The 57671-nt window shown below is 64.1% G+C and carries 46 protein-coding genes, 1 tRNA gene and 2 pseudogenes (2 of these 49 running past the window's edge); 22 read left to right on the top strand and 27 right to left on the bottom strand.

Going from position 1 to position 57671, the window contains the following annotated elements; genetic code table 11:
- Nucleotides 1-1228 carry the 5' portion of an ABC transporter substrate-binding protein gene (locus tag NUW50_RS19165; RefSeq protein ID WP_258290852.1) on the bottom strand. 2 nt of this gene lie to the left of the window's left edge, so 1228 of the gene's 1230 nt are visible here — the first part of the coding sequence; the start codon lies at nt 1226-1228; the stop codon is cut by the window's left edge — 1 of its three bases falls inside, at nt 1.
- Between the two features lie 262 nt (nt 1229-1490).
- Here NUW50_RS19165 and NUW50_RS19170 point away from each other — a divergent pair, with 262 nt between their 5' ends.
- A complete protein-coding gene (locus NUW50_RS19170; RefSeq protein WP_258290782.1) occupies nt 1491-2546 on the top strand; it encodes a LacI family transcriptional regulator in 1056 nt (351 codons plus the stop codon).
- Nucleotides 2547-2582: 36 nt separating this feature from the next.
- On the opposite strand, the gene NUW50_RS19175 is transcribed toward NUW50_RS19170, so the two are convergent.
- The 4 genes from NUW50_RS19175 to NUW50_RS19190 all read right to left on the bottom strand — a co-directional run bounded on the left by NUW50_RS19175 (nt 2583) and on the right by NUW50_RS19190 (nt 5773).
- Nucleotides 2583-3674 (bottom strand): ABC transporter ATP-binding protein, encoded by a 1092-nt coding sequence (locus NUW50_RS19175; protein WP_258290783.1) that lies wholly within the window; start codon nt 3672-3674, stop codon nt 2583-2585.
- Nucleotides 3671-4483: an ABC transporter permease gene (locus NUW50_RS19180; RefSeq protein WP_258290784.1), complete on the bottom strand. Its 813-nt coding sequence runs from the start codon at nt 4481-4483 to the stop codon at nt 3671-3673. Before NUW50_RS19180 ends, NUW50_RS19175 begins: the two co-directional genes overlap by 4 nt.
- Complete coding sequence (locus tag NUW50_RS19185) at nt 4480-5370, bottom strand: ABC transporter permease (protein ID WP_258290785.1); 891 nt, start codon at nt 5368-5370, stop codon at nt 4480-4482. The genes NUW50_RS19180 and NUW50_RS19185 overlap by 4 nt, the downstream gene beginning before the upstream one ends.
- Nucleotides 5371-5512: 142 nt before the next feature.
- Entirely contained in the window at nt 5513-5773 is a 261-nt protein-coding gene (locus NUW50_RS19190) for a hypothetical protein (protein WP_258290786.1), read from the bottom strand.
- Nucleotides 5774-6015: 242 nt separating this feature from the next.
- On the opposite strand from NUW50_RS19190, the gene NUW50_RS19195 reads away from it, so the two are divergent.
- On the top strand, nt 6016-7122 hold the full coding sequence (locus tag NUW50_RS19195) for a hypothetical protein (protein ID WP_258290787.1): 1107 nt from the start codon (nt 6016-6018) through the stop codon (nt 7120-7122).
- A 55-nt stretch (nt 7123-7177) separates the two neighbouring features.
- Here NUW50_RS19195 and rpsI read toward each other — a convergent pair whose 3' ends face one another.
- The 4 genes from rpsI to NUW50_RS19215 all read right to left on the bottom strand — a co-directional run bounded on the left by rpsI (nt 7178) and on the right by NUW50_RS19215 (nt 10403).
- Complete coding sequence (gene rpsI / locus NUW50_RS19200) at nt 7178-7678, bottom strand: 30S ribosomal protein S9 (RefSeq protein ID WP_258290788.1); 501 nt, start codon at nt 7676-7678, stop codon at nt 7178-7180.
- Nucleotides 7679-7682: 4 nt separating this feature from the next.
- A complete protein-coding gene (rplM, locus tag NUW50_RS19205) occupies nt 7683-8144 on the bottom strand; it encodes a 50S ribosomal protein L13 (RefSeq protein WP_258290789.1) in 462 nt (153 codons plus the stop codon).
- 214 nt (nt 8145-8358) lie between these two features.
- Complete coding sequence (ypfJ, locus tag NUW50_RS19210) at nt 8359-9195, bottom strand: KPN_02809 family neutral zinc metallopeptidase (RefSeq protein ID WP_258290790.1); 837 nt, start codon at nt 9193-9195, stop codon at nt 8359-8361.
- Nucleotides 9196-9284: 89 nt separating this feature from the next.
- Complete coding sequence (locus tag NUW50_RS19215; protein ID WP_258290791.1) at nt 9285-10403, bottom strand: PA0069 family radical SAM protein; 1119 nt, start codon at nt 10401-10403, stop codon at nt 9285-9287.
- A 334-nt stretch (nt 10404-10737) separates the two neighbouring features.
- Here NUW50_RS19215 and NUW50_RS19220 point away from each other — a divergent pair, with 334 nt between their 5' ends.
- From NUW50_RS19220 to NUW50_RS19230, 3 genes are all read left to right on the top strand, one after another.
- Nucleotides 10738-11436: a corrinoid protein gene (locus NUW50_RS19220; protein ID WP_258290792.1), complete on the top strand. Its 699-nt coding sequence runs from the start codon at nt 10738-10740 to the stop codon at nt 11434-11436.
- A 76-nt stretch (nt 11437-11512) separates the two neighbouring features.
- Complete coding sequence (locus NUW50_RS19225; protein WP_258290793.1) at nt 11513-11677, top strand: hypothetical protein; 165 nt, start codon at nt 11513-11515, stop codon at nt 11675-11677.
- The gene (locus NUW50_RS19230) at nt 11674-12333 is read left to right on the top strand and encodes a DUF1638 domain-containing protein (protein WP_258290794.1); all 660 of its coding nucleotides are present in this window, start codon (nt 11674-11676) and stop codon (nt 12331-12333) included. The genes NUW50_RS19225 and NUW50_RS19230 overlap by 4 nt, the downstream gene beginning before the upstream one ends.
- 52 nt (nt 12334-12385) lie before the next feature.
- On the opposite strand, the gene NUW50_RS19235 is transcribed toward NUW50_RS19230, so the two are convergent.
- From NUW50_RS19235 to NUW50_RS19265, 7 genes are all read right to left on the bottom strand, one after another.
- Nucleotides 12386-13822, bottom strand: a complete 1437-nt coding sequence (locus tag NUW50_RS19235; RefSeq protein WP_443135125.1) for a mannitol dehydrogenase family protein — start codon at nt 13820-13822, stop codon at nt 12386-12388.
- A 38-nt stretch (nt 13823-13860) separates the two neighbouring features.
- The gene (locus tag NUW50_RS19240; protein ID WP_258290796.1) at nt 13861-14862 is read right to left on the bottom strand and encodes an ABC transporter ATP-binding protein; all 1002 of its coding nucleotides are present in this window, start codon (nt 14860-14862) and stop codon (nt 13861-13863) included.
- A 9-nt stretch (nt 14863-14871) separates the two neighbouring features.
- Nucleotides 14872-15702: a carbohydrate ABC transporter permease gene (locus tag NUW50_RS19245; RefSeq protein ID WP_258290797.1), complete on the bottom strand. Its 831-nt coding sequence runs from the start codon at nt 15700-15702 to the stop codon at nt 14872-14874.
- 3 nt (nt 15703-15705) lie between these two features.
- Entirely contained in the window at nt 15706-16575 is an 870-nt protein-coding gene (locus tag NUW50_RS19250; protein ID WP_258290798.1) for a carbohydrate ABC transporter permease, read from the bottom strand.
- Nucleotides 16576-16658: 83 nt separating this feature from the next.
- Nucleotides 16659-17966, bottom strand: a complete 1308-nt coding sequence (locus NUW50_RS19255; protein ID WP_258290799.1) for an ABC transporter substrate-binding protein — start codon at nt 17964-17966, stop codon at nt 16659-16661.
- A 131-nt stretch (nt 17967-18097) separates the two neighbouring features.
- Entirely contained in the window at nt 18098-19051 is a 954-nt protein-coding gene (locus NUW50_RS19260; RefSeq protein WP_258290800.1) for a sugar-binding transcriptional regulator, read from the bottom strand.
- Nucleotides 19029-19724, bottom strand: a complete 696-nt coding sequence (locus NUW50_RS19265; RefSeq protein ID WP_258290801.1) for an HAD family hydrolase — start codon at nt 19722-19724, stop codon at nt 19029-19031. Before NUW50_RS19265 ends, NUW50_RS19260 begins: the two co-directional genes overlap by 23 nt.
- 483 nt (nt 19725-20207) lie before the next feature.
- On the opposite strand from NUW50_RS19265, the gene urtA reads away from it, so the two are divergent.
- The 5 genes from urtA to urtE all read left to right on the top strand — a co-directional run bounded on the left by urtA (nt 20208) and on the right by urtE (nt 26348).
- Nucleotides 20208-21425: an urea ABC transporter substrate-binding protein gene (gene urtA, locus NUW50_RS19270; RefSeq protein ID WP_258290853.1), complete on the top strand. Its 1218-nt coding sequence runs from the start codon at nt 20208-20210 to the stop codon at nt 21423-21425.
- Nucleotides 21426-21498: 73 nt separating this feature from the next.
- Complete coding sequence (gene urtB, locus NUW50_RS19275) at nt 21499-23463, top strand: urea ABC transporter permease subunit UrtB (protein WP_258290802.1); 1965 nt, start codon at nt 21499-21501, stop codon at nt 23461-23463.
- Between the two features lie 134 nt (nt 23464-23597).
- A complete protein-coding gene (gene urtC / locus NUW50_RS19280) occupies nt 23598-24821 on the top strand; it encodes an urea ABC transporter permease subunit UrtC (RefSeq protein ID WP_258290803.1) in 1224 nt (407 codons plus the stop codon).
- 70 nt (nt 24822-24891) lie between these two features.
- Entirely contained in the window at nt 24892-25635 is a 744-nt protein-coding gene (gene urtD, locus NUW50_RS19285) for an urea ABC transporter ATP-binding protein UrtD (protein ID WP_258290804.1), read from the top strand.
- 2 nt (nt 25636-25637) lie between these two features.
- Nucleotides 25638-26348: an urea ABC transporter ATP-binding subunit UrtE gene (urtE, locus tag NUW50_RS19290; protein WP_258290805.1), complete on the top strand. Its 711-nt coding sequence runs from the start codon at nt 25638-25640 to the stop codon at nt 26346-26348.
- 115 nt (nt 26349-26463) lie between these two features.
- Here the strand turns inward: urtE and NUW50_RS19295 are convergent, their stop codons facing one another.
- The gene (locus NUW50_RS19295) at nt 26464-27834 is read right to left on the bottom strand and encodes an ATP-binding protein (protein ID WP_258290806.1); all 1371 of its coding nucleotides are present in this window, start codon (nt 27832-27834) and stop codon (nt 26464-26466) included.
- 4 nt (nt 27835-27838) lie between these two features.
- Between NUW50_RS19295 and NUW50_RS19300 the strand changes: the two genes are divergently transcribed.
- The 3 genes from NUW50_RS19300 (at nt 27839) to NUW50_RS19310 (ending at nt 30020) form a co-directional block, all read left to right on the top strand.
- Complete coding sequence (locus NUW50_RS19300; RefSeq protein WP_258290807.1) at nt 27839-28765, top strand: MBL fold metallo-hydrolase; 927 nt, start codon at nt 27839-27841, stop codon at nt 28763-28765.
- A gap of 60 nt (nt 28766-28825) precedes the next feature.
- Nucleotides 28826-28900, top strand: a tRNA-Asn gene (locus tag NUW50_RS19305).
- A 154-nt stretch (nt 28901-29054) separates the two neighbouring features.
- Nucleotides 29055-30020, top strand: a complete 966-nt coding sequence (locus tag NUW50_RS19310; protein WP_258290808.1) for a DUF2726 domain-containing protein — start codon at nt 29055-29057, stop codon at nt 30018-30020.
- Here the strand turns inward: NUW50_RS19310 and NUW50_RS19315 are convergent.
- Both NUW50_RS19315 and NUW50_RS21530 read right to left on the bottom strand, forming a co-directional pair.
- Nucleotides 30011-30451 (bottom strand): TetR/AcrR family transcriptional regulator C-terminal domain-containing protein, encoded by a 441-nt coding sequence (locus tag NUW50_RS19315; protein ID WP_258290809.1) that lies wholly within the window; start codon nt 30449-30451, stop codon nt 30011-30013. The two genes, NUW50_RS19310 and NUW50_RS19315, sit on opposite strands and share 10 nt — an antisense overlap.
- A gap of 9 nt (nt 30452-30460) precedes the next feature.
- Nucleotides 30461-30589: pseudogene (locus NUW50_RS21530) on the bottom strand (TetR/AcrR family transcriptional regulator); the annotation flags it as partial.
- A 494-nt stretch (nt 30590-31083) separates the two neighbouring features.
- Here NUW50_RS21530 and NUW50_RS19320 point away from each other — a divergent pair.
- The 5 genes from NUW50_RS19320 (at nt 31084) to NUW50_RS19340 (ending at nt 34133) form a co-directional block, all read left to right on the top strand.
- Nucleotides 31084-31227: a hypothetical protein gene (locus NUW50_RS19320; protein ID WP_258290810.1), complete on the top strand. Its 144-nt coding sequence runs from the start codon at nt 31084-31086 to the stop codon at nt 31225-31227.
- Between the two features lie 57 nt (nt 31228-31284).
- The gene (locus tag NUW50_RS19325; RefSeq protein ID WP_258290811.1) at nt 31285-31734 is read left to right on the top strand and encodes an MBL fold metallo-hydrolase; all 450 of its coding nucleotides are present in this window, start codon (nt 31285-31287) and stop codon (nt 31732-31734) included.
- 74 nt (nt 31735-31808) lie between these two features.
- Entirely contained in the window at nt 31809-31976 is a 168-nt protein-coding gene (locus tag NUW50_RS19330) for a hypothetical protein (RefSeq protein WP_258290812.1), read from the top strand.
- 52 nt (nt 31977-32028) lie between these two features.
- Complete coding sequence (locus tag NUW50_RS19335) at nt 32029-32817, top strand: creatininase family protein (protein ID WP_258290813.1); 789 nt, start codon at nt 32029-32031, stop codon at nt 32815-32817.
- A 266-nt stretch (nt 32818-33083) separates the two neighbouring features.
- Nucleotides 33084-34133: a dipeptidase gene (locus NUW50_RS19340; protein WP_258290814.1), complete on the top strand. Its 1050-nt coding sequence runs from the start codon at nt 33084-33086 to the stop codon at nt 34131-34133.
- Nucleotides 34134-34620: 487 nt separating this feature from the next.
- On the opposite strand, the gene NUW50_RS19345 is transcribed toward NUW50_RS19340, so the two are convergent.
- The 7 genes from NUW50_RS19345 to NUW50_RS19375 form a co-directional block, all read right to left on the bottom strand.
- Nucleotides 34621-36642 carry a 3'-5' exonuclease gene (locus NUW50_RS19345; RefSeq protein WP_258290815.1) on the bottom strand — a complete coding sequence of 674 codons (2022 nt, stop codon included), beginning with the start codon at nt 36640-36642 and terminating at the stop codon, nt 34621-34623.
- Entirely contained in the window at nt 36639-36980 is a 342-nt protein-coding gene (locus NUW50_RS19350; RefSeq protein ID WP_258290816.1) for a DUF4357 domain-containing protein, read from the bottom strand. Before NUW50_RS19350 ends, NUW50_RS19345 begins: the two co-directional genes overlap by 4 nt.
- Before the next feature lie 2 nt (nt 36981-36982).
- The gene (locus tag NUW50_RS19355) at nt 36983-39874 is read right to left on the bottom strand and encodes a site-specific DNA-methyltransferase (RefSeq protein WP_258290817.1); all 2892 of its coding nucleotides are present in this window, start codon (nt 39872-39874) and stop codon (nt 36983-36985) included.
- A complete protein-coding gene (locus NUW50_RS19360; protein ID WP_258290818.1) occupies nt 39871-40608 on the bottom strand; it encodes an NYN domain-containing protein in 738 nt (245 codons plus the stop codon). The genes NUW50_RS19355 and NUW50_RS19360 overlap by 4 nt, the downstream gene beginning before the upstream one ends.
- A gap of 112 nt (nt 40609-40720) precedes the next feature.
- A complete protein-coding gene (locus NUW50_RS19365) occupies nt 40721-43726 on the bottom strand; it encodes a BPTD_3080 family restriction endonuclease (protein ID WP_258290819.1) in 3006 nt (1001 codons plus the stop codon).
- A gap of 27 nt (nt 43727-43753) precedes the next feature.
- Nucleotides 43754-49819: a DEAD/DEAH box helicase gene (locus NUW50_RS19370; RefSeq protein WP_258290820.1), complete on the bottom strand. Its 6066-nt coding sequence runs from the start codon at nt 49817-49819 to the stop codon at nt 43754-43756.
- A complete protein-coding gene (locus NUW50_RS19375; protein WP_258290821.1) occupies nt 49816-53130 on the bottom strand; it encodes an STY4851/ECs_5259 family protein in 3315 nt (1104 codons plus the stop codon). The genes NUW50_RS19370 and NUW50_RS19375 overlap by 4 nt, the downstream gene beginning before the upstream one ends.
- Before the next feature lie 369 nt (nt 53131-53499).
- Between NUW50_RS19375 and NUW50_RS21535 the strand changes: the two are divergent.
- A pseudogene (locus NUW50_RS21535) lies at nt 53500-53805 on the top strand (transposase); the annotation flags it as partial.
- Between the two features lie 110 nt (nt 53806-53915).
- On the opposite strand, the gene NUW50_RS19380 reads toward NUW50_RS21535, so the two are convergent.
- Nucleotides 53916-54992, bottom strand: a complete 1077-nt coding sequence (locus tag NUW50_RS19380) for an ABC transporter ATP-binding protein (protein WP_258290822.1) — start codon at nt 54990-54992, stop codon at nt 53916-53918.
- 102 nt (nt 54993-55094) lie between these two features.
- Between NUW50_RS19380 and NUW50_RS19385 the strand changes: the two genes are divergently transcribed.
- The 3 genes in view from NUW50_RS19385 to NUW50_RS19395 are tightly spaced (at most 30 nt apart) and all read left to right on the top strand, a layout consistent with a single transcriptional unit that may run on beyond the window.
- Nucleotides 55095-55802 (top strand): GntR family transcriptional regulator, encoded by a 708-nt coding sequence (locus tag NUW50_RS19385; RefSeq protein ID WP_258290823.1) that lies wholly within the window; start codon nt 55095-55097, stop codon nt 55800-55802.
- Nucleotides 55799-56701, top strand: a complete 903-nt coding sequence (locus NUW50_RS19390) for an alpha/beta hydrolase (RefSeq protein WP_258290824.1) — start codon at nt 55799-55801, stop codon at nt 56699-56701. The genes NUW50_RS19385 and NUW50_RS19390 overlap by 4 nt, the downstream gene beginning before the upstream one ends.
- A 30-nt stretch (nt 56702-56731) precedes the next feature.
- A protein-coding gene (locus NUW50_RS19395; protein WP_258290825.1) for an ABC transporter substrate-binding protein crosses the window boundary here: on the top strand, nt 56732-57671 show its 5' portion. Its footprint extends 281 nt past the window's final position; the window shows 940 of its 1221 coding nt (coding positions 1-940); its start codon is at nt 56732-56734; the stop codon falls past the right edge of the window.

Consider the following 57671-nt stretch of genomic DNA (forward strand, 5'->3'; position numbering starts at 1 on the left):
AGTCGGCGGAGCCGATGATCTCGGCGAACTTCGCCTGCGCGTCTTCGGCGCTCATGTCCTCCGAAGCCCAGAACTGGGTCATCAGGTCTTCGATCTGACCGTTGGTGTCGGGAGACATGGTCTGGTTCGGGTCGGGCAGGATGTTGCCCGAAGCGAGGATTTCCAGACCCTTCTTCATGCAGTCGTTGGCGGCCGCAAGATCGACATCGCCGCGGATCGGCAGCGAACCCTTCTTGAGGTTGAAGGCCACCTGGGTGTCCTTGGCCACCAGCGTCGAGGCCAGAACCATCTGCGCCTTGGTGATTTCCGGATCATCCGACTTGGGGAAATAGAAGGCGTCGCCACCGGTCGAGATGATGTCGTTCAGGCCGAGACCCGGAAGGCAGGTATAGTCCTTGCCGGCAACCTGACCGGCCACGGCGAATTCGCCCTGCGCCCAGTCACCCATGATCTGCCCGGCCGCCTGGCCGGTGATGACCAGATTGGTCGCCTGGTTCCAGTCCTGCACGTTCGACTTGGCCCGCATCTTGCGCGCTTCGGCCGCGGCAGCGAAGACCTTGGCGAATTCCGGCCCGGCCGCCGCATCGGCGTCCTTGTCGATATAGACCTTGGTCCAGGCTTCGGTCCCGGCGACGGCAATGGCGAGAACCTGGAAGGCGCCCGAGGATTGCCACGCCTGGTTGCCCATCGCCAGCGGGATGATCCCGGCCTCTTCCAGCGCCGGAGCGGCGGCGACGAATTCGTACCAGTCCTTCGGAACCGGCACACCGGCCTTCTCGAAGGCGGCGTTCGACAGCCAGAGCCACTGCCAGGAGTGGATGTTCACCGGGGCGCAATAGATCTTGCCGTCGATGGTGCAGCCGTCCAGCAGCGAGACCGGCTTGATGATGTCCCTCCAACCTTCGGCCTCGGCCACTTCGGTCAGGTCCTGCATCAGCCCGGCCTCGACCAGTTCCTCGGCCTGGCGGCCGTGGTTGAACTGGGTGGCACCCATCGGGTCGCCGCCGGTGATGCGCGAAATCATGATCGGCCGCGCGACACCGCCCGAACCGGCGATGGCGCCATCGACCCAGTGGTTGCCGGTGGCGTCGAACGCCTTGGCCAGCTCTGCCACCGCGGCGGCTTCACCACCGGACGTCCACCAATGGGTGACCTCCAGATCGGTGGCATTTGCGGCGCCCGCGGCGCCCAGTGCGATTGCGCTAACAATCGAGGAAATCCGTTTCATTGTCATTGGTCCTCCCTGGGGTCTGAAACGTTATTGCAACAAGCTATAACGTTATAGTTTTCCCGATCAAGCTGGATTCGTACCGGTCCCGTGGATATATCTTTGGCCATGAACACCCTGCATTCTGCACCCGCGAAAGCGTTGGAAATCCCCTTGCCGGCCCCGTTGTTGCAGCCGGGCGTTGCGGCTGTCCGGGCGGTCGAATCGGGCCTTGATGATTGCGTTAACGCTGCAGCGCAGCGACAAATTTCCGCGACAGGTCATGGCTGACACGCCCCCGGATCCCGCCCCGAAGGCCGGTGTCGGGGGCAAGACCGAATCGGTCGGGCGCCCGACGCTGAAGACCATCTCGCAACTCACCGGGCTGGCGGTGGCGACGGTCAGCCGGGCGCTGCATGACGCCCCCGACATCGGCGAGGCGACGAAGCGCCGGGTCCAGGAGACCGCCGACCGGGTCGGCTATCGGCCCAACCGGGCCGGAGTCCGGCTGCGCACCGGCAAGACCAACGTGATCTCGCTGGTGCTCTCTACCGACCATGACGTGATGAACCACACCGCGCGGCTGATCTCGTCGATCGCCGGAGGGCTGCGCTCGACCCCCTACCACATGATCGTGACCCCCTATTTCCCCTCGGAAGACCCGATGGTTCCGGTCCGCTACGTGGTCGAGACGCAATCGGCGGATGCGTTGATCCTGAACCAGATCGAACCGCGCGATCCGCGGATCGCCTGGCTGCTGGAGCGCGGCTTCCCCTTTGCCACCCATGGCCGCAGCGTCTGGGGCGACCGGCACGCCTGGTTCGACTTCGACAACACCCGTTTCGGCGAGATCGCCTGCGAGGAACTGGCCCGTCGTGGCCGCCGCAATGTGCTGATCGTGGCGCCGCCGATGGGACAGAACTATGCGCAGAACATGGTCGATGGCGCGACACGGCAATGCGCCGCCTCCGGGATCACCTGCCGGGTCGCAGAAGGTGTCACCTCGGACGACACCTCGGCACATATCCAGTCGCGGATGGCCGAGGAACTGACCCGCGATCCCGGAATTGACGGGGTCATCTCGGCCTCGACCACCGCCTGCATGGCGGTCGTGGCGGCGGTGGAGGACAGCGGCCGCAAGGTGGGCGCAGATGTCGATCTGTTCTCGAAGGAGGCGGTGCCCTTCCTGCGCCGGTTCCGGCGCGAAATCCTGGCGGTGCATGAGGATGTCGCGACTGCCGGCGCCTTCCTGGCCAAGGCAGCGATGGAGCGAGTGGCCGATCCGAACAAGCCCCCGATGCAGGGGCTGGAGACTCCGACCTTCTCGTCCGAGTCCTGATCTCTATTTGATATCAGTTTGTTACGGCCCGTTCTTCTAGCAGAACAGGACCAGGGACCGCGCATCCCAGGACACCCGCGCCTTGTCGCCGCGTTCCAGCACCGGCCGCCCGACGATGTTCTTCATCGAGATCGTGACCGGCGCCTCGACGGCATCGAAACGCACCTCGTAATAGGTCATGTCGCCGTAATAGATGACCTCCACGACCTCGGCCTGGGCGATCTGGCCGCTTGCGGCTTCGCCCTCGAAGAGGATCGACATCGCCTCGGGCCGGACCCCGACCGAACCGGTCCCGGGAACCCCGCCCGACGGGCACTGGTCGGGCTGAAGCGTGGCGTGGCCCAGCCCCGGAAGATTGACCTCGATGGCGTCGCCGGCGCCCTGCGTCACCTCGCAGGGCAGGAAGTTCATCACCCCGATGAATTCCGCGACCCGGCGCGAGACCGGGCGGCGATAGAGCGTCTGCGGATCGGCCAGTTGCGCGATCTCGCCCTCGAACATCACCGCGATCCGGTCCGACATGATCAGCGCCTCTTCCTGATCGTGGGTGACCAAGATGAAGGTGATCCCGACCTGGCGTTGCAGGCGGCGCAACTCGTGCTGCATCTGCTCGCGCATCTTCTTGTCGAGCGCCGAGAGCGGCTCGTCCAGCAGCAGGACCTTGGGTTCCAGGATCAGGGCGCGCGCCAGCGCCACCCGCTGCCGCTGCCCGCCCGAGAGCGCATTCGCGGCGCGGTCGCCATAGCCGGCCAGCCCGACCATCGCCAGCGCCTCGACCACCGCCTTGTCCTTGTCGGCCTTCGACCGCGGGTCCTTGCGCAGGCCGAACCCGACGTTCTGCGCCACCGTCAGATGCGGGAAGATCGCGTAGCTCTGGAACACCATGTTGGTCGGGCGATGGTTCGCCGGCACGCCCTCCATCGACTTGCCGTCGATCATCACCACGCCGGAAGAGACATCCTCGAACCCCGCGATGGTGCGCAGGAGCGTGGTCTTGCCACAGCCCGACGGCCCCAGAAGCGAGAAGAACTCTCCTTGATGGATCGTCAGGTCGATGCCCCTCAGGGCATGGTAATCGCCATAGTATTTCTGCACCGCGCGCAGGTCGATCAGCGGATTGGGGGTCACAGGAAGCCTCCGGTATCCTTGCCGCCGGTACGGGCGATGCCGCGGCGGCGGAAATATTCGGCGATCCCCAGCAAGAGGATCGAAAACAACACCAGCACGGTGCCGAGCGCCAGCACCACCGGGATCTCGCGCGAATTCTTGGTCATCTGGTTGAACAGATAGACCGGCAGCGTCTCTTCGGTTCCGACCAGGAAAGAGGCGATGATGTATTCGTCCAGCGAGATGGTGAAGGTGATCAGCAAGGACGAGATGATGCCCGGCATCACCAGCGGCAGGATCACCAGCCGGAAGGCCGAGAACGGGGTTTCGCCAAGATCATAGGCGGCCTCCTCCAGGCTCTGATCCAGCGAGGAAAAGGCCGAGTTGAGGATCGCGATGGCAAAAGGCAGGCAGATCACCACATGGCCCAGGATCGCCGCCGTCATGCCCAGGCCCATGCCGATCCGGAGCAGCACGACCAGCAGCGAGACCGCGACGATGATGTCGGGCAGCACCAGCGGAAGCATGATGAAGCCCAGCACCGGCCCCTTGCCCCGAAACCGGTACTTTGTCCCTGCGCGCGCCGCGAAAACCCCGAGCGCGGTAGCGAAAACCGCTGTCGTCACCGCGATGATCAGCGATTTCAGCACCGCCTGGTGCAGCTCGGTCTTGTGCCAGAGTGCAACGAACCAGTCGGTGGTGAAGCCCTTCAGCGGGAAGGCGATGATCTTGGAATCGTTGAAGGCGAACAACGGCAGCAGGACGATCGGCGCATAGAGGAAGATCAGATAGAAGATCGTGTAGGTCCGGAGCCCCCTGCCCTTTCTCATTGCCCGCCCCTCATGTTCTTGCGGTTGAGGAACACGAAGACCAGCGAGATCGCCGCCACGGTGATCATCGAGATCACCGCCAGGGCCGAGCCCAGGGGTGCGTTGTTCTGGCGCAGGAACTGGCTCTGGATCAGGTTGGCGATCATCGTGCCGTCCTTGCCGCCGATCAGTCGCGGCGTCACATAGTCACCGATCGTCGGGATGAAGACGATCAGCACCGCCGCCACCACCCCGGGCACCGCCAGCGGCAAGGTCACCCGCAGAAAGGTCTGGAACCGGGTCTCGCCCAGGTCCTGTCCGGCCTCGAGCAGCGAACGGTCGATCTTTTCCAGCGCCACGAAGATCGGCAGGATGGCGAAGGGGGCATAGGCATGGGCCAGCGTCAGCACCACCGCGTTGGCGTTGTAGTTGATCCAGCCCAGCGGCTCGTCGATCACCCCCAGCCAGAGCAGCGCCGAGTTCACCACGCCGTTGTAGCCCAGGATGACTTTCCACAGGAATACCCGGATCAGGTAGGAGGTCCAGAACGGGATGGTGATCAGGAACAGCCACAGCGACTTGCGGCTGGGCGTGACGTGGAAGGAGATGAAATAGGCCACCGGAAAGGCCGTGAGCACCGTCAGCGCCGTGACCGCCAGCGAGATGATGACCGAGCGCAGGATCAGGGCGCGATATTGCGGCTCGACGAAGGCCTCGATGTAGTTCTTCCAGGTCGGCGTGTAGTCATAGGTGACCACGCCGGTCTGGGACACGAAGCTGAGCGCGACGATGGCGACCAGCGGCACGGCCAGAAAGGCCAGCGCGTAAAGCGCGGTGGGCGAGACCATGAGCCAGCCGCGCAGACCTTCGCTGCGCCGCCATTTTCCAAAGCGTTCGGCCGATGCCATGCCTGGTTGTGCCCCTTCCCCGTTGCCGGCGCAGCATTATGAAGTTTCCCGGTAATCTCAAGCGCCAGTTTGCAGGGGCAGACAAAATTGGCGCGGGCCGTGGAAACCCGGCCGGGAACGTCAGAAGAGGTCTCGCGCCGCGTCAGCTCGCGGCGACGACATCGATGCTGACGCCGCGCTTCTTCAGTTCGGTATAGAGCGCGCTCACCACCCGGTTGGCGCTCATCGCGGCCTGCAGGGCCTCGTCCAGCTGCCCCTCGGCCGTGCCCCGCGCGACCCGCCACACCTGCCGATGCATGGCGCCGTCATCATAGACGATTTCGAACCCGCCGCTGCGCGCCCGGCGCAACCCCAGAAAGTCCCCCGCCCCATGGGGGGAGTGATGTCCTGCCAGCGATGCCATTCTTGTTGCCCGATTTCTATCGTTGCCTCGACAGAATCCTGCCCGTCGCCGGCGTATCGGTCAACGTGACGAGAATTATTCCCCGCGAAGCTGAGTCGCGGGGGCAACAGTCGGTATTGCACGCGAATTGAAGATGGGACTATTGGTGCCCCCTCATGCAAGAGCAAATCTGCAAAGAAACTCATTCCTCACAATGGCGCTATGGCTGGGCCAGATATCTGGTCGTATCAATTGTTGTTCTGTTGTTGCTTGTGGAATTCAATCGGCTCTACCTGGACTTTCTCGCTCGCGGCGGCTCGTGGAAACAGGGCGACTGGCTGATCACGCTGGCCGCGGGTCCGTTGCGACGAGGGATATTGGGGTCGGCAATTCTCTGGGGCGCAGATGCCCTGCATATCGGCCCCATCACGGCGGTTGTCGGCCTTCAGGCACTCTTGCTGACCGTATTGGTCGCCGGCACCCTGATCGGAGCCTGGCGGTTTCTTGGGCGTCCGGAAATGGCGGCGCTGATCCTGTCTCCGGCGCTGTTTCCCGTCTTCTGGGCCAATAATCCATTTGGGGCCGAACGGAAGGAACTGATTGGCTTTGCCGCCTTTGCCCTGGTGGCGGTCGCGCAGACACGCTCGAAGGTTCCGGGGGCGCTGCTGGCGCTGGCAGTGGTCGTGTTCCTGATCGGCGCCTTCGGACATGAGGCAAATGCGCTGCTGGCGCCGGCCTTCGCAGTGATGCTTTGGATTGCAGGCCGACAGAAGGGCGTGTCAGGGCCCGGCAGCCTCGTCCTGCCCGCCCTGGCCTTGGCGGGAAGCGCGGCAGCGATTGCCTATGCGCTTCGTTATAGTTCGGTTGCGGATGTCACGCCCCTCTGCCAGCCGCTGATCGATCGCGGCCTTGACCCCCGGTTCTGCGACACGGGCGCAATCGCCTGGATGGACAAGGATATCGCCTTTGGCCGGGCCGCGGTGGCCGGGATGTTGAAGACCTGGCCGTGGCAGGGCTTCTTCCTCGTCTATCTGGCCGCTTCTGCGCCGGCGATCTATGCAGCCTGGTGCTGTCGTGGCCGCCGGCTCTTGCTGGGTCTGTTCCTGCTGACCGGACTGGCAATCCTGCCGCTCTATCCGGTCGCGATGGATTGGGGACGATGGCTTGACCTTCACATGGTCAGCTTCACCTTCCTGTTCCTGTCGCTCCTGCTGGCCGGGCGGGTCGCGCTTCAGCGCCCTGGCCGCCTGACGCTGGTCCTGCCGATGCTGATCGCGGGACTGCTGTGGTCGCCTGCGCATGTCTACGGCATCAAGATTCCCATCCTGCGCACACTGTTGTGCCCGTTTCTCGAAGCCTGCACCCAGTGAAACGAAAAGCGCGCGGGACCATGCCCGCGCGCCATTCTTCTTGCCGGAAAACGCCTTAGCGCTTCGAGAACTGGAACGACTTCCGGGCCTTGGCCTTGCCATATTTCTTCCGTTCCACGACGCGGCTGTCGCGGGTCAGGAAGCCGGCCGCCTTCAGCGGCGCGCGCAGCGAGGGGTCATAGAGCTGCAGGGCTTTCGACACGCCATGCTTGACCGCGCCTGCCTGGCCCGACAGACCGCCACCCGCCACCGTGGCGGTGACGTCGAACTGGCCTTCGACGCCGGCGACGGTGAAGGGTTGGCGCAGGATCATCTGCAGCACCGGACGGGCGAAATACTCGGACATTTCCTTGCCGTTCACCACGACCTTGCCCTTGCCGGGCTTGATCCAGACCCGGGCGACCGCGTCCTTCCGCTTGCCGGTGGCATAGGCACGGCCCTGGGCGTCACGCATCGGTTCGCGCGGGGCGGTGAGGGTTTCCGGAACCGCCACGGCGGCAGGAGTGCCTTCCGCGACCTGGTTCAGGTCTTCCAGAGATTTGACTTCGGTGGCCATGCGCTCAGCCCCTCGTGTTCTTCGGGTTCATCGACTTCACATCCAGCACTTCCGGCGACTGCGCCTCGTGCTTGTGCTCGGCCCCGGCATAGACGCGCAGATTGGTCATCTGCTGCTTGCCCAGCTTGTTGCGGGAAATCATCCGTTCCACCGCCTTGATCACCACCCGCTCGGGGTGCTTGCCGTCGAGCAGCTGCTCGGCGGTGCGGAACTTGATCCCGCCGGGGTGGCCGGTATGCCAGTAATAGCGCTTGTCGGAGCGCTTGTTGCCGGTCATCACGACCTTGTCGGCATTGATGACGATCACGTTGTCACCCATGTCCATATGGGGCGTGTAGGTCGGCTTGTGCTTGCCACGCAGCCGGGTGGCGACGATCGAGGCGAGGCGTCCCAGAACGACGCCTTCGGCGTCGATCAGGATCCACTTCTTTTCGATGTCCGCCGGAGTAGCGGTAAAGGTTTTCATCGGAGGCTTCCGTATGGCCAAAAGACAATCGCCGCAGCCAGGCCACGGTCGGATGCCGGTGTTCTAAGCATTTTCAGGGGCCGGTCAAGGCCATTCGGATTTACATTATCACGCAATATCAATGCCTTAGTATTTCGGTATCATGTTACCCCACGTTGGCGGCCCGCCCCGCAGGCCGATCGGCCCGGACAGGCCACCAGGAACCCCGGCCCGGTCAGAGCTCGCCGGCGCCGAATGTGTCGCAGGCCGCGAGGGTCGGGTTGTCGAAACCGCGGGCAAACCAGCGCTGGCGCTGCTCGGAACTGCCATGGGTGAAACTGTCGGGCATCGGCGCCCGGCCGGCCGCCTTCTGCAAGGTGTCATCGCCGATCTTCTCGGCCGCGTTCATCGCCTCGGCAATGTCGCCGCCCTGCAGATAGCCCGCGGCCTGTTCCATCGCCGCGAAGATCCCGGCATAGCAGTCGGCCTGCAGCTCGACCCGCACCGAGATCGCATTCGACTCGGCCTCGCTGCCCGCCTGCCGCGCCTCATTGGCCCGGCTCAGGATACCCAGCTCGTCCTGGACATGATGTCCGACCTCATGCGCCACCACATAGGCGGCGGCAAAATCGCCGCCGGCGCCGAGCCGTTCCGACAGCGTGGTGAAGAAGCCGGTATCGAGATAGACCTTCTTGTCGCCCGGGCAATAGAAGGGCCCGGTCGCGCCCGAGGCCAGGCCGCAGGGCGACTGCGCTCCGCCGGAATAGAGCACCAGTGTCGTGGGATTGTAGGGCCCGCCGACCTCCCGATCGAAAATCCCGCTCCAGACCTCTTCGGTATCGGCCAGGACCACGGCGACGAAATCGCCCTGCTTCCGCTCCGCCGCGGTGATCTCGCCCGGGGCCCCGGTCTGTCCGCCGGCCTCCTGCAACAGCGGCGTCACGTCGATGCCGAGGAAATAGCCGATCGCCAGCACCGCCAGCAGCCCGACGCCGCCGATCGCGGCACCGCCCCCGGCGCGGCCGCGTCGATCCTCGATATTGCCGCTCTTGCGACGTCCCTGCCATTTCATTCGGTCGGTCTCCCGGGCTGACGATAGCCCAGCGTCTTAGCAGACGCGCGGACGGCTTGGCCAGAAGACCCGGGGCCGAGGCCGGGAAACTAGAACAGCGACAGCTGATCCCCGGCACGGGCCGGCGGCGCGAAGAGATCGCAGCGCAGGGGCGGCAGGGGCCGGTCCAGGCCCAGCCGTCTGGCCGCCAGCCGGAAGCGTTGCCCGACCAGTTCGGCATAGGTCCCCTCGCCCCGCATTCGCTTGCCCCAGTCGGCGGAATAGTCCTGCCCGCCATGCATCTCGCGCAGCTTCGACATCACCCGGTTGAACCGGTCCGGATAATGCTCGGCCAGCCAGTCGCGGAACAGCGGCGAGACCTCGCGCGGCAACCGCAGCATGATCCAGCTGGCCGAACGCGCCCCGGCCTCGGCCCCGGCCGCCAGAATGGCCTCCAGTTCGGGATCGGTCAGCCCCGGGATCACCGGCGCCACCATGACCCGCACCGGGATGCCGGCCTCGGCCAGGCGCCGGATCGTCCGCAGGCGACGCGCCGGAGCGGGCACACGTGGCTCCATCGTCCTGGCGAGTTTCGGGTCCAGCGTGGTCACCGAGATCCCGACATGCAGCAATCCCTTTGCCGCCATCGGCGCCAGGAGGTCGAGGTCGCGCTCGATCCCGCTGCCCTTGGTGACGATGCCCAGCGGGTGATTGAAGGCCGAGAGCACCTCGATCAACTCGCGCATCACCCGATAACGGGTCTCGACCGGCTGGTAGGGATCGGTATAGGTGCCGATCGCCATCACCGCCGGGCGATAGGATTTCGCGCGCAGCTCGCGCTCCAGCACCGCCCCCGCGCCCGGCCGAGCGATCAGCCGGGTCTCGAAATCGAGCCCCGGCGACAGGTTCAGATAGGCATGGCCGGGCCGCGCGAAGCAGTAGATGCATCCGTGTTCGCAACCGCGATAGGGATTGATCGAGCGGTCGAAGGGAATGTCCGGAGAGCTGTTGCGGCTGATGACCGAGCGTGGCCGTTCCAGCCGCACCTCGGTCCGGATCGGCGGCAGGTCGCCGTCATCACGCGGCCAGCCGTCGTCGGTCATTGCGCGGCTCTGGCCCTCGAACCGGCCCGGATCGTTGGTCGCCGCGGCGCGGCCCCGGCGCCGGGACGCGGGCAGGACCCGGGTCTCCTCCTCCGGATCGGCAGCGGGCGGGATCGTGGCGGACATCGGCGGGCCTCTCGGTCAGGTCATGGGGCAGCGCAGCCCGGACAGAACATAGCATGAACACGCGCCAAGAACCAGCCGCGCCGCCACCGTCTCCGCAACCGGCTTTGAACCGCTTTACCTCGGAAATATCCCGGGGAGCGCGAGGGGCGGCGCCCCTCGCCCGGTCGGCGCCGGAGGCGGCGAAACCGGACCGCGCGCCCCTGTTTTCGCGCCCGGGGGCGACCGGTGGACACAGTTCGTCGCTTGCGTCCCCGGCAATGTCGCAATCCTGTTGTGATTGGCCCGCGTTCCGCCTTATCACCCGAGACAGGCACGACTTTCCGCGGAGGAACCCATGGCTGACGACGACGAGATCATCCTGAGCGAGCTCAGCGACGACGAGTTGGTCCTGCAGATGCATGACGACCTCTATGACGGGATGAAGCCCGAGATCGAGGAAGGCGTGAACATCCTGCTGGAACGCGGCTGGGAACCCTATGAAGTGCTGACCAAGGCGCTGGTCGGCGGGATGACCATCGTCGGCAATGATTTCCGCGACGGGATTCTCTTCGTGCCCGAGGTGCTGCTGGCGGCCAATGCGATGAAGGGCGGAATGGCGATCCTGAAGCCGCTTCTGGCCGAGACCGGGGCGCCGAAGGTCGGCAAGATGGTGATCGGCACCGTCAAGGGCGACATCCATGACATCGGCAAGAACTTGGTCGGCATGATGATGGAGGGCGCCGGATTCGAGGTGATCGACCTCGGGATCAACAATGCCGCCGACAAGTACATCGAGGCGCTGAAATCGGAAGGGGCCGACATCCTCGGCATGTCGGCGCTGCTGACCACGACCATGCCCTACATGAAAGTGGTGATCGACTCGCTGGTCGAGATGGGCATTCGCGACGACTATATCGTGCTGGTCGGCGGGGCGCCGCTGAACGAGGAGTTCGGCAAGGCGATCGGCGCCGACGCCTATTGCCGCGACGCGGCCGTGGCGGTCGAGACCGCCAAGTCCTTCATCGCCCGCAAGCACAACCAGATGAAGGCCTGAGCCGGACCCGGCCCTTTCGCCGCCGCCGGGCCGCCCCTATCTCTGCGGGTGAATGCCCGAAACCGGAAAGCCCCAGATGCCGCCCAGCCGCCTTGCCCTGCTCCTTGCCGTCGTGATCCTGGCCGCCGGGCTGACGGTGCTGGGCTTCCGGGCCCTGCCCGCGCCGACGCTGGCCGTCGCGGTGCCGCTGCTGCTCCTGCTGAGCCTCGTGCTGCGCTGGCTGTTGCGGGACCGGTCATGACGCCCCCCCCTGCCTCCCCCCCGGCCGCGCCCGACGACAGGACGTTGACCGAAACCGGTCTCGCCGCCTCCGGCAAGGGCCGGGTGCTGATCCTGGCCTGCGGAGCGCTGGCGCATGAGATCCTGGCGCTGATCCGGATGAACGGCTGGGACCATCTGGACCTGACCTGCCTTCCCGCGATCCTGCACAACCGACCCGAGAAGATCACCGCGGCGGTCGAGGCGGCCGTGGCCCGGCACCGGGCGGGGTATGAACGCATCTTCGTCGCCTATGCCGATTGCGGCACGGGCGGCAAGCTCGCCGCGGCCTGCAAGAGGCTGGGGCTGGAGATGATCGCCGGGCCGCATTGCTATGCCTTCTACGACGGGCTGGCCGCTTTCGAGGCGCGCGGCGAAGTCACCAGCTTCTACCTCACCGATTTCCTGGCCCGGCAGTTCGAAACCTTCGTCTGGAAGCCACTGGGTCTCGACCGCCACCCCGAACTGCTGGAGATGTATTTCGGAAATTACGAGACCCTGGTCTATCTGGCACAGACCGAGGACCCGGCGCTGGACGCCAAGGCGCGGAGCTATGCCGAAAGGCTGGGATTGGCCTACGAGCGGCGTTTCACCGGGATGGGCGACCTTGCGACAACGCTGGAGCGCCTGAGCAGTTGAACCCTGCGTTCTCCGGCCGGCGACCGCGGTCCGACCATGCGGGGCCTGCGCCTCAGTCGCCCAGGTAGCTGCCGATCGTCGCCGCGGTGCCCACCGCCCATATCTGCCGGAGCCAGCCGGCGAAGGCCGCCGAGAACCGCGGCGCCTCGGCCAGATCGCCATAGATTTCGCGCAGTTCCAGCCATGCCGCCGGCGCGGATTTCGCCCGCTGCGCGGTCTCGGTCAGTTGCGCCCAGTTCGGATCGTTGGGCTCGATCGCCCTGCCGTCCTCGAAATGCCCGGCGCAGTAGCGGCACCAGAGTGCCGAGACCAGCGCCAGCCCTTCCACCGGGGCGCCCGAAGCCAGACCGTCGGCCACCGAGGGCAGGATGAACTTGGGCTGCCGGTTGGAACCGTCGAGACAGAGCCTGCGGGTGGTGTCCTCGATCTCGGGATTCGAGAAGCGCGACAGGATCAGGGTCAGATATTCCTCTGGGGTGAATTCCGGCACCGGCCTGACATGCGGCAGTATCTCGGCCCGCTCGACCCGGTCCAGCAGACCGGCGATCCGCGGGTCGGCCATCGCCTGATGGGCAAATTCGTGCCCCAGCAGGGCGCCGGCATAGGCGATCACCGCGTGACCACCGTTGAGGATGCGGATCTTCATGCGCTCATAGTCATGGACATCCGAGGTCATCGTGACCCCGGCCGCCTCGAACTCGGGACGGCCGGCGGTGAAGCTGTCTTCCAGCACCCATTGCCGGAACGGCTCGCAGGTCACCGGCACCGGATCGTCCAGCCCGAAGCTGGCCGCCATCTCGCGCTCGCGCGGGCCGGTGGCCGGCGTGATCCGGTCAACCATGGCATTCGGAAAGGCCACATTGCCGGCGATCCAGTCCGAAAGCTGCGGGTCCGACAGCGACGCCAGCCCGACCACCGCGTCGCGGGTCACGCCGCCATTGCCGGGCAGGTTGTCGCAGCTCATCACCGTGAAGGGCGTATGCCCCGCCGCATGCCGCGCGGCCAGCGCCGCGACGATCGCCCCGAAGGCAGTCGCGGGTTGGTCGGGATTGTGGCCGTCGGCGACGATCTCGGGATGGTCCGGGTCAAAGCGACCGGTCGCCGGATCGACGAAATAGCCGCCCTCGGTGACGGTCAGCGAGACGATCCGGATCGCCGGATCGCTCAGGGCCGCGATCAGCGGCGCATTGCCGGGATCGACAGGAAGAAAGTCGGCCATCGCACCAACAACACGCGCAAATCGGCCCTCGGGGCCCCGCTCGATGACCGTCGATAGGCAGTCCTGCGCCTTCAGCGCCGACCGCATCCTTGCATCGGGTGCCCGGACCCCGGCGCCCAGCAGCGCCCAGTCGTGGTCCCTGCCCTGTCCCATCAGGTCGTCGAGATAGACCGCCTGATGGGCCCGATGGAAATTTCCCAGCCCGATATGAACGATGCCCGGCGTCAGTTCGGCCCGGTCATAGCCCGGACCCGCCACGCCTTTCGGCAGCGCGCCGAGGGCCGCGTTCGAAAGTTTCAGAAGCGGGCTCATCGGATCGCCTGACCACTCTCGTCGAACCTGTGCAGATGCTCGACCATCGGGGTCAGGCCGATCCTGTCGCCATGGCGGAAGGCAACCTCGCCCCCGGCCCGCACCGTCAAGGTGCCGTGCTGATCGGTCTCGACATACATGAACGTGTCCGAGCCGAGATGCTCGGCCACCGAGACCCGGCCCTGCATCATGCCGCCATCGGGGGACGGGGTCAGATGTTCGGGCCTGATGCCGATGGTATGGGCGCCTTCCCTGGCGGCGGCCTCGCCTGTGATGAAATTCATCTTGGGCGAACCGATGAAACCGGCGACGAAGATGTTGTCGGGCCTGCGATAGAGATCCAGCGGGGTGCCGACCTGCTCGATCCGGCCGGCCTGAAGGACGACGATCTTGTCGGCCATGGTCATCGCCTCGACCTGGTCATGGGTGACGTAGATCATCGTCGTTCCAAGCTGGTTGTGCAGTTCGGATATCTCCAGCCGCATGTTGACCCGCAGCGCCGCGTCGAGGTTCGACAGCGGCTCGTCGAAGAGAAAGGCCGAGGGCTCGCGCACGATGGCACGACCGATCGCGACCCGCTGGCGCTGACCGCCCGACAGTTGCCCCGGCTTCCGGTCTATGTAGGACCCGAGGTTCAGCACCTTGGCGGCGGCATCGACCTTGGCATCCTGTTCGGCCTTCGACAGGCCGGCCATCTTCAGCGGGAAGGCGATGTTCTTGCGCACCGACATGTGCGGGTAGAGCGCGTAGCTCTGGAACACCATCGCAAGGCCACGCTTGGCCGGCGGGGTGTGGCTGGCGTCCTTGCCGTCGATCAGGATCTTGCCCGAGGTGATGTCCTCGAGCCCCGCGATCAGCCGCAGCAGGGTGGACTTGCCGCAGCCCGAGGGCCCGACGAAGACCACGAACTCGCCGTCATCCACGGTCAGGTCCAGCGGCGGAATGACCTCGACATCGCCGAAGGCCTTGGTCACCTGTTGAAGCGTGATCTGTCCCATGATGACCTCTTATTTCACCGCGCCGAACGTCAGGCCGCGGACAAGTTGCTTCTGGCTGAACCAGCCAAGGATGAGGATCGGCGCGATGGCCAAAGTCGATGCCGCCGAGAGCTTGGCGAAGAACAACCCTTCGGGTGAGGAATAGCTGGCGATGAAGGCAGTCAGCGGCGCCGCGTTGGTGGTGGTCAGCCGCAGGGTCCAGAACGCCTCGTTCCAGGACAGGATGACGTTGAGCAGCAGGGTCGAGGCGATCCCCGGGATCGCCATCGGCGTCAGCACATAGCGGATCTCGTTCCAGAGCGAGGCCCCGTCCATCCGCGCCGCTTCCAGGATCTCGCCCGGGATCTCCTTGAAATAGGTGTAGAGCATCCAGATGATGATCGGCAGGTTGATCAGCGTCAGCACGATGACCAGGCCCGTGCGGGTGTCGAGCAGCCCGGTCTTGATCCCGATCAGATAGATCGGCACCAGCACCCCCGTTGCCGGCATCATCTTGGTCGAGAGCATCCACATCAGCACGTCCTTGGTGCGCTTGCCGGGGACGAAGGCCATCGCCCAGGCTGATGGGATCCCGATGATCAACCCGATCACCGTCGACCCGAGCGACAGGATGACCGAGTTCCAGAAGTGGTGGAGATAGTCCGAGCGTTGCTGGACCGTCGCATAGGCCTCGGTCGTCCAGCTCGAGGCCAGGACATGCCAGGGCGTGCCGATCGCGTCGGCCTCGGTCTTGAACGACAGCAGGACGGTCCAGAGGATCGGAAAGAAGATCACCAGTCCGACGACCCAGGCCAGAACGGTGACGGTGGCCTTCCGCTGCGGTGTGACGGCACGAGCCATGGCTCAGCTCTCCAGGTTCTTGCCGATCATCCGCATCAGGAAGATGGCAACGATATTGGCAAGGATGATTGCGATGACACCGCCGGCAGCCGCGCCGCCGACATCCTGCTGCGTGGTGGTGACGGCGATCAGATAGGGCAGGTTCATCGACTGGGTGCCGGGGCCGCCGTTGGTGGTGACCAGGATCTCGGCATAGATGCCCAGCAGGAAGATCGTCTGGATCAGGATCACCACGGTGATCGAGCGGGTCATGTGCGGCAGGATGATGTAGAAGAAGCGGGCACCAAAGCCGGCGCCGTCCATCTCCGAAGCCTCGATCTGCTCGCGGTCCAGCGATTGCAGCGCGGTCAGCAGGATCAGCGTGGCGAAGGGCAGCCAGGCCCAGGCGACGATCCCGACGATCGAGGACAGGGGATGGTGGCCTAGGAAGTCGATCGGTTGTAGCCCGACCGCTTGCGCCGCATGGGCGAAGAGCCCGTTGACCGGGTTCATGAACATGTTCTTCCAGACCAGCGCCGAGACCGTGGGCATGACGAAGAACGGTGCGATCACCAGCACCCGCACAATGCCCTGGCCCCAGAAGGGCTGGTCCAGCAGCAGCGCCAGAAGGATGCCGCCGACCACGGTGATGATCAGCACGCCGATCACCAGCACCAGCGTATTCTGGAACGCCGCCGCGAAGGCCGGATCGGTGAGGAAGTAGTAGTAGTTGTTCCAGCCGGCCCAGCCCTGACGGTCGGGATAGTTCAGGTTGTAGCGGCGGAACGAGAAGTACAGCGTCATTGCCAGCGGCACGACCATCCAGAGCAGCAGGACGATGATCGCGGGCATCGACATCCAGCGGGCTAGTCGGCGGGATTGGGCGGTGGCCATGGCTGCGCTCCGGATGACGGGAATAGGTATCGAGGGGGGCGGGGCCGGTTCACGCGGCCCCGTCCGTCTCTTGTGTCTGCGACCTAGTTGTAGCCGGCCTTGCGCATCTCGCGGGCGGTCAGGTCCTGCGCCGCCTGCAGCGCCTCGTCCGCGGTCATCGAACCGGCCAGCGCCGCCGAGAACTGCTGACCGACGGCGGTGCCGATGGCCTGGAACTCGGGGATCGCGGCGAACTGCACGCCGGTATACGGCGCCGGGTTCACCGTCGGGTTCTGCGGATCGGCCGAGTTGATGCTTTGCAGCGTCATCGCGGCAAAGGGCACCTTCTGGTACTCGGGGTTCTCGTAGAGCGAGGTACGGGTGCCCGGGGGCACATTGGCCCAGCCCTCTTTCGAGGCGACCAGCGCGGTGTATTCCTTCGAGGTCGCCCATTCGACGAATGTCTTGGCGGCGGCTTCCTTCTGGGTGCCCGCCGGAATGGCCAGCGACCAGGCCCAGAGCCAGTTGCCACGCTTGCCAAGGCCGTTGTCCGGCGCCAGGGCAAAGCCGACATGCTCGGCCACGGTGGAATCGTCGCCGGTCACGAAGGAGGCCGCCACGGTGGCGTCGATCCACATCCCGCACTTGCCCTGCTGGAACAGCGCCAGGTTCTCATTGAACCCGTTCGACGACGCACCCGGCGGACCGTAGTTCGTCATCAGGTCCAGATAGTCGGTCAGCGCCGCTTTCCACTCCGGCCCGTCGAAGGTCGGGTTCCAGTCCATGTCGAACCACTGCGCGCCATAGCTGTTCGCCATCGCCGTCAGGAAGGCCATGTTCTCGCCCCAGCCGGCCTTGCCGCGCAGGCAGATGCCGTAGATGCCGGCCTCCTTGTCGGTCATTGCGGCGGCGGCGGCCTTGATGTCATCCCAGGTCGGGGCCTCTGGCATCGAGAGCCCGGCCTTCTCCATGAGGTCCGTGCGATACATGACCATCGAGCTCTCGCCATAGAACGGCGCGGCATAGAGCTCTCCATCGACGGTCAGGCCGCCCTTGATGGCCGGCAGCAGGTCGTCGGCGTCCCATTCGGCAGGCATGTCGTTCAGCGAGACCAGCCAGCCCTGCTTGCCCCAGATCGGGACCTCGTAGGTGCCGATGGTCATCACGTCGAACTGTCCGCCCTTGGTGGCGATATCGGTGGTTACCCGCTGGCGAAGCTCATTCTCTTCGAGCGTCACCCATTTCACCTCGATGTCGGGATGCTGGGCGTTGAACTCGCCCATCAGGCTTTGCATCCGGATCATGTCGCCGTTGTTCACGGTCGCGACGGTGATCGTCTCGGCTGTCACGGCGGCGGTGGACAGGGCCACAACCGCACACGCCCCGAACAGGGCGCGAGCTGTATTCGTCATCGGTATCCTCCCAGATGCCCGACATGGGCATATACTCATTCGATGGGCATATGCTCACTCAATCGCGACATTCTGTCAACCGCATCATGCCGCAAGGCAGCAGCCGGCCCCGCTGCAACGCAGCAATCAGATCAGGAAAGAAGCGCCCGGGCGGTGGTCTCGTCGGTGATCAAGCCGTTGAGCAGGTTGCCTTTCAGCGCCGCGGCTATTGCACCCGTCTTGTCGGCCCCGGCGGCGATCCCGATGACCGAACGGCCCTCGCCCCCGGCCACCTCTACGGCGCAGACCCGCGCATTGGTGCCGCCCTCGATATAGCGGCCATCCGAATCAAAGGCGCGGGCGGCGATCTCTCCCGCCGCGCCCCGGGCCTGCATGTCCTCCAGTTCCGCGCGGGTGATGAACCCGTCCATCAACAGCGGCGCGGAATCCGACATCTGCCCGACCCCGACGAAGGTGACCTGTGCGCGCTCGGCCAGTCCCATGACCCGCTGCACCGGCTTCAACGACAGGAACAGGTCGCGGTCCTTGGCATTCTCGGCGACGACCGGGATCGGCATCGGGAAATGCGGGGCAAGAACCTTGTCGGAAATCCGGATGATGACATCGTAGTAGCTGGCCGAGCCATCGGGGGCGATGTTGCCGATCAGCGAGACGATCTTGTGCTGTTCGGCATCCAGACGGGTCAGGGATTCCACCGTCGCACGCAGCGTCCGCCCGGTGCCAAGCGCCATGGTCAGCGGTTCGGACTGGCGCAGGAAGCGTTCCATCTCGGCCGCTGCCGTCGGCGCCAGGGAAGAAACCGGATCGACGCCCGGCCCCAGGGACAGCGTGACCCGCGCCAGTTGCAGCCCGAAGCGGGCACGCAGCTGCGCCTCCAGGTCGAGACAGCCCGACACCCGGTGTTCCAGCCGGACATGGATCAACCCCTCGGCCATCGCCCGGCTGACCAGCCGCTGCGCCCGCTGCCGCGACACGCCCAGTTCCTGCGCGATCTGGTCCTGGGTCTTGCCGCCCACGTAATAGAGCCAGCCGGCCCGTGCCGCATCGTCCAGCGGAGTCGCATCAGTCTCGGGGAGCTTGGCCATTCGTCCTACCGGCAAAAATCTTCGGGGCAACCTGACCCAATTGCGCGAAGCTGGCAATGGCACGGTCGGAGCGGGCGTCTTCCGGCTCGGTCAGATCCATGCCCCGCAGGTGGCAACCGCCGGTGAACCGCCAGACTTCCATGCCCGCTGCCCGCGCCGCCCTGATGCCGTTCAGACTGTCCTCCAGCACCAGGCAGCGTCCCGGTTCGACGCCCATCCGGGATGCGGCCAGCAGGAACAGGTCCGGCGCCGGCTTGCCGTGCTTGACCTCGGCCACGGTCAACAGACGGTCGCCCACCAGCCCCGCCAGCCCGGTGATCTCCAGCGACCGCCTGGCCCGTGCCGGGCTCGACGAGGTCGCCACGCACCAGGGCAGCGTCATCCCCGCCAGCACCTCGGGCGCGCCGGGCATGACCTTCAGACGGGTCTCGAAGGCCTCCAGCAACCGGGCGCGATACTCGGCCTCGAAGCTCGGCGGAAGATCGACACCGAAGCGGCTGCGCACCTCGGCCAGGACCACCGGATAGGACCGGCCCAGGAAATGCCGGGTCACGAAACCACGGTCGATCTCGATTCCGTAGGGGATCAGCGCCTCGATCAGCATCTGGGCGCTGATGACCTCCGAGTCGATCAGCACGCCGTCGCAGTCAAAGATCACCAGTTCGGGTCGCATCGAAACCTCCGCCCCCCCGGGCACCGGACAGCGCAATAGCCCATCATTGCGACCATTGACAGGCAGAGACCGACAGGCGCGGCCGCGTTTCGCGCCCAAAAACCCGGCATGCGCGATGATTTTGCCCAATTCGCGAGCAAATGTCCGGACTCATGCCGCAACGCAGCGCCACCTCCGCACCAGATCGTTGCCAGCCAGCTCACAGGACCGTCATCTGACCTCGCCGCCCGGAACGGGAGGCTTCAGGGGAGTGCGGTGGCGACAAGTCTTGGACGGACGCCACCACCGCACGAGATGCAACTTACGCTGCGGGGGGAAGCATAGGCTATCCGGTGCCCGAAGGCACGCGCCGAAAGGCCGCAGGACCAGCCTGGCCCAATACTCCCGGCACGTTCCAGAACAGGGATTCTTCGGAACATGAAAAAACATCTGGGAACAATCGCTTGCGCGACGGCCTTGACGCTGTCGCAGGCGCTGCCGACCATGGCGCAGGACACGATCAAGGTCGGCGTCCTGCATTCGCTGTCGGGCACGATGGCGATCAGCGAAACGACGCTGAAGGACACCGTCCTGATGCTGATCGACGAGCAGAACAAGAAGGGCGGCGTGCTGGGCAAGCAGCTGGAAGCCGTCGTCGTCGACCCGGCCTCGGACTGGCCGCTGTTCGCCGAGAAGGCCCGCGAACTACTGACCGTCTCGGATGTCGACGTGATCTTCGGCTGCTGGACCTCGGTCAGCCGCAAGTCGGTGCTGCCGGTGATCGAGGAGCTCGACGGGCTGCTGTTCTACCCGGTGCAATATGAGGGCGAGGAAAGCTCGCGCAACGTCTTCTACACCGGCGCCGCACCGAACCAGCAGGCGATTCCGGCGACCGACTACTTCCTCGACGAACTGGGGGTCGAGAAATTCGCCCTGCTCGGCACCGATTACGTCTACCCGCGCACCACCAACAACATCCTCGAGGCCTACCTGATCTCGAAGGGGATCCCGAAAGAGGACATCTTCGTCAACTACACCCCCTTCGGCCATTCCGACTGGTCCAAGATCGTCGCCGACGTGGTCGCCCTGGGCGCCGACGGCAAGAAGGTCGGCGTGATCTCGACGATCAACGGCGACGCCAATATCGGCTTCTACAAGGAACTGGCCGCCGCCGGGATATCCGCCGACGACATTCCGGTTGTCGCCTTCTCGGTCGGGGAAGAGGAGCTTTCGGGTCTCGACACGTCGAACCTGGTCGGGCACCTGGCCGCCTGGAACTACTTCCAGTCCGCCGACACGCCCGAGAACGCCGCCTTCATCGCCACCTGGCATGCCTTCATCGGCGACGAGGCCCGGGTGACCAACGACCCGATGGAAGCCACCTATATCGGCTTCAACATGTGGGTGCAGGCGGTCGAGGCGGCGGGCACCACCGATGTCGATCCGGTGATCGACGCGATGGTCGGCCAGACCTATCCGAACCTGACCGGCGGCATGGCCGAGATGCTGCCGAATCACCACCTGACCAAGCCGGTGCTGATCGGCGAGATCCAGGACGACGGCCAGTTCGACATCATCTCGCAGACCGAGCCGGTCCCCGGCGACGCCTGGACCGACTATCTGCCGGAATCGGCGGTGCTGGACTCGGACTGGGTGTCGCTCAACTGCGGCATGTACAACACCGAGACCAAGACCTGCGTGCAGCTGAAGTCGAACTACTGACCCGAGGCAGACCGCAAACAGGGCGGGCCTGTCGCGGGCCCGCCCTCCCTGCCCCCACCCGGATATGCACCCCATGCTCCGTTTTCTTCTTGCGGCGGTCCTGTTCTGCGCCTCGCTGGCGGCCCCCCTTCGGGCCCAGGAGACGCTCTCGCCGATGCAGGCCCTGATGCAGGCCCATGCCGCCGAGATCACCAAGGGCTCGCGCAAGGGAATCGAACCGGCCATCACCGCCATCGCCGGATCGGGTCTGCCCGCGGCCGAAACGGTGCTCGAGGCCTGGCAGGCCAAGGAAATCTACCGGCGCAAGGACGACGGGCTGTTCTTTCGCGGCGAGGAACCCGAAAAGGGGCTGTTCCGGCTGCATGATCTGGAGAGTGGCGCGGCGGTCGGCGACTATCCCAAGGATGCCGTCGATCAGCTCAAGCCCAATTCCGGGATCCGGGCGATGATCGCGGCGGCCCTGGTCCCCTTCCAGCTGCAGTCGCCCGACCGGGTGAAGCGCGAAAATGCCCTGCAGGCGATCCAGCGCGATGCCGAGGCAAGCCATCTGGCGGCGCTGCGGGCCTCGATCGACAGCGAGACCGACGCCGGGCTGAAGGCGCTGAAAATCCGGCTGGAACGACTGCTGACCATCCGTTTCGACCCGGACGAGGCCGCGCGGATCGACGCCATCGGTTACTTCTCGGGCGATCTCTCGGTCGATGTCCGAGCCAGCCTGAACCCGCTGCTGGCCACCCGCCGCCTGGCCACCACCGAGGGGCCAGCGCCGGAGTGGAACCTGGCCGGCGAAGTCGAGGTCGGCGCCGGGGACTTTTCGCCCGCCCAGGCCTATGCGCTGCTGGTCGGGCAGGGCCTGGCCCGGCCCCGGATCTCGCCCGCCGAGTTTCGCGCCGCGCTGATCGCCCATATCGCCGATGGCAAGGTCGGCGGCGTGCCGGTGGCCGAACTCGACAGCGAGGCCGCCCGCGAACGCGCCTATGCCGCGCTGGCCGATCAGGGCCTGGTGCCCGCCACCGCCACCGCCGCCGAACTGGCACAGGCGCTCGACAGCCACCGCTTCTTCGACGTCTATGCCGAACCCGCACCCGCCGTCACCGACGCCGCCCGGGCCACGCTGCATTCGATCGAGACCAAGCTGGCACTGAACCAGTTCGCCGACCTTTCGCTCGACGCGCTCAGCCTCGCCTCGATCTATTTCCTCGCCGCCATCGGCCTTGCCATCACCTTCGGCGTCATGGGGGTGATCAACATGGCGCATGGCGAGTTCATCATGATGGGCGCCTATACCGGCTATGTGGTGCAGACTCTGATCCCGAACTACACCGTCTCGATCCTTGTCGCCCTGCCGCTGGCCTTCGCCGTCACCTTCGCCGCCGGGGTGGCGATGGAGCGCCTGGTGATCCGCTGGCTCTACAACCGCCCGCTCGAGACGTTGCTGGCCACATTCGGCATCTCCATCGCCCTGCAGCAGATCGCCAAGAACATCTTCGGCACCCAGGCCCGGCCGCTGACCTCGCCGGGCTGGCTCGACGGGGCGCTGGTGCTCAACGACGTGGTGGCGATCTCCTACATCCGCATCGCGATCTTCGTGCTGGCGCTGTTCTTTCTCGGCCTCTTCCTGTTCCTGATGAAGCGCACCCGCTTCGGGCTCGACATCCGGGCAGTGACCCAGAACCCGGCCATGGCGGCCTCGATGGGGATCAACCCCGACCGGGTCAACATGCTGACGTTCGGCCTCGGCTCGGGCATCGCCGGGATCGCCGGGGTCGCCATCGGGCTCTATGCCAAGGTGACCTCGGAACTGGGCTCCGACTACATCGTGCAGAGCTTCATGACCGTGGTCGTCGGCGGGGTCGGCAATATCTGGGGGGCGCTGTTCGGCGCCACGATGATCGGCTTCCTGCAGAAGGGGATCGAGGTCTTCAACCCCTCGAACACGCTCGCCGCCCAGACCTACATGATCATCTTCATCATCATCTTCATCCAGTTCCGGCCCCGGGGCATCATCGCCCTCAAGGGCCGTGCGGCAGGAGACTGACCCATGCTCACCGCACCAATGACCTTGCCGATTCTCGCCGCCCTTCGCCTGCGCCTCGCTCCCCATCTTTGGGTCGCAAATACTCCGGGGGGTCCGGGGGGCAGCGCCCCCCGCCCGGCCTGCGGGGGCCGGGCATGAGCTTCCTGCGGAGAAACCCGTCGGTGCCGGTCTTCCTCGGCCTGCTCTTGGTCTTCACCCTGACCGTCACCCTGATGTCCGAGGCATATGGAGGCGGGCTCTCGACCTCTTTCGTCAAGACCCTGGGCAAGACGCTGTGCCTGGCACTGGTCGCGGTGGCGATGGACCTGGTCTGGGGCTATACCGGCATTCTCAGCCTGGGCCATTTCGCCTTCTTCGGGCTCGGCGGCTACATGATCGGCATGTGGCTGATGTATGCGCGGACCGAAGCCATCGTCGTCTCTTCCATGGCCAATGCCGAGATTCCCGCCACCCCGCAGGAGATCACCGATGCGGTCGGCGCGCAGATCTTCGGGGTGGTCGGCAGTTCCGACTTTCCCGCCATCTGGCTCTTTGCCGACAGCCTGGCGATGCAGTTGGTGCTGGTGGTCGCAGTGCCGGGGCTGCTGGCGCTGGTCTTCGGCTGGCTGGCCTTCCGAAGCCGGGTGACCGGGGTCTATCTGTCGATCCTGACCCAGGCGATGACGCTGGCGCTGTCGCTCTATCTGTTCCAGAACAACTCGGGCCTGCGCGGCAACAACGGGCTGTCGGGATTGCAGAACCTGCCCGGTGCCGACGCGATCCCGCAAAGCGTGATGTCGGTTTGGTTCCTCTGGACCTCGGCCCTGGCCCTGGGGCTTGGCTACCTGCTGGCGGCCTTTGTCGTCTCGGGCAAGTTCGGCTCGGTCCTGCGCGGCATCCGTGACAACGAGGCGCGCGTGAGGTTTCTCGGATATCCCGTTGAACGATATAAGCTTTTCATCTTCACCCTGACCGCGGTCATGGCCGGGATCGCGGGCGCGCTCTACTATCCGCAGGCAGGCATCATCAACCCGGCCGAGATCGCGCCGATCGCCTCGATCTACCTGGCGGTCTGGGTCGCGATCGGCGGGCGCGGGCGGCTCTACGGCGCGGTGATCGGCGCCGGTTTCGTGTCGCTGGTCTCCACATGGTTCACCGGCGGCCGGGCGCCCGACATCGACCTCGGCTTCTACACGATCAAATGGGTCGACTGGTGGACGGTGCTGCTGGGGCTCAGCTTCGTCTGCGTCACCATCTTCGCGCCGAAGGGGATCGGCGGGCTGGTCGATCTGGCCCTGTCACGCCGGGCCCCGGACCGTCACGGCGCCGACCTGGGCCCCGATCTGGGCAGCCTGCGCGAGAAGGAGGCCGAAGAATGAGACGCCACGATCGGCAACACCGAACAACACCTGCCGACAGGCGGCGGGCTTCCGTCGAAAGGTCTCTGCCATGACCGGCGCGCTTCTCGAGGTCTCGGGTGTCTCGGTCAGCTTCGACGGCTTCCGGGCGATCAACAACCTGTCCTTCAACATCGGTCCGGCCGAGCTGCGCGCCGTCATCGGTCCGAACGGCGCCGGCAAGACCACCTTCATGGATATCGTCACCGGCAAGACCCGACCCGACGAAGGCCGGGTTCTCTGGGGCGAGAAATCCATTTCGCTGCTGCGGATGGACGAGGCCGCCATCGCCCGTGCCGGGATCGGCCGCAAGTTCCAGCGCCCCACCGTGTTCGAGGATCAGACGGTCCGGGACAACCTGCTGATGGCGCTGAAGAAGGATCGCGGCCCGCTCGCGGTTCTGTTTCAGCGCCGCAACGCCGCGGACGAGGCCCGGGTCGAGGAGCTGGCCGGCCAGATCGGCCTGGTCTCGGAGCTGTCGCGCAAATCCGGGGAACTCAGCCACGGGCAGAAGCAATGGCTGGAAATCGGCATGCTGCTGGCGCAGGACCCACGGCTTCTGCTGGTCGACGAGCCGGCGGCGGGGATGACCCCGGAAGAACGCGAACACACCACCTCGTTGCTGGTGGAAGCCGCCAGGACCCGCGCGGTGGTCGTGGTCGAACATGACATGGAGTTCGTCCGGCGGCTGAACTGCAAGGTCACGGTGCTGCACGAAGGCGCGGTGCTGGCGGAAGGGTCGCTGGACCATGTGACCGCCAACCAAGAGGTTATCGAAGTCTATCTGGGGCGCTGAGAATGCTGGATGTCCAAGGTCTTACGCTGCATTACGGCGGCTCGCAGATCCTTCACGGGGTCGATCTTCAGGCCCGTGCCGGAGAGGTCACCTGCGTGATGGGCACCAACGGGGTCGGCAAGACCTCGCTGCTCAAGGCGATCGCCGGGGTCCATCCGCGCTCCGGCGGGACGGTGACGCTGAACGGAGAATCCCTCGGCCGGCTCAGGGCCGACGAACTGGCCCGGCGCGGAGTCGGCCTGGTGCCGCAGGGCCGGATGATCTTTCCGCTGCTGACGGTGCGCGAGAACCTCGAGACCGGCTTTACCTGCCTGCCGCGCGGCGAACGCCGGGTGCCGGAAGAGATCTACGAGCTGTTCCCGGTGCTGAAGCAGATGCAGGACCGGCGCGGCGGCGACCTTTCGGGCGGGCAGCAGCAGCAGCTGGCCATCGGAAGGGCGCTGATCATCCGTCCGAAACTCTTGCTGCTGGATGAGCCGACCGAGGGCATCCAGCCCAATATCATCCAACAGATCGGCCGGGTCATCACGCTGCTCCGCGACCGCGGCGACATGGCGATCGTGCTGGTCGAGCAGTTCTTCGACTTCGCCTATGAGCTGGCCGACCGGATCAGCGTGATGACCCGCGGCCGGGTCGCCTTTGCCGGGACCAAGGCCGAGACCCCGCGGGAGGTGCTGCTGAAGGCCCTGAGCTTCGAAGGCAAGGCGGCCTGAGCGCGGCGGGCGAATGGTGCGTGCAAGCACGCACCCTACCAGAGCGCCAAGGCGGGGTGCGCCCACCCGTCGGGTGCGTGCTCGCACGCACCACGCCTTCCCCGTCCCATCCGCGCTATCGCGCCAGCACCAGCTCCACCTTCAGCCCGCCGAGCCGTTCCGACTCGCACAGCCGCAGCGCCCCGCCGTGGCGTCGGGCGATGTCGCGGGCGATGGCCAGGCCCAGTCCGACCCCAGGCCCGCGGTCCTGATTGCGCGCCTGGTCCAGCCGGATGAAGGGCTTGATCGCCTCGTCTCGCTGATCCGGCGGGATGCCCGGCCCGTCATCCTCAACCGTGATCCGCAGCGCCGTCTCGCCGACCCAGAGCGAGACCTCGGCCCGCCCGGCATAGCGCAGCGCGTTGCCGATCAGGTTGTCCAGCGCCCGCCGCACCGCCGCCGGGCGCAGATGGACCAGCAGCGGCTCGGTCGGGGCTCCCTGCCCTGCATCCGCGGCATCGGGTGTGTCGGGCGAGGGTCCGACCGCCACGAACTTCACCTTGCCGCCGCCCCGCACCGCATCCTCGACCGCCTGGCGCACCAGCGCCCCGACATCGACCTCGGCCGCATCGTCCAGCGCATCGCCGCGGGCGAAGTCCAGGAATGCGTCGAGCAGCCGCTCCATATCCGCCACGTCACGCTGCAGGGCCTCGGTCTCGGGGCCCGGTTCCAGCATCGAGAGTTCCAGCTTGAGCCGGGTCAGCGGTGTCCGCAGGTCATGGCTGACCCCCGACAGCATCAGGGTGCGCTGCTCGATCTGCCGCTCGATCCGGGCGCGCATGTCGAGAAAGGCGGTGCCCGCCAGCCGCATCTCGGTGGCGCCGGAGGGTTTGTAGGGCACGACCCGGCCCTTGCCGAAGGCATCCGCCGCCTCGGCCAGCCGCTTCACCGGGCGCAGCTGGTTGCGCAGGAAGATATAGGCGATCAGCGTCATGAGCGCCGAGGCAAAGACCATCAGAACCAGCAGCTGATGCGGGTTCGAGGCCGAGACCCGGCGCCGCGGCGCGGTGATCTGCATCGGCCCCTGTTTCGTGGCCACCACGATCCGCACTTCCTTGCTGTCGCTCAGCAGGTCCACCGCCTCGACCCCCGGCACCCGGGCCCGCAACTCGCGCGCCACAATCCGCCCCGAGAGGTCCCAGAACGCCCTGTGGTCGCCGGTCTCGGCCGCGGTCGGCAGGGTGACGTCCAGCGCCAGGGGCCCGACCAGCCGCGCCACCTCGGCCTGCCCGGCGGCCAGATTAGGCGCCACATCGACCCGGCCCACCAGATAGGACAGCTCCAGCGCCAGGGTCTCGGTCATCTGCCGGGTGATGCCCTCGTAGTGGCGCTGGATGAAGACCACCGAGACCACCAGCTGGATCGTCACCACCGGCACCAGAAGGATCATCGCCGCCCGGCCATAGAGCGAGCGCGGCGTAAAGCGTTTGAGCCAAGCGAAGAACATCCCTATGCATAGCCCGCGACGGCGGCTGGCGGAAGGTGGGCAGGCGATGGCAGGCAAGGCGCGACTCCTCGAACCCGGCGTGCGGCTGATCCTGGCGCCGAATCCCTCGCCGATGACCCATCGCGGCACCAACAGCTATCTGATCGGCGACCCTTCGGGCCCGCAGGTGGTGATCGACCCCGGCCCCGACGATCCGGGCCACATGGAAGCGATTCTTGCGGCGGCGCCGGGCGGGATCACACATATCCTCGTCACCCACGCCCATGTCGACCACACCGCGCTGGTCCCGGCGCTGAAGGCGGCAACCGGGGCCGAAGTGCTGGGCTTCGGGCCAGCGGGCGCGGGCCGGTCGGCGCGGATGCAGGCGCTGGCGGCGGCCGGGCTGGCGGGCGGCGGCGAAGGCGTGGATGCCGGCCACGCGCCGGACCGGCGGCTGGGCGATGGCGACTGGATCGAGGGGCCGGGCTGGCGGATGCAGGCGCTGCACACGCCGGGCCATTTCGCCGGGCATCTGGCGTTCCGGCTGGGCGACCGGTTGTTTTCCGGCGATCTGGCCATGGGCTGGGCCTCGACCCTGATCTCGCCACCCGACGGCGATCTGGCGGCCTTCATGGCCTCGATCGAACGTTTGCGGGGGCTGGACCTGGCCCGGCTCTACCCCGGCCATGGCGACCCGGTGGACGCCCCCGCGGAGCGGCTCGACTGGCTGCATGCCCACCGGACGGCCCGCAGCGCGGCGCTGTTGGCGGCGCTCGGCCCCGAGCCGCGCGGCATCCCCGAGCTGACCCGCACCCTCTACGCCGACACGCCACCGGCCCTGATCCCCGCCGCCGAACGCAATGTCTTCGCGCATCTGATTGATCTGGTTGACAGAAACCAGGCCGCCGCGACCCCCGACCTGAGCCCGGACGCAGGCTTCACCCGCAGGTAAAAAACACGATCTTTCCCTCTGGACGCTGCAATTTCCCCTTGCTATACGCACCCCCGGTGTTCCGGCGTAGCTCAGCGGTAGAGCAGTTGACTGTTAATCAATTGGTCGTAGGTTCGATCCCTACCGCCGGAGCCAAAACTTCTTAGGATTACAAGACTATAGGAGCCGCTTCGTAGGACGGCTTTTGTCGATTTTGCGCGTCGATGCGACAGCAACGTGACATTGGGGAGTTTCGGCGTCGAAGCGCCACTGACTGGGTCGACCTCCGCTCGGATGGTAGAAAAGCACCATGTTACGCAGGTTTAGGAACACCAGCGAGAATCGCATTCAGCAGCAAATCCGCGCGGTGATCAGGCGTCACGGCGCTGAACTGCACGAAAAGGTGCGCGTAGCTGACATCGTAGACATCGACAAACTCGACCGACGAGAACTAGGCACCTACGCATTGCAGGCCCATTTCGACTTCGTGCTGACCGATTATGACCAACGCCCCGTTGTCGCCATTGAGTTCGATGGGCCTGGGCACAATCCGTCTAACGACACGAGGAAGAATTCAATCTGCCAACAGGCCGACCTACCGTTGTTCCGCATCTATGGCTTTCAGGAGGTGCGCGAGATCAACGCCATGACACTGACGCGTTACCTGGTCGAACTGGTGTTTCACGCCCGCGTGTACCAGCAGATGAAAGCCGACGGGGATCTCGACCCAACCGAACCGTTCATGCTCAGTGCATTCATCAAGGAAGACGCAAAGAGTATCTTCGACAGCGAGTTCGATTTCGTCGCGAACGCTAACGGCAAACTGACACGCGCACTGAAACAATACGGGCTGGCCGACGACCCACTACCCCACCTGAGTATCAACCGACTGATCGTGCGGTCACCAGACGACGACCTACGCGCCTTCGTCTCAATCAACTCATCGAAGGGTCCGATCATGGGCACGGCGAGCGTGCGCATCAGCCTGCCATCCCCCGGTTTCCTAGCGGAGATCGGGAGCGTGCCGATGGAGATCGCGCAATTCGCCGACGGGATGGCTTGCGATGATCTCTACGAGAACATCCGCCTCGTCGGCACTGGCGCGGGCCACGTGGTGACATCGACGGACGAACTGCTCGTTGAAATCACAGCACTTGGTCGGCGAGGCTACACACTCGCATTCGGTAGCGGCGGTAGTCGCTCTCAAGCCGACCTGATGGCCGCGTTCACCGCGGAAAGAGGCCCCAGCCAACCCGGACATCCGCCTCAGCCATAGCGGGCGAGGAACATCTTCACCGCCTCGTCGATCGCGACCTCGGTGGTGACGAGTTCGCTCGTCGCCGGGCCGATGGCCATAACATAGGGCCAGAAGACGCATTCGAGGATCAGGCCGAAGAACTGGTGCGCGGCCAGCAGCGGATCGTCGCAGCGCAGCGCACCGGCCTGCGTGTAGGCGCGAAGGGTATTGGCAAACCCATGGACCAGCGGGCCTTTGCCAACCTCGTAGAACTCGCGCCCGATCCAGGCGGTCCGGCGCGATTCCGCAATCACGAGTCGCGTGAAATCGACCTGCTCGGCGCCCTCGACAAAGGCCATCATCCGCTCCGCGAACCCGCGCAGCATTTCCTCTGCGCCGATGGCCAGGACCGGAGCGTCCATGCCTTCCTCGCGCCCCGCGCGAAGCCGCTGCCAATGGTCGTTCAGCATGGCCCGGAAGATCGCCTCCTTGCTGCCGAAGTTGTTGTAGAGCGTCTGGCGCGAGACGCTCGCCTTCTTGGCGATGGCCTCGAGATTGACCCCGTCGTAGCCGCGCTTGAGGAACAGCTTTCGCGCCGAGAGGATGATCGCGTCGGTCTATCCCCTGCCCGTGCGGGTTGCGCCGCCTGTGCTCGTGCCCACCTCACCCTCTCTCTATTAGGCATGACTGTCCAGAATAGTAGCGGCCACATGAGCCACAGGTAACAAGGTATCTTTCACGTTTAGTCAGATACTTAGGTGGATTCCTTTATCAATTCTACAATTTCGACTTTACAGCCCAGTCCATTTTCTACGTCGTCTTGAAAAGAGCGATTCCAACGGGAGAACCAAAAGATGACCTTGACCAGACGTGCGTTTCTGAATTCCTCTGCCGCAATTGTCGGCACCGACGCCCTGACCGACCTTGTCCCGCGCCGCGCGCTGGCCGGAGACGCCGCGGCCAGGTGCCGAAGCTGAGCGAACCGGTCAACGGCTGCATCTTCGCCACGCGCTGCGACCGTGCCAGTGCGGCCTGCCGTACCGCTACCCCGCAATCGCCGCCTGCCATTATTCCGAAGACAACGCCAAAGAGGCCCTGAGCCATGCCTGACATCGCCAATCCCCTCCCATCGGGCCATCGGGTCGGCGCGCTGAAGATTACCCGCATCCCCGAGACCGAGATGGATGGCTTCTCTCTGGCCAGACTGTTTCCCGACCTCGCGGAGCATGCCGGCAGCCCGAGCTAATCCCCGAGCACATGCTAACCCCCGCAGGCGACGTCCGCCTTGCCTCGTACTCCTTGGTTGGTCGAGGCCCCCTGCGGCAAGATGCTGATCGACACTGGGATCGGCAACGCAAAGCAGCGCCCGCTGTCCCCACCGTTCAATGACCATGACAACGGCTTCCTGGGTCGGCTCGCGGCGGCGGGTGTCCAACCGGACCAGGTCGGTTTTATCCTGCTGACCCACCTGCATGTCGATCACGTTGGCTGGAACACCATTCAGAGCGACGGCGTCTGGCGGCAGACCTTCCCGAATGCACGCTATCTCTTCTCGCGCACCGAATACCGTTTCTTCGCCGATCCTGCGAACCTCTCTCCGCGCCATCGCAACAGCTTCCTCGCCCGGCAGGACAGCGTCGATCCGGTGGTCGCGAACGGACAGGCAGAGATGATCGAGGTGGATGGCAGCGAGGTGCTGCCGGGCATCCGCTTCCTCCCCCCGGTCACAGCCCGTTCCACGCCACGATCCTGATCTCTTCCGAGGGCGAGACCGCGCTCTTTGCCGGCGACGCGCTGCACCATGTCGCGCAGGTCCATCGGCCGGAGGTGAACTCGATCTTCGACGCCGACCCGGAAGCCGCCCGCGCCGCCCGCGCCAAGGTTCTGACAATCGCCAGCCGCGACGGCACGCGCCTCTTCGGTGCCCATGTCTCGGGCTCTTCGGTCCTACGCATCAGACGCCGCGACGACGGCTATTCCTGGCAGGAGGGCTGACGGCCACTCCCAAGGAAATACTCACGAAACCCGAGCGAGCGCGTCTCGCCACATGGAAGGCATCCCCGATGCCCGAAGATTGCGTCACCTGGTCCGACCTGACCGCCCCCGAGCTGAACCGACTGGCACGCCACAATGCTGCGTCCTGGTGCCCGTGGGCTCGACCGAGCAACACGGCCCACATCTGGCGACCGGGACGGATTCGATCCTCGCTGCCGCGGTCTGCGAACGCGCTGCACGATTGTTGACTACAGAGGGCCGGCCCGCTGCCGTCACTCCCGCAATCTGGACCGGACTTACCGGGCATCATACCGGCTTCGGCGGCACCTTTACGCTGTCACTCGCCACCTTCTCGGCGCTGATCCGGGACATCTGCGCCTCGATCCGAGGCGCGGGTTTCTCCGACATCGTGCTGGTCAACGGCCACGGCGGCAACATGGCAGCACTCTGGGCGGTCGCCACCGACATCTCCGTGCGCTCGGGCCAGACGGTTTGGAGCACGACCTATTTCGTCGAAGCGGCAACCGGGATCGCGGCGGAACTCGAGAGCCAGAGTTCACTGCAGCATGCCTGCGAGGCAGAGACATCGATGATCTGGGCACTGTCTCCCGACCAGGTGCGACAGGACCGCCTGACCGATGGGCCCGGCTTCGACATGGCCGCATCGATGCAGCCGCGCCTGCGGGCCTTCGAACCCTTCTCGAACCTCACCGCGAGCGGCGTCTCGGGGTTCGCAAGGCGGGCAACGCCCGAGAAGGGCGAGCGTCTGCTCGCCAGTGCCGCCCGCATTCTCGCAAGCAGCCTCGTACGGCGAAACACGCCGAGCCCGACCGAAAGCTGAAAGGAACCGCCATGGCCGCCCCCCCTATCTCCATCTCTTGCCTGCGGCGACCTCGTCTTCCAGCCGGGCCAAGTGCCCGCCGATCCCGCGACAGGCACTGCGCCGCAAGAGTTCGACGGTCAGGCGAGCGCCGCGCTCGACACATGGCTTTTCGAAGCCCCCTACCCGGTTCGCGCCGTCTTGGTCGCGAAACGGCCCCACGCGCGCTATCGGGTCGAGTTCCGGGCCATGGCGCATCGCTGAGCCCCCGGAAAGGACCGAACACCATGACCATTTCCTTCTTCGACGGCCACAACGACGCTCTCTTCCGCCTCGCCGGATACGATCATCCCGCCCCGGAGCAGCTGTTCCTGGCCGGTCGCCCCGACGGCCATATCGACTTGCCGCGCGCGCGGCGCGGCGGAATGATCGGCGGGTTCTTCGCGCTCTACGCCGAATCCGCAACCGGGCTCGATTTCTCGATCTTCGAGGGCGATTCCTATTGCGCGCCCCTGCCCCCCGAGGTCCCGCGCGCCACCGCCTGGGACGCAATGGCCCGCCAGATCGCGATCCTGAACCGGCTGATCGCCGCCTCGGACGGTGCCGTCCGGCTGTGCAGGACGGCGACCGAGATCGATGCGGCCCGGGCCGGCGGGCAACTGGCGATCGTGCTGCATGTCGAAGGGGCCGAGGCGATCGACGAAGACCTCGTCATGCTCGACATCCTCTACAAGTTGGGCCTGCGCTCGCTCGGCCCGGTCTTGAGCCGTCCGACCCGCTTTGCCGAGGGCGTGCCGATGGCCTTTCCGGCTTCGCCGGACACCGGTCCCGGCCTGACCAAGGCGGGCGAACGGCTGGTCCGCGCCTGCAACGCGAAGGGCATCATGATAGACCTGAGCCACCTGAACGAGTCCGGCTTCTGGGATGTCGTCCGCCTGTCCGACGCGCCGCTCGTCGCGACACATTCGAATCTGCATTCGCTCTGCCCCTCGTCCCGCAATCTCACCGACCGTCAGCTCGATGCGATCCGCGACAGCGACGGGCTGGTCGGCATCAACCTCGCCACCTGCTTTCTGCGCGACGACGGCAAGATGACTGCTGAAACGCCGATGGATCCTCTGTTGGACCATTTCCTCGGGCTGATCGAGCGGCTGGGCGAGGAACGCGTCGCACTGGGGTCCGATTTCGATGGCGCGATCGTGCCCGAGGCGGTCCGCGACGTGGCGGGCGTGCCCGCGATCTTCGAGGGCCTGCGCGCGCGGGGCCTGGATGACCCGTTGCTGGTAAAACTCGCCTTCGGCAACTGGATGCGGATCATCCGAACAACGATCGGGTGAGGACCGGGCTCAGGGATCTGCCGCGGACAGCCGTTGAGCCTCTATGCCCAGAACGTTGTAGTCATCCACCTTTGTTCGGGCCGAAGTCGGCTGCTTCCGGCGTCGTGCGTTGACCGTCAGATGGCTGCCCCGAACACTGCGCCTGATGCTCGTGACGCCTGCGTAAATCAGCGCGACGGCATCGCTCGTGAAGGCTCGGGTGATGAGAACCACGACACGACTGGATTCATCCCCCTGGAAGCAGGGAAGTGTGGTCACTTTCACCCGGGCATCTCGGTCAATACCATTCGGAATTGTCCCTGGCGTTGTAAGGCAAGAGTGTCACTCTCTGACCTGATGAGAAGAGTCAGTTAGGTCGGTCATGGGATGGGTATCCATGAGCGAGTGTGAGTTGAACTACGTGGAGGTGCCGGCGCAGGTTGTTGATTGCCGCCTGACGCCGGCGAACGCGCACAACTGATGACCCAGACCCCAAGGTCAACTGAGATCAAATTAGGTCCTCAAGAAATTCAGAAACCCGGCCGGCACCTGACACCCATAAGCGCTCCCTGGCTCGGGTCGCCGCAACGTAAAGAAGATGGCGTTCCGTCGCCATGATTTCCTCAATCATCGCCTCGTCCCGCGCTTCCAGAAGACGATCCTCTTTTGGGATCACATCTTCGTCGCATGCCATGACCGCGACAGCGCGATACTCGGCCCCCTTCGCATCGTGCATGACCCGGACCTCCGGCTCCACTTCGCGACTTGTCAACGTTAGGAAGAGCTCTTTGGCTGCCTTGGCGCGGGGAATCTCGTCCTCGCTACGGACCAAAAGAGCGACCTCTGACCCGGTGACATCAATGGCAGCCAGATCGGCTAGCCAGGCGGCCACGGCCTTGATCTCTGCATCAGCATCGGGGAATTCGGTGATCTCAGGAGGCGGGCCATCGAACAGGGACACGACGCCAGTGCGGCGGTCTTCGTTGCCATCCGCCTCGGTCAGGCTGACCGGCAGCAGTCGGTCGGACTGACTGCGAATTTGCTGCGACGTGCGGTAATTGACCTTCAAGCTACGCGAACGCCCGCGCACATCCACCCCAGCTGCTTTCCAGGGGAATGGCGCGCGGAAGATCCGTTGACCGATATCCCCGGCGAAGAACAGGCCATTTGGCCTGTCTCCGGCAAGCGCGGCAAGGAAATGTAGTTCCGGCACCGAAATATCTTGCGCCTCGTCCACCACTGCATGCGTGAATGGCCGAGATGCACCACCCCGATAATGCGCCGCGAGCGCGTGGAGCATCTGCGCGCGGGTTCGCTTGCCTTGTCCCTTCAGCGCGGCTCGCGTAGCGGCGAAGACGTCCCACAGTGCATCCCTGCGCGACGCCGCCATTCGCGTGAGCCGGCCCAGGCGAGGCAGATCCCGGTAGGCATCGCGATCCGCGACCGCCCAGGCATCCACGACGAGTCGCCATTCATCCTCCAGGAAACCCTGGTCCACCTTCACATCCGCGTCTGCCGCAGCTTTGGTCAATGCCTCGGCGACATCATCGGGTGTCGCCTCATCAATCGAGCCAAAGACTTTGGCGTAAAGATCGTGAGCCAGTGCCCCCAGTACGGATGTCGTGATCCGGTCTCGAACCGCCTTGTCAGGCAGCAGCATGGGCAGCTTCGCCGAAAGGCCATCGGCCAGACGCTGGTTGAAGGTCGTGAGCAGGACATGGGCATCGGTATTCTCGCGCGCCAGGCGGGCGGCCCGGTGCAGGGCAACGACAGTCTTTCCGGTTCCGGCCGAGCCGATCACCCTTGCCGGGCCGTTGAAGTTGCGGTCCACGAATTCCTTCTGCGCGGGATGCAGCCAGACAGTCCATTTCTCCCAAGGTGCCTCAAGCGCTGCCGCGAGGTCGGCTTCCGTTGTGGTAAGCCTGAAACGGCGCGCCGCATCGGGGTGTTCGTAGGGGTCCTCCGCCCGGGGCGCTGGTGTAGGCCGTTCGCCTGTGGCTGCCTGCAATAGCGCTTCGCCGGCCTCCTGCGGAAGATGGCTGGCGATGTCCAGGACGGTATCCTCGGTCGCTTCGCGCACCGTGTCCAGCCAGTCCTCGGGCACGCCCCAGGACAGCAGCGTCTCGTCGTCCTCTTCGGCAAAGAGCCGCGGCTTCTTCACCGCTTCCTCTACATAGCGCTGGATGATCACGTCTTCGACCGTCTCGCGGATCTCGACGATCTGCGCAGCGCCGGTGCGCGGGTGGACGTCGATCCGGCGGCGCTCGGCCCAGGCATAGGCGTCATCATGATGCCCGACCCAGGCCAGCAGCGTGGCGCCGCCCTTCTTGTGCAGGACAAGCCGGATGTCGCGGTTCACGCGTGCCGTCCAGAAATGCGGATCGCGCGCACGGTCCACCCTGTGCATCTGGAGCCCCGGATTGTCCGGGTTCATCTGCGCATCGAAAGCCGCGGTCTTGGCGGCCTTCTGCTCCTGGCCAGAAAGCTTGGCCAGCGCGTCCGAGAAAGTGTCGGCAATGCGAAAGGTCATGGAAGGGCTGCCAGGTCCTCTTTCAACGATTTTCCGGTGACCGTGTTCCTCCAGTATTGGGGTGCACTCAGATTTCCATCATTGATGACATCGCCAGCCGCAGATGCGCTGCTGAACTCGTAATCCTTCTGGAAGACCCAGAGCCTTGGGTTTCCGGGATCAGGTGCAAGTATGCCCTTGCGAACCAGTTCATCCGTCAGCCAATTCTTCCGTTTCACATTCGGCGATCCATCCCTCATCGCTGTCGACCCCGCCTTGACGACAAACTTCGGTCGTTTGCCTGGCGTGGAAGGATAGCCGTAAGCCACGGCCAACTGCCGCTCCAGCACATACTCCATGCTCAAACCCCCATCACCTTCATCACCTCATCCCCCAGATGGTTGATCACCTTCACCGCCACCCGGCCCGACTTCGGCCGCGGGAACGGCCGCGAGACCGTGCGCTTCAGGCTCGCCCAGGCCTCTTCGTCCACCTCCCCCTTCAGCGTCGTCTTGAGCTGCTTGTAGGGGATCTCGGCGCCCGGAAAATAGGCGTGGCGGACGAAGAAGCTCTGCTCGTCATAGTCGGTGTCGATGAACCAGCAGGCGATGTCCTCCGGGTCCGAGGACGCCACCTCACCGGTCGCGGGGCGGAAGATGTCCACGCCGAGCAGGCGCACACGCAGCATCTCGCCCTCTTCGACGATCTCGATATCGGGCTCACCGAAGACCACGAAGAGATTGCCGCCGCCGGATTTCAAGTCGCCCGCCATGTGCAGGTCGGGGTTCATCCGGGCCTGCAGGATCGGCAGGCGGCCCAGCTTGCGGAACTCGGCGGTGTGGGCGTCGTAGTTGAAGGCGCAGGTGATCAGGATGTCGAAACCGGCCTCCGCCGCCTCGCGCGCGGCGGCTGTCAGGTCGGCACGTTGCAGGGTGCCGTATTCCGGGCCGATCAGGATACCGGCGCGGCGTTCGGTCTCTCCCTCCATGTAGCGGCCCTCGGCGGCGAGCCATTCGCCGGGCCAGGCGGTCAGCGAGGTGAAGGTGATCTTGTCTGCCTTGTCGGCCTGCTGAACGCCAGCCTTGCCAAGGTTCTCAAGGATCGCGGTGCGGTAGTTCTCGGCCTCCTGGGACCGGGCCGAACGCTTGCCATTGGCAGCGTCGTGCTCCTCGATCAGCTCGCCGTTCTCGTCCACCGCCTGGGTGCGATGCGGCGAGAGGCTTTCGACCGTGAAGGGTCCGGCGACGCGGACGCGCTTGTTGTCCTCGTAGGGCTTGTCATAGAGGTACTCGTGATCGGCCCTGGCGGCGATGGAGGCGTCGATCTCCTTCTGCCGGGCGATGCGGGCGGCCCAGAAATCGGCCAGCGCGGCCTTGGCGGCATCGGGCCAGCCGTCGGGCGCCTCGCGCGGGATCTCCCATTCCATGAAGCCGTTCGCCGGGGCCATCTCGCCGCTGGGCAATTCGACTTCGCCCGATGCGGTGAAGTCGATCTGCGCGCCCTTGCGGCCGCCGGTCTGAACCTCGAACGGGGCCGGCGGATCGGCCTGGAGCGCGGCGTTGAGCGCGGCGAGGGCGGCCTCGACCGCGGGCTGCATCCTTTCCCAGATCTCGTCGATCTCGGTGTTCTTGGCGATGTCCCGTAACATGATGTGCGGCACGCGGTGGTAGACGAAGCCGTGGCGGATGTCGTTGTAGGTGGGCGCGGTGGCGGGGGCCTGGCGTGTCACCTCGGCCTCTTTCTTCTGCCCCTCGGGGGAGTCCTTGAGGATGTACCAGGAGTATTTCGCCCCCATGATCCGGGCGCGGGCGAGTGCGAGGGCCACGCGAGAGGTGTCGATGGTGATCCAGCGCCGCCCCCATTGCTCGGCGACATAGGCCGTGGTGCCCGAGCCGCAGGTGGGATCGAGCACGAGGTCGCCGGGGTCGGTTGCAAGAAGCAGGCAACGCGCTATCACGCTTTCTACAGTCTGGACGACATACGTTTTATTCGACATGAAGCTCGCACCCACATCCCACCAAGTTGCCGTGATTGGAAAGACTGGGAAGTCGTCGAGATAGCGCATGTAGCCGATACGGGAGGTAGTATAACCGACCCTTCGAGATTTCAGGAGGCGGTCCATGCCAATCTCGTTGGTCTTCCAACGAACTTGCATGGAAGGCTTGTATTCGAGCCCTTCTATGGGGACCGGGAACCAACTGGCGGCTCCTTCGCCTTTATCACGGCCCATTGATTGACTGGTGATGTTGTCGAGAGAAAAAACTCTACCTTGGGCAACTTCGCTTTCGGAAGCCTGTTTCAGACTCTTCCGCTCGAATGCGCCAATTTCTACCGAGGTGTAATTCGACCCACCTTTCTCGCCAGGCTTCTTTAACAAAAAGAGCTGGCGGTATTTCAGAGTGTCTTTTCTTTTGGCATACCATATTACGTAGTCAAAGGTCGTGGACAAGTATGGCGATGTGTCACCCGAAGTTTTGGCAAATGCAATCTGACTAACAAAATTCTCCTCCCCGAACACCTCATCCATCAGCGCCCGCACCCGGTGAACGTTCTCGTCTCCGATCTGAACGAAGCAGGATCCGCTCTCGGTCAGCAATTCCCGCGCCACCACCAGACGGTCGCGCAGGTATTGCAGGTAGGAATGTATCCCGTCGCGCCAGGTGTCGCGAAAGGCCTTCACCTGCTCGGGCTCGCGCGTCAGGTGCTCCAGCTTGCCGTCCTTCACGTCGCGGCTGGTGGTGGACCACTGGAAGTTGGAGTTGAACTTGATGCCATAGGGCGGGTCGATATAGATCGCCTGCACCTGCCCCTTCAGCCCCTCGCGCTCGGCGAGGCTGGCCATGACCTGCAGCCCGTCGCCCAGGATCATCCGGTTCGACCATTTCTGGTGGTGGCGATAGAATTCCACCTCGGCCTCGCGGTCCTCGTCGGTCAGGCCGAAATGGTCGAACAGGTCAACGCCCGCACCCTCGCCATTGCGTTTGCCCCCTGCCCTCAGGTCCTCGATGATCGCCTTGGGGTGGACCTGTTCCTGCAGGTAGATCGGCGGCGCGTCCACGGTGACGGCAGCCTGGTCGATATCCTTGCCCCGCCAGATCATTTGCGGATCGAGGTCAGGGTTGCGCAGCCCGTAGGCCACCTTGATCGGCCGCGCGTCGTCCGGGTCCATCAGCGGGGCGAGCTCCGGCGTGGGGATGTTCACGCGGTCGTCGGAATGGGTGATGGGTTCGATGGGGGTACGTTTGTCGGTCATTGCGAAGCCTCTTCTGACTTTGGGCCCTTGGCCTTCGGATTCTTGAATCCCGAATAGACCCCGTCGATATGTTCGAAAAGCGCGCCATCCACCTGTCGCCAAAGTGGATCGAGGATGATCTTCAGCCCTTCGCGCCGGGCGAGCTTGGCGGCGGGCACGAAATCCGCATCCCCCGCGACAAGCACGATGGTGTCAGCCTGTTGTTTCAACGTGATGGAAGCTATGTCGAGGCCAATGCGCATATCGACGGCCTTCTGACGAAAGGTCGCGCGAAAGTCGTCATCGGTCAGGTCTGCGAATGCGCGGTTTCCCTTGAGCAATTCCTTCAGCACCGCGGGCTTGAGTTCCCAAAGCGAGGCCGGATCGCGGCGCACTTCGCCCAGCCTTACGGCAAGGTTCGACGTGCGGCGCAGATTGTCGTGAAAAGCCAGTTGAAACCTGGCGGTATCGGACTTGCTATAGTCGATGCCGCGCTTGCTGATCGGCAGATGACCTTTGTCCAGGTAGGGTTTGGCATCGTAGTAGAATGCGCGGTAGAGCAATTGGCGGGAGTGCGGGAAGCGGACGATCTTGTTGATGCGCGTAAAGTGCGCATGGATCAGACGGGCGACCGCTCGGCAAGCCGCATCCGGGTTCCTTGGGTCTGTATCAGGCTGGACTGCCGGCAAACGCCGCATGAAATAGCCGCCGTCGATCAGGATTGCGACGCGGCTCATGTTCGCCACCAGAGACATGAAAAAGCCCCAAGGGGTCGGCATTGGTCTGGATTACTGACCACGCTTACTGCCATGGGGCGGATGGCAGAAATATAAGCATAAGGCCTACATACCTTCAAGGGTTCTTTTGTCATGCCAGTTCTCCCACAATTTCACCGATGAACCTGTCGAAGTCTTCGGCGTATGTGTAAGGATCGAGCAACTCGGCATAAGCCCAACGTCCGTAGCGCCCGGTTGCGTTGACGCCTGGCACCCATTGGTGGCGCGTGGTCTCGGCCTTCAAGCGGTCATTGGCATCGCGATAGCCTTTAGCCTCGATGATCAGGGTTGTGGGGTTTGGCGTGTCGAGCGCAACCAGGAAGTCGGGGCGATACCGTTTTGGCTCGCCTTCAACCAGGTAGGGGATCTCGAAGCCGAGGTTGTGGTTCTTGGCATAGGCGCGGGTCATCGGATGATCCTCGATTACCTTGGCGAGCTTGGCCTCCCAGTCGCTGTCTGTCACGATCCAGTTGATGTGCGACCGGTCTGGCCGTGGCCAGAAGCGCGTGCTCTTCGACGTATTGAAAGCCACGTCCAGGGTCGAGCCGGTGGGCGTGTATGGCTCAAGAATGGCGCGGATCACGGCATCCCCCTCACGGCCCAGGGTGAGCGCGTGCAGGATCGTGTCACACACCTCGTCGGCGATCTGCTTGTAGGTGAGCTGCGCCTTCTGCGTGCCGCCGGTCAGGATCAGGCGGTCACTGTCAAGCCATTGGCGGACGATCCGCTTGGCGCGCGGAAAGAGGTGGGTCTTCGGCGCCTCACCCGCATCGCGCAGCTTGTGCATGACGAGGTGCGAGGCGATCTTGGTGGCGATCTCGGATGGGCGCATCTGGCCGAGATGCTCAAGGGTGATGTGGGCTGGCTCGCCCACGATGCCCTGCATGGTGACCTCCGCAGGCCCGATTTTGTCGGGCGTTAGCTCGTAGGGCTCCAGCTTTGAGAAGTCGACGGCAAGCGTGTCATTCGGCAGATCGGTGCGGTAGCCCTCGACCCGCGGGAAGGTGATCTCCAGGTGGTCCCGCTCGGGCGAGAGGGCGCGGACCTGCACGACCTCGCGCGGCGGCGTGGGAGGCGCGACACGAGGGCCGTCAGAAAAGTTGAGCCCGTCGATGCCCATGATGTCGGCATATTCGGTGGCAAACAGCCCCTGTTCGTTCACGTCATAGGACAGACGGCGCAGGGCACGGCCGACGACCTGTTCGCAAATGAGCCGGGTGCCAAAGGCGCGGAGGCCCAGAATGTGGGTGACGTTGTTTGCGTCCCAGCCTTCGGTCAGCATGGAGACAGAGACGACGCAGCGCACCTGCTCGCCAAGCCGGTCTTTCTTGCCGACGGTGTTCATCACCTCGCGCAGGATCTCGGACTCGTCGATCTGGTCCGCCCCGTCACCACGCGCAGCCCTTTCGCGACGAAAGGCTTCGATCTCGGCGGCATGAGCCTCGCGGAAGGCCTTGTCGACCTCGCCGCCGGATTCGATGGATGCGCTGTCGATCAGTATGGTGCGCGGGCGGTCGAGCCGCTCGCCATCGTCGGCGAAATTGCGAAACAGGGCACAGCGCCCTTGAACGGTGTCGATCACCCCGTTCTCGTCCTCGCGTTCGAAACCCGCGATGTAGTCCCGGACAAGCTCGGAATTCGTGGTGTTGTTGCAAACCACGATAAAGACGGGTGGAATACCGACCTGTGCTTTCTCCCATTCCAGATAGGTTTTCTCGTAGTGGCCGTATAGCGCGTCGATCGCGGTCTGGAGCTCGAGCGGCAGCTTCAGAGGGTCTGGCTTCTTTTCGCCGCGCGCCTTCTTCGGCATCTTCTTCCCGATGGCCTTCCACAGGTTTCGGTAGAGCGGCTCGGGCTGACCGGGAACGTTGTCAGCCACGGGCACGCGGGGCAGCTTCACGATCCCGCATTCGATCGCGTCCATGAGGGAAAAGTCGCTGGCCACCCAGGGGAACAGAGTCCCCTCGACCCAGCCGGAACCCGACAGGAAGAAGGGAGTGGCCGACAGGTCATAAATCGTGCGGACGCCCAGGTGGCGCTTGGCAGCCTCGAGTCCCGAAATCCAGAGCCGCGCGGCCTCGCGGTTCTCCTCGGCCTCCTTGCGGGCATCCCCGGTCAGCTTCTCTTGCTCGGCATCCGGGCGCTCGCGGTAGCAATGATGTGCCTCGTCGTTGATGACCGTGATCGGGCCGCAGGACATCAACTCGGACATCACCCGCGCAATCATCTGGCCTTCGGTCTCTTGCGTCTGCGGCCCTTGGCCGTGCCCCGAGAGCGCCGCGCGCGTCCCCTTGGCCAACGCCACCCGCTCACGCAGCTTGAAGGCGTGGTAGTTGGTGATGACGATCTTCGCCGTCTGCATGTCGGTCATCAGGTCGGATGGGACCAGATTGAGCCTAGTGTAGTAGTTGTCCGGCTCGGACGGCTTCAAGACGCGCAAGCGGTCGCGGATCGTGATGCCCGGTGCAACGATCAGGAAGCCCTTTCCGAAGTTCTTGGACGAGGGCGCCCGTGCGGCATTCAGGACCTGCCAGGCCATTAGCATCGCCATGACCGTAGTCTTTCCGGCCCCGGTGGCAAGCTTGAGAGCGATGCGGAAAAGATCCGGGTTCGCCGCAGCATTCGATGCCTTGAGCCATTCGAGGAACCGCTTGCCGCGCTTGCCGTCCTTGGGCGCAACCTCGGCCAGCCAGATTGCGACCTCGACGGCCTCGAGTTGGCAGAAGAAGGGCCGGATCGGAATTGTCTCATCCGTCTGGATCGCTCGCCAGTGCTGCAGCAACCTTTGGGTGACTGGAGACACACGCCATTGCGAGGGGTTGGGCAGATTGCGCCACGTATCGACGGCTTCCCTCAACTCGTTGATGTAGGGCGTCGGATTGTAGTCCACCCCGTCCGTGGACAAGTCATTGAAGGTGAGATTTGCCTGTTTGCCGCTATTGGCTTTTGCGCCGGGCATGGCCGAGATCAGGTCTGACTTGCGGCGCCGATGGATGATCCGATCAGTCGGACGCCCTTCCTTGTCCAGATCCCAATGCTGCTCTGGCATTCGGTAAGGCGAATTGAGGATCGGGTGCTCGAAGAAACTAACTGACATCGGTTTTTCCTGTTACTCGGGCGCGACTTACCATCTCAGAGTGATAGGGGAAGGAAAACGGCCGCCGTTCTGCATGGCCACAACAAACCGCATGTCCCGTAGCGCGCGTGCCTGATATTCCGGACGTGCCTCGTGGTCGAAACGCACCAACTTCTGCGACCCTTCTCGCCAAGCGCCAAAGCCTTGATCAAGCGAGATCTTCACCTTGGCTCCATCGTCGAAGGTCAAGAGGAAGAAACGTTCGTGCACGCAAACGGATTTCGTGCCGAGCTTGACCGACGCGCCCGGGAACAGCGCCGACAGAATCTCGCGGCGTAGCGCATCAGTTTCCCAGTTGTGCCAAAGAAGGTAGCCGGGACGATCGGGCGCGCCGAGAGCTTCCGAGATGATTTCCAAAGCTGTGTCCTCAACACGCAAGGGAAGTGTGCGCCAGACTTCGTATAACAGGCGAACAGTGAAGGGGCTGCGCATGTAACGGTCGTTGTAGGTAACCTTGGTCAAGCGGGAAGACCCCGCAAAGACCTGCGGTCGCAGGCTCCTGGCAATTGACCAGAAACGTTGACCGAAATTCATGACCGGACCGTCCAGTTCAGTCGTCACGTCCTTCTGGGAAGAATTGCCTTCACCATAGACCGTGACCTTTTCCAGCGACAGGGCCGGGCTGACTTCGTGCGGGACGCAGGGGCCGTAGACCGCTGGCGCACGGGTCACGTCCCCCCAGTGACGGTCAACATGCCCTGCCTGTTCGTCGGGCGAGGCAATCGCAACCTCTTTCCCTTCGATGCGGGCTTCGGCAAGGATTGCCGCATCCCCGGCCTTGGGCAGCACGTTGGTAAGGTGCAGGCTCGCCTGCGCCTTGGTGACAAGGCGAAGCAGATCAAGCTTGTGCGACATTTCCAGACGTTGCACATCGGACGAACGAATGACGATGGCAACGGGAGTTCCGGCGTCGCCGGCCACTTTGGCGATGCGGGCGCCGGGCCATTCGACCTCGTCCCAGCCGGATGGCGGATCGGTCAGGAAAAGTGTCAGCCGATCGATCGCCCCACGCGCCAGCTGGCGCCCGATCCATTCGGCAACCGGCCGCGTGACCGCGCTGCTCTCATCACCAAAGAGTCTCAGCTCCTTCGGCAAGTCGAGCCGTGGAAGAATTTCGGTTGTCAGGACCTCCAGTGCACCAACACGGTCCATCTCGGTTCCGAATTGAAGGTCGCGCCGCAGCACGCATTCCGGACATCCCGATGCGCAGCCGGCCGGGCAATCGAGGCGCGCCGCCGCCGCGCGCAACAGGCCCGGCAGGTCGCGATCCGCGGCCGAGGCGAAGCCGGACCCGCCAGATGCCTTGTCATAGAGGAACACGGCACTTCGGCGGGATTCGTCGGGGCGGAGGCTACGAGCCACTGCCAATCCCATGGTTTCGGCATCCACACCAAGCCGCGCTCCAAGCGCCTCGCGCAGGGCGGCACCAATGGCTGCGGCCTGTGCTTTCCCCGTGTCGGAGTCAGGCAACGCATCAAGTTGCAACTCGAAGACGTCGGTGACCATTTCGGTCCCGAGCTTGACTTGCCGTCGTATCTTTCGCGATGAATCATCGTTGGCAGGACAAAGCCCATCGTGACGCGGGTTGTCACGCAGCTTCTGTAGAGGCCGGTGCCCAACCATACCGGAAGGCAAAGGCGGATCATCGTTGCCGGTTTCCGCCTCAGCCCGCCCGCAAGTGATACAGACCGCATAGCCGCAACCATTTTCGCCAGATGCAGTGACCAATACCCGCCCTGCCCTCGCCGTTCGGTGGCGTCCGACTTCCGGATCCGGCAGCGAAACCCAATCCTCGGGCTCTGCCGAAACGCGCGGCGCATCGGGGGCCACATAGGCGAGTTGTTCGTAGGCACTATGCGGTTTCCGGGTGCCGAGGAAGCCCGAAGGGCGTAGCAACTCAGTCCGCGTAATTTGCGATCCACAGCGAGGGCACTCCGCAACCTCGTGACGTGTGGCTCCAAACATGTTGCACGACTGACATGTGAACAGCGTTCGCAAATCCTCTACCGCACTCGGATCGTTGCGGTTTCCCCATGTTGGCAGCACGCCGTCAGACCGATGCACCAGCCCGTCGATCACCACTTCGCATCCAGGCGAATACTCCCGGATGGCCATATCCAGCGGACGTGATGGACCAGGTTCGCCGCTGCCCTTCCCTATGTGGTCAAAAGAGACTACGTCCACGGGGAAGCCATATGAGGGCGTAAAGCCGCGGCGGGCGAGTTCGGTCATCATGAATTCATTCCGCATCCGCTCGGCACGCTTGCGGTAGAGCCAGTGCGCCGGATCATTCTCGGGGTAGGCTGCCTGCGCATTCACCAGTTGTTCATATTCCTCGCGCCAACGGTTTCGCATTTGAGCAAAATCGTCCTCGGTGCGCGACACCAACCCAATGTGACCGGCAAGGCAAGTTCCTGTCACCAGCCCATCGAGCGCTTGGGTTACGTGATCCTGTGCGCCCCAATCACCCTGTAGCGCAGCGAGGAAATCGTCTGCCATGCTGTCGGGCAAAAGCGGCGTGTCTATTTCTCCTGTCGCCCCCATGAACGAGGCCATATTGGTGTTCACGCTCGCCCCTCCGCCTTCACGCAGGAACTGCCCCAACAGCGCCGCATTGACGTGGCGCTGCACAAGGATCGCAGAATCCAGCCGAACCTGTGGCGCTGCAACCTGCGCGCCAAGCAACCGCGCAGGATCGCGGAAGATCATGTTGTCGAGCGGCAGGTCCTTGCAGAAGGTAAAGGCCATGGCCCATGGCTCCCCGCGTCGCCCGGCGCGACCGATGCGTTGGCGGTAGTTGGCAGGCGATGGTGGGACGTTGGTGTTCACCACTACCCCCACATCGGGAATATCGACCCCCATTTCCATCGTGGTGGAGCAGTTCAACACGTTGATCCGGCCCTGGCGGAAAGCGTTCTCGTAGTTCTTCAGGCTATTTCGGTCGATTTGGGCCGAATGCTCCTGCGCGCGCAGGAAGGGCGTGAATTCCGCTGTCCGGTCGTGCAGGTTCGTCCAGTGCCCGTCCAGGCGCAGGGTCGCAATGTTCGGGTCGCTTTCAAGCCAGGCACGCAAGGTTTCTCGCTGCGCCACAGACGTACCCGTGGGCGCTGCTTCGGGCAGCGTGGGCATGGTGATGGCGCGGGCATGCTCAGTCGCTATGACGGCGTTCAGCGAAACGCCACCCGGCGCGTAAGGCAGAAGACGGCGCGTAACCGGGCATTCGAAAGCCGTCTCGATGGGGGCGATCATCGCTTTCTTGAAGTCAACGCGCCAAGCCCCAGACGCCACGTTCACGATCACACCCGCCTTCCGTAGCGCAGTCCAGATCGCCGTAAGCGTGGCCCCTGCCCTTTCCACATCCGTGGCGCTGTTCAGGCTGCCGCCGATCATGCGATAGACCAACTGGACAAGCCTCGTGCGTTCCGAAATCGCTGTCGGGAAGAAACTCGGCCCGCCAACACCGGACACGTCTTCCCGGGACAAACCGGGTTCGACAACAGCGCGCAAGGCACTTCGAGGCGATATCCAGTGACGGATATCAACCGGATCTTCGGGCAGGCGGATGGCCAGATTGGCCCGAAAAACCATGTCCACGGTCGCATGCAAAAGGTCGGACCAGACGTTTTCGTCATGGCCCGCCTCGCGCATGGTTTCGGGAACGGACAAGCGCGCCTGCGCGTCAAGCTCCGGGAACCAGAGCCGTGCAAGGCCCATCGTTTCCACGTTGTTCTGAAGCCGCGGTCGACGGAACATTTCGCGGTAGAGAAACAGTTCAGCCAGGACTTTTGGTTCTAAAGCCGCAGAGTCCGAGCCCTTTGACAATCGGTGATCCCAGACCGGCCACGCGAAGTTGCGAAACTCTTCGTTCTGCGCGATGCGCTGGACCATCTCCGACCACGGCACCGGTTTCGCAGCCCCTTCGGCCTCAAGCAGCGCTGTCCGTTTTTCTTCAAGCGTTCCGGCAAGGCTCGGTATGGTAGAAACGACCTGTTCGAGAGCCGTGATCTCATTGCGCAGTGTCTCTGCCTTTTCGGGATCCCCCGCACGGTTCTGGACCGAGTGGAAAATGATAGCCCGGGTGAGCGTACGCTCAGCGTCCTGCTGGAGCTTGGCCGAAAACCGCGCGGTTCCCTGACGCGAGTCGGTGAAGGACAGCAACCTTCGCCCGCCGAATGGCACCGGGTGGTCATGGCGACTGGGTTTGGCGGCCTCCAACAACAGCGGCATCGCGTTCCCCATCAGGAACGGGGCACCAAACCGTTGTGGCCGCACCTTTACGCTTTTGTGACCGGCGCGCTCGCAGCAGCCGCGCTCAGCCTCGGCGCGGATGTTGAGCGGCACAACATGATCACCGTCATTCGGAATTTCGAACAGCTGCGCGTCTGAGAGGCGCAGAAAATCACCGTCGCCCCACGCGCCGGGGCCAACAAGCACGCTTTCGGACAGAACCGGCGTGGCGGGCTCGCCGCCATCCTCGTCAGGTTCAACATCCAGAAGATAGTCGTCATCAACACCCGTTTCCCGAGCCGGGCTCAAGACGCGATACGGGCCGTGGTTGGCAACCTCTGCACGCAGCCAAGGCGTGCCGCACTCATCGCAGGCCGCGATTTCCAACACCGGCGCGCCGCACTTGCCATCGCAGGTATCACGCTCGGAGAAGTAGATCTGACCAAAGGGCCAATCCCCATCATCATCTGCAAGCACCGCGCTCCGGTTGCAGCAATCCGGATTGACACAAGCCCAAAGCCCGCCTTGCGCACGGTGGAAGACATGCAGCCGCCACGGCGCAAGTGCGACGCCAGTCAGCGGGTCTTTCGCTTGTGCTGCGGCTTCAAGCAGGCGCAACGTGCCTCCGGTATCACCATCCCGCCCCAACAGGTGCGCAGCCGTTCGCAGATTGACGCCGCCACCCCGCATGGCGGTGCGCACCTTGCGCAGGCGTGGGTTCGGCGCGAGCGTTTGCCAAAGTGCATCCGGCGACGATGACAACTCAACGGGATCGAGCGACGCATCTGGCCCCTCGGAAGGGAGAACGGGTGCCCGCTCCTGACCTTCGATCACCTCTACCTGATCAGGTCGCAACCCCGCCAGGGCAGCGAGAAACTGCTTAAGAGTATTTCGGCTTTCCTCCCCCTCACCGATGGTTGCAGAGGTTGCTGCAAGGCGGACACTTTCCGGCCCGACTCCGAAGGCGTCACGCACCCGGCGCAGCAAGAGTGCCATCTCGGCCGCCTGCGCCCCGACATAGCTGTGCGCCTCGTCCAGCACGATCCAACGCAGTGTGCCTTGCGACTTTTCGAGGATCGGCCGGTCCTGGGCGCGCATAAGCATGTATTCTAGCATGGTGACGTTGGTCACCATGAGCGAGGGTGGCACCTGGCGCATGGTACGACGTTCCAGAATCTGAGCGCCACGCTTCTTCGGCCCTGCCACGGTGTCGCTCATATGACGGTTGTAGAGCGCGTAGGAAAGGCGGTTGGCCAGCGGGTCCATCCATGCGCCCAAGCGCTCTTTCTGGCTGTCGATCAATGCGTTCAACGGGTAAAGCACGATGGCCCGTACGCCCGTGTCGCCGGGTTTGTGGCTGCGCAGAAGGTCGTTCAACATCGGGATCATGAAGCATTCGGTCTTGCCCGAACCCGTGCCACTGGTGACCATAAAACTGCGCCCGGCCTCGGCCGCCTCCCAGGCACGCAGCTGGTGCAGGTATGGTGCGACATCCTCACCGCAACGCGGCCAGCGGCGATCGTTCCGGGTGCCATCCGACAGGGTCTCACGGTCCAGCGCCGCGACCAGATCTTCCTCCAGCATGCCACCGGCGAGATCGTCGAGGCACTTGTCCGCCCGTTCCCAAACGCGGGCAGACTCAAAGACCGGGTCGGCCACGAAAGCGTCGGGGCCACCAGCCTGTCCATGCAGCCGCGCCGAGAGATCAGCGCGCAGGCAGCGCGAGCGCACCCGCCCCTTGCCCAGAACAGCGTCGGCGGCGCGGTCGTTCACACGCTCCAGGATCGCGCCATATCCGGAATTCGGCAAGGAATACTCGTCTCTCATAATTGCTTCTCTCGGATTTGTTCTTGAGCCAGCCACGCGATGGCCGCTGGCTGCGCAGCTTCGTACCCGGCTTGGTCGGCCTGCACCGCGAGCAGAAGTTCGATCCTTTCCCTGGTGGTTGGTGGCGGGCGTAAACCAAGCGCGATCTCGGCGACAACAAGCGGCGCATCGACCAGGCCCCGCAAGTCGGGGTGGAATGCACTAAAGCCGGAAGGACGCCGCCGCGCCGCCAGCTCATGCAAAGACGGCGCGTTCGATGCCTGCCGACCGATGATCGCGCGTGCGTTTTCCAGCAGAAGTATCTCAGGATCCTGCAATCCTCGCGACAACCCACCGAGGCGCTGCGCCAGCCCCAGGATGGCGAGGGGAGAAATCTCCTGCAGTGCGAGGGCAACATGCCCTTCCAAGGCGGGGCGCAGGCGCAGGATATCTGCGGCCCGTGCGGTCACGGCGTCACGGGCCTGTTCGTCGGCCTTGTCGGCAAGTGCTGGCAACGCGGCCAATCTTGCGCGCAGCTCCTCCGCCTCGCCGGCAAATCCCTTCGCCCAATCCTTGGGGCTGATAAAGGACCACTGCGGCCCACCATGCAGATCCAGGGACAGAGCATCGTCGAGATCAGAGGGAGCGACCCGAAACAACAAACGAACGGCCGCAGAAGGTACCTTCGCCAAAGCGTGCACCTCGTCCAGAGCCGAAGGTGAAACACCGTTCGCAAACAACAACTCACAGAGCGTCGCCAGACGGGATAGATCGTCTACGCCATCGCGTTTCTGGAAATGGTTGGCATAGTGAGCGATACGGTCGTCCCGTCGGGGCGCGTTCTGCCCCGCGGCCTCCGCAGGTTCGGGCCGCACAAAGGGTCGTGGAGCCCGCATAGGCACGCCACCTTTGCGCGGCAATAGAAACCAACGCCCGTCGCCCAAGTGCGAAAGTTCGCGGGCACCGGTGAATTCCACGCGAGTGGGGTCGTCGAGATCGACCGCGGTAATTTCGAGCGAGGGATCATGGACCGGTATCCCGTCTTGAAGAACCAAGACATCCTCTCCCACAAGTCGCGTTTCTCCCAGCACATGGCGAACGCAAAGACGAGGTGATTGATCGCCCACCGTAACGACACGTAGCCGTAGCTCGGCATCGGCTCCACCTGCTACGAGCATTTCCTCCAAGAGCAGTCGAAAGGCCGAAAGCGGCTGTTCGGTCGTGACCCGCACACCGATGATTGGCGCATTGCGCGCCAATGAGCTGTGCAATCGAATTCGAAGATCCGTCGGTCGTCCTTCAGCAGGAACGATCCGCCAGTCCTTCAGGGTCTGCATGGGGATGTCACGGTTTTCCGCCAGACTCTCTCCATCCACGTTCCGAAACTCGCCCCGAGGACACGGCAGATCCAGCAACCAAGGCAATGGTGGCGCCCCGTCAGGACCGGCCAAAGCAAGGGACAATCGCGATTGTTCCACTACGGATGTCCCAAATTTCGCTTCCAGGACACCGTCAGCGTCGGGCCGTTGTGGATCGCCCGACCCTACACAAACGACCCAACCCTGCGGCACGCCCTCGAAGCGTATTCGCCTTAACGGGTCCCTCTCGCTCGTCATTTCTCGCACGGAGAACGCGGCCGGCACCATGTTCACCGTGACGCGCGCGCCAACTCCGTTGTCTTCCCGGGCAGCAAAGGTGACACGGCCAATCGTCGACTCAGACGGAGCTCCGACTTGCCATACTGGGCTACCTGCAACCTGGTGACGCAAATTCGCTCCGGCCAACGGTCTAAGTCCTCGGCCAGGATGCCGGTGCAGGATCGTCGGCACGCCGCGATGCACTGGCGCGCCACGACTGTCGACCACACGATACTCCAGGGGACCGCTTGAAAGTATCTCCTCGCGAGAGTCTTCATCGGCCCCAGTTTCGATCCGCGCATTTCCCCCAGAAACCAGAACCCGTCCCCTACCCGACAGCCTCCAGATCGCCCCTCCGGGAACCGACCCATCGGGTTCCGCAACAAGAGTTCCAGTGCAGATGGGTGTCTTTCCTTCTTTGACCAAGAGCCACACATGCGAATCGCGCGTCCGCAAGGTGGCATTTCCGGCATAAGCCAGCGCCTGAGCCTTGGTCTCACCCATGTCCGCCAGTCGCCAGAAGGTTGGCCCTGCGCCGATCTCGACCGCCTCTCCACCAGCGAGCCGCACCCGGCCAATGAACGTGCCATCAGCCATAGCCATGAGGTCAGCCCCGGTTTCCAGAGGAAAACGGAATCGCGCCGTGCGGCGTCCGCTGATCCGCCGACTCTGCCAAGGTCGATCGGGCCCTTCACGGTCGAGCGCGAAGAGAAGGTCCGGAACCGCCGAAGCCAGCGGGCCGACCGGCGCCAGCCGCAGCCTGCGGCGCTCCGGCTCGATGCCCTGTACCAATTGCGGCCCGATCTCCGCGACCTCTTCGATTTCGATCCATGGTGTCCACGTACCGTCATCGCCGCGACGCAACACGCGCGTCAGCGGATCCGCAACCAAACCGTGTCTGGAAGATACACGGACCGCATCGGACAACAGGCTGCGCGCCGCGTCTCCATCGAGCCGCAACGAAAGGCCATCGCGCCAGCCTGGCTTGACCCGATCAAGAAAGGGCTCGACATCCTGCGCCAACATACTGTCGGGCGCCAGTTCCCGAAGTTCGAGCACCTCGAAGGCGAAATCCACGAATAGCGCGTGGAATTCTCGCGTCCGGTAGCCCACCGGCAGGCGTCGAGTGCGCTGCGCCGCAAATCCGAGCGCAACCTCCCGCGGGCAACCCAGCCCAATCCGCGACAAGTCAGCCACCAGGCCGACGAGCGCGGCGCGGTAGCCGCCATTCTTTTCGCTCAGAAGCCTGACCGGAATCCCGCCTTCCGCGGCTATGGCGCGCAAATACTGCGTGCCGCTCTCCAACCGCCGAACGGAGCGGCCCATGTACGTAAGCCCCGTGGCCGTAATCTCGCGCAGCTGTTGCTGGGGAAGTGACACACGCAGCGCCTGCGTCAGGAATTCCCAGGACAGTGTGCCGCCGTCGTATTCTTTTCTGTACCGCTCCGCTGCCCAAAGCACAAAAGGCGCAGCCGCAATTCGCAAATGGCCGAGTTTAAGGCTCTCTCCGACCATTTTTTCGAGTTGGAAGTATTGTTCTTCATCCAAACGGTAGGCGTGCAGTGGGCGACCGTCTGGATCAATGCCGGTACGGCTGACAAACTCTTGCAAAACTGTCACTTTTCGTCTTCCTGCCCCGAATCCAATCATGTCTTCGAGGCCGAGGAGATGCAAGATAATCTTCTGCAGAATCACGCAGCACAATTCCTCCCATGCCCTTGGAAGTACGGGTAACAGGACAACAATGGACAAAAACCGTCCTGAAACATAGGCAAGGTAACTATTGGGTTGTTGATGAAGTGAACATATTGCGAAAATTTTCCCGACATAGTGTTGTCGCGCGCCATTTGGATCCACAACGGCGAGTCGAAATCGAGGCTGCACGTGGCTACGCGGCACAAATCTCGAAAGAGATTCATTTCGTGGTTTCAGCCTGATAGCCCAATCGGGTTTGAGCAGTTTGGCCGCAGCGTTGTACAAGAGAACGAAATGACCCGCCTAAAACACCGCACAATAACGCCGCAAATCGCTTGCGACTTGGCTGGAATGAACTTCGCAGAACGCGACTATTTCACCCTGTGCCCGAGCGAGTAGACGCTGAATGTAAGTTTGCTCCTCTTGTGTGGTATTGGCCCACTCAAAGTCCTGGTAGACAGCACCGGCATCAAGACGGTGGGCGAAAGTGAGTGGAACGCACGAGAGCATGGCGGGCCCAAGCAACGCCAAAGCGCAAGGTACATATCGGAATTGACGAAAGTATGCTAAGTGCGGGTGGTGAAGGTCACGACTAGCAATGTGGATGACGCACCGGTTATCCCGGAGCTATTCGAACACGTTCCACCGGATCAGACCGTCGGATCGGTGACCGCAGGCGAAGGTCGTGTCCCGCGAAGTGGTGCAGGAACTTGCGTCCACCTGTTTCTTCATCGCTGGTGTTGTGCGTTCACTGAGCGGCGCCCCGGCAACGCGACCGGCGTGGGTCAAGCCGTTGCCAGCCTCTGCCCGGATTCGGCATCAAAGTAGTGCAGATTCTCCGTGGCATAGATCAGCGGGATCGGGGTGCCTGCCGTCAGTCGCAGGTTCGGATCGAGCCGCGCGGTCACTTCATGTGAACCGAAGCTGCAGATCGCCATCAGATCCGAGCCGAGCGGTTCGAACACTTCGGGAACCACCTGGATCATCTCGTCCCCCTGCGCCGCAATCGACAAGTGCTCGGGACGGACGCCCACATCGATGCGCGCTCCCTCGGCCGCGGCGATCTCGCCCAGGGGCAGCGCCTGATCCCCCACTCGCAATCGAGGCACATCTCCGGAACGGTCCAGGACGCCCGTCAAAATGTTCATCTGTGGCGAGCCGATGAATTCTCCGACAAAACGCGTCGCAGGCCTGGAGTAGAGCTCCATCGGCGCTCCCTGCTGCACGATATGGCCGCCGCGCAGCACCACGACACGATCCGCAAGCGTCATCGCCTCTGTCTGATCGTGCGTGACGTAGATCATCGTCGTGCGGAGCATGGCGTGAAGCCGCTTGATCTGAGTGCGCATTTCGACCCGAAGCTTGGCATCGAGGTTCGACAATGGTTCGTCGAACAGGAAGACCGCGGGCTCGCGCACGATCGCCCGTCCCATGGCGACCCGCTGCCGCTGCCCCCCCGAGAGCTGGCCGGGCTTCCGGTCGAGAAGATCCGAAATCTGCAGAACACCCGCCGCGCGTTCGATCCGCTCGTTGATTTCGGAGGGCTTGAAACCGCGCATCTTGAGGCCGAACCCGATATTGGCGCGAACCGTCATATGTGGATAGAGCGCATAATCCTGGAACACCATCGCCACGTCCCGGTCGCGCGGTTCAAGTTCGTTGACCACGCGACCGCCGATCGACAACGCCCCATCGGTGATCTCTTCAAGCCCCGCGATCATCCTCAGCATGGTTGACTTCCCGCAGCCGGAAGGGCCGACAAAGGCGACGAACTCCCCATCGGCGACGTCAAGATCCACACCGTGTATGGCGCGCACGGACCCATAGTCCTTGACGATGCTGCGTAACGAAATCCCTGCCATGGCGCGTTGGTCCCTCCAGTTCGAAATGCCCTTGCATTATCGATATCCGGCATGTTATCGATATTGATAATGCGAAGCAAGCCACGAGATCGGAACCGGCAAATGGCCGCGGAGAGTTTTGATACACCGACCACGACCGGCAGAGCACTCCGCCCCTCGGCCCGACGCAGCCATCAGGTATTCGAAGCCCTGCAGCAGGAAATCGTGCTGGGCACCCTGGAGCCCTCAAGCGCTCTGACAGAGCTCGATCTTGCCCAGCGTTTCGGCTGTAGCCAGGGCACGATCCGCGAAGCCTTGATGCGGCTCAACGAAGAAGGGCTGGTCAACCGGCAACCCAATCGGGGGACCTATGTCGCGCCCTGTGCCGCCGACGATGCCCGCGCCCTGCTGGAAATCCGCCGCGGCATCGAATGCAACCACCTCGTCCGGGTGGTGGCGAGCACCGACGCCACCTTGCTCGGAGAGCTGCGCGCAAGTCTGGATGCGATGCGCAATGCGGCCCGTGACGGCGATGAATACCGGCTGTCGACACATGACCGCGGATTTCACGCGCGGATTTTCGCTGCGGCCGACCTGCCGCTTCTGGCCCCGATCCTGAACCGCTGCCTGATCCATAACCATCGCTACAAGATCCTGAACTCTCAACCCAACCGTGCGCTGGAAGAAACGGCCGAGCGGCATGTTCCGATCATCTCGGCTCTTGCCCAGGGCGACGTCGATCAATTGCGCCAACTGCTGGATCACCACATCACGACCATCGTGGATTTCGGTCCTGATCTGCGCGCGGATAATCCCGGAAAGCAACCATGACACGTCAAAGCCTCTCGATGGAGCCGGTTCTCGAACGGCTCGCACGCGAGGATGCCGGATTGGGGGACCCGACCCGGCTTGCGCCCCGTCTCGGTCGCGCCCTGGCCGAAATGGTCAACTTCCGCTGGAACACCGACCTGCCTCCGCTGGAGGCGCGGACGGTGCTGATCGGCGGGTTGCCCGCGCGGCTCGTGACCCCTGCAAACGACGACGGGCGCCATGCGATCCTGCATGTGCATGGGGGCGGTTGGGCATTTTGTTCGGCGATGACACATGAGGGAGCGGCACGGCGACTTGCCATTGCCTGTGGCTGTCCGGTGCTCACCTTCGACTATCGTCTTGCGCCCGAGCACCCCTTTCCTGCCGGACTCGACGACATCGAAACGGCCTGGGAGGCACGTGACAGAACCAGGGGATGGAGCATCGCGGGCGACAGTGCCGGCGCCAACCTTGCACTGGCGCTGATGCTGCGCCGGATCGCGGCCGGGGCAGACCTGCCGCAAATGGGGCTCTTGTTCTACGGCGTCTACGGCGCGGATTTCGAAACGCCTTCCTACCGGACCTATGCCGATGGGCCGGGCCTCACCCGGGACAAGATGCGGCGCTACTGGGACTGGTATTGCCCGACCGAACACCGCCGCGACGCAACGGCCGCTCCGCTGGCCGCGGATGACGGGGTTCTGCGTGCCCTGCCCCCGCTCTACCTGAACGCCGCCGAGATCGATCCGTTGAGCTCGGACAGCGACCAGCTGGCGGCGCGCCTGCACGCCCTGGGGCGCAGCGACCCCTACGATCGCGTCGAAGGCGTCGTTCACGGTTTCATGCAGATGGGCAGCGTCCTGCCCGAGGCCCGCGCCGCCTTCGAGCGTGCGGGAGAAGTATTTCAACGGACCGTCTGAGGAGAACGGTCAACCCATGGGAGAAGCACGATGAAACGGATGATTAGGACCTTCGGATTTGCGTCGGGACTGGCCATGGCGGCCGGGCTCGCGCATGCAGACAGCACGGTGCATTTCTGGTATCACTTCGACAATGCCGACAATCCGATGAGCGGGCTGGTCGCCAAGTTCGAAGAGGAAAATCCCGGCATCAAGATCGATGCCCAGAACGTGCCCTGGAACAGCTACTACGACCAGCTCTACACCGCCATCGTGGGGGGCAATGCGCCCGACGCGGCGATGGTCAAGATGTTCGCGCAACCGCGTTTGATCGAAATGGGTGCGCTCGAACCGATCGACGAGCAACTCTCGAACTGGGCGGGCAAGTCGCAGATCGACGACAACTTGTTCAAGCTGACGCAGGCGGCCGATGGCAAGCACTACTATCTGCCGGTCCAATACGTGATCCTCTACCTCTACTACCGCACCGACATGTTCGATGAACTGGGTCTGACCCCGCCGGAAACCTGCGAGGAGTTCGAGGATGTCGCCAAGAAGCTCACCCGCGACACCGATGGCGACGGCACGCCCGATGTCTACGGCTTCGGCTTTCGCGGCGGGAAGGGTGGCCACGATCAGTGGGCGAGCTTCACCCTCGGCCGTGAGGGTGTGAGCCTGACGAAGGGCCTGACCTCTGATGCCGGCGTCGCAGGCACGCAATTCGTGCAGGATCTGTTCCGGGTGGACCACGTCTTCCCGCCGTCCGCTCCGAATGACGGGTTCTCGGAGATCATCGGTGCCTTCAAAGCGGGCAAGACCGCGATGACGATCCACCATATCGGCTCGGCGAATGGAATGGTCGAGGCCCTGGGCGACAAGGTCTCTGCCGTGCCGGTGCCCGAATGCGGCGGCGGTCGCTGGACGGCGTTCGGTGACGAGAGCACCGCGATCTTCTCGAGCGCAGAGGACAAGGAAGCCGCCTGGAAGTGGA

Source organism: Frigidibacter sp. ROC022 (assembly GCF_024723735.1).
GTDB lineage: Bacteria > Pseudomonadota > Alphaproteobacteria > Rhodobacterales > Rhodobacteraceae > SLM-1.

Excerpts from the sequence above, each read along its gene's own strand:
- NUW50_RS19170 (WP_258290782.1), top strand. The coding sequence starts at position 1,491 with ATGGCTGACACGCCCCCGGATCCCGCCCCGAAGGCCGGTGTCGGGGGC.
- NUW50_RS19180 (WP_258290784.1), bottom strand. The coding sequence starts at position 4,483 with ATGAGAAAGGGCAGGGGGCTCCGGACCTACACGATCTTCTATCTGATC.
- NUW50_RS19185 (WP_258290785.1), bottom strand. The coding sequence starts at position 5,370 with ATGGCATCGGCCGAACGCTTTGGAAAATGGCGGCGCAGCGAAGGTCTG.
- NUW50_RS19190 (WP_258290786.1), bottom strand. The coding sequence starts at position 5,773 with ATGGCATCGCTGGCAGGACATCACTCCCCCCATGGGGCGGGGGACTTT.
- rpsI (WP_258290788.1), bottom strand. The coding sequence starts at position 7,678 with ATGGCCACCGAAGTCAAATCTCTGGAAGACCTGAACCAGGTCGCGGAA.
- rplM (WP_258290789.1), bottom strand. The coding sequence starts at position 8,144 with ATGAAAACCTTTACCGCTACTCCGGCGGACATCGAAAAGAAGTGGATC.
- ypfJ (WP_258290790.1), bottom strand. The coding sequence starts at position 9,195 with ATGAAATGGCAGGGACGTCGCAAGAGCGGCAATATCGAGGATCGACGC.
- NUW50_RS19215 (WP_258290791.1), bottom strand. The coding sequence starts at position 10,403 with ATGTCCGCCACGATCCCGCCCGCTGCCGATCCGGAGGAGGAGACCCGG.
- NUW50_RS19220 (WP_258290792.1), top strand. The coding sequence starts at position 10,738 with ATGGCTGACGACGACGAGATCATCCTGAGCGAGCTCAGCGACGACGAG.
- NUW50_RS19225 (WP_258290793.1), top strand. The coding sequence starts at position 11,513 with ATGCCGCCCAGCCGCCTTGCCCTGCTCCTTGCCGTCGTGATCCTGGCC.
- NUW50_RS19230 (WP_258290794.1), top strand. The coding sequence starts at position 11,674 with ATGACGCCCCCCCCTGCCTCCCCCCCGGCCGCGCCCGACGACAGGACG.
- NUW50_RS19240 (WP_258290796.1), bottom strand. The coding sequence starts at position 14,862 with ATGGGACAGATCACGCTTCAACAGGTGACCAAGGCCTTCGGCGATGTC.
- NUW50_RS19245 (WP_258290797.1), bottom strand. The coding sequence starts at position 15,702 with ATGGCTCGTGCCGTCACACCGCAGCGGAAGGCCACCGTCACCGTTCTG.
- NUW50_RS19250 (WP_258290798.1), bottom strand. The coding sequence starts at position 16,575 with ATGGCCACCGCCCAATCCCGCCGACTAGCCCGCTGGATGTCGATGCCC.
- NUW50_RS19255 (WP_258290799.1), bottom strand. The coding sequence starts at position 17,966 with ATGACGAATACAGCTCGCGCCCTGTTCGGGGCGTGTGCGGTTGTGGCC.
- NUW50_RS19260 (WP_258290800.1), bottom strand. The coding sequence starts at position 19,051 with ATGGCCAAGCTCCCCGAGACTGATGCGACTCCGCTGGACGATGCGGCA.
- NUW50_RS19265 (WP_258290801.1), bottom strand. The coding sequence starts at position 19,724 with ATGCGACCCGAACTGGTGATCTTTGACTGCGACGGCGTGCTGATCGAC.
- urtA (WP_258290853.1), top strand. The coding sequence starts at position 20,208 with ATGGCGCAGGACACGATCAAGGTCGGCGTCCTGCATTCGCTGTCGGGC.
- urtB (WP_258290802.1), top strand. The coding sequence starts at position 21,499 with ATGCTCCGTTTTCTTCTTGCGGCGGTCCTGTTCTGCGCCTCGCTGGCG.
- urtC (WP_258290803.1), top strand. The coding sequence starts at position 23,598 with ATGAGCTTCCTGCGGAGAAACCCGTCGGTGCCGGTCTTCCTCGGCCTG.
- urtD (WP_258290804.1), top strand. The coding sequence starts at position 24,892 with ATGACCGGCGCGCTTCTCGAGGTCTCGGGTGTCTCGGTCAGCTTCGAC.
- urtE (WP_258290805.1), top strand. The coding sequence starts at position 25,638 with ATGCTGGATGTCCAAGGTCTTACGCTGCATTACGGCGGCTCGCAGATC.
- NUW50_RS19295 (WP_258290806.1), bottom strand. The coding sequence starts at position 27,834 with ATGTTCTTCGCTTGGCTCAAACGCTTTACGCCGCGCTCGCTCTATGGC.
- NUW50_RS19300 (WP_258290807.1), top strand. The coding sequence starts at position 27,839 with ATGCATAGCCCGCGACGGCGGCTGGCGGAAGGTGGGCAGGCGATGGCA.
- NUW50_RS19310 (WP_258290808.1), top strand. The coding sequence starts at position 29,055 with ATGTTACGCAGGTTTAGGAACACCAGCGAGAATCGCATTCAGCAGCAA.
- NUW50_RS19315 (WP_258290809.1), bottom strand. The coding sequence starts at position 30,451 with ATGCTGAACGACCATTGGCAGCGGCTTCGCGCGGGGCGCGAGGAAGGC.
- NUW50_RS19320 (WP_258290810.1), top strand. The coding sequence starts at position 31,084 with ATGCCTGACATCGCCAATCCCCTCCCATCGGGCCATCGGGTCGGCGCG.
- NUW50_RS19335 (WP_258290813.1), top strand. The coding sequence starts at position 32,029 with ATGGAAGGCATCCCCGATGCCCGAAGATTGCGTCACCTGGTCCGACCT.
- NUW50_RS19340 (WP_258290814.1), top strand. The coding sequence starts at position 33,084 with ATGACCATTTCCTTCTTCGACGGCCACAACGACGCTCTCTTCCGCCTC.
- NUW50_RS19345 (WP_258290815.1), bottom strand. The coding sequence starts at position 36,642 with ATGACCTTTCGCATTGCCGACACTTTCTCGGACGCGCTGGCCAAGCTT.
- NUW50_RS19350 (WP_258290816.1), bottom strand. The coding sequence starts at position 36,980 with ATGGAGTATGTGCTGGAGCGGCAGTTGGCCGTGGCTTACGGCTATCCT.
- NUW50_RS19355 (WP_258290817.1), bottom strand. The coding sequence starts at position 39,874 with ATGACCGACAAACGTACCCCCATCGAACCCATCACCCATTCCGACGAC.
- NUW50_RS19360 (WP_258290818.1), bottom strand. The coding sequence starts at position 40,608 with ATGTCTCTGGTGGCGAACATGAGCCGCGTCGCAATCCTGATCGACGGC.
- NUW50_RS19365 (WP_258290819.1), bottom strand. The coding sequence starts at position 43,726 with ATGTCAGTTAGTTTCTTCGAGCACCCGATCCTCAATTCGCCTTACCGA.
- NUW50_RS19370 (WP_258290820.1), bottom strand. The coding sequence starts at position 49,819 with ATGAGAGACGAGTATTCCTTGCCGAATTCCGGATATGGCGCGATCCTG.
- NUW50_RS19380 (WP_258290822.1), bottom strand. The coding sequence starts at position 54,992 with ATGGCAGGGATTTCGTTACGCAGCATCGTCAAGGACTATGGGTCCGTG.
- NUW50_RS19385 (WP_258290823.1), top strand. The coding sequence starts at position 55,095 with ATGGCCGCGGAGAGTTTTGATACACCGACCACGACCGGCAGAGCACTC.
- NUW50_RS19390 (WP_258290824.1), top strand. The coding sequence starts at position 55,799 with ATGACACGTCAAAGCCTCTCGATGGAGCCGGTTCTCGAACGGCTCGCA.